The sequence below is a fragment of the Kocuria sp. genome (genome assembly GCF_030530945.1).
Lineage (GTDB): Bacteria > Actinomycetota > Actinomycetes > Actinomycetales > Micrococcaceae > Kocuria.
In genome coordinates this window covers 1-44,478 of the sequence record NZ_JAUMTZ010000016.1, presented here as the reverse complement: position 1 = coordinate 44,478, position 44,478 = coordinate 1, and the positions used below count along the sequence as shown (strand labels likewise).

Here is a 44,478-nt window from a genome sequence, read left to right as displayed (position 1 = left end):
GGATGTCGCGGCCCCACCCGACGAGGACTTCCACGGCCTGGCGGAGCAGGCCCAGCTCCCGGCGGTCTTCCTCCCGGTCGACCTGCAGCTCCTGCACCTGGCGTTCCAGGCGCAACCGGGCCTTGAACTCCTTGTCCGCGTTGGACCTTGTCTGCCGCAGTTCCTCCTGGACTTCGTTGAGCAGCGCCAGGGTCATCTGCTGGGAGGTGTGCGCAGCCACGGTCTCCGCGTCCGACTTTTGGATCGGCGGGTCCTTCTTGGGGAGCAGGGCGGACAGGAACGGCCACAGCCCACCACCGGCGAGGAGCGCGACGACGATCGCGACGATGCTGTCTTCACTCATGACGCGGGACCACCTCCTGCTCGCCGGTGGCGGCGGCCCTGATCTCGCGGAGGCGGGCGCGGGTGCGGCGGGCCATGAGGTGCAGGGCGGTGACGCGGGTCGCGGCGATGACCACGAAGATCACCCCGGTGCCCCACGCGAACTGGGAGCCGGGGAAGTTCTGGATGACAACGACGGCGTAGGACGCCCACCCGGCGGCTATGAGCACCCACCCGGCTTGTTCGGTGCTCCACGCCCTGGACCTGTTCTCCCAGTCGTTGAGCAGGCCCACGGTGGCGGAGAGGCCCCCGCCAATGAGGGCGACGGCAAGCGCGGCCGCTGTCCACCCGGGCAGGCGCCCCAGGGACGGGGAGGGGGTGAACTCGGGGAGCAGTGGGGACACGGCGAGCATGGCGCCCGCGAGCACGGACCACATGGCCACCCAGATCATGGGGTGTGTCAGGGCCCGCTCCCACCAGGTGGGTGGGTCGTGGGAGGGGATGAACGCGCTCACTCGGCCGCCCCCTCAGCGGTGCGAGTGGCGGCCTCGTAGCGGACCTGCCACTCCAGGGCCGCGAGCTCCGCCTGGGCTTTCTGGGCGGAGAGGGTGCTGATGATGCGCTGGTAGTCCTGCGGGGTGAGGTCAGGCGTCTGCGTCATGGGTGGGTCCTTCCGTGTCGTCCTTCTCGCTGAACATCTCCCCGTCGATCCAGGTGCCGAAGTCGAGGACTTCGGCGCCGCCTGCGGATCCACCGGCTGTCCAGTCGTTGCTGTGCTCGGCCATGGTGCTGCCTCCCTTACCACGTCATATCTGTCACGAACGTTGCGATTTTCACGATCACCGTTCCCGAGGCCTTGCCGCTGGACTTGTTCACGACGTTGACCGTGATCGCCGTCTGCGTCTGGGACACGATGGTCGCCATGACGTCGGCGCCGGTTGCGGACTCCACGGACATCACGGGGATGCGGGTGGTGTCCGCGACGGTGGGGAACGGGGAGGAGTACGCGACGCGGATGGTCGCGTAGGCGTTGGGCCCGAGGCCGGCGGCGTTCTGCAGGACCACGAACTTCAGCGGGTCCGTGTTGCCCGCCCACACACCCTGGAACGCGAACGTCCCCCGTGTGGGGAACAGCCGCAGCGATGGGTTTGATGGGTTGCTGGAGTAGTCCCTGATTGCGGTCAGTGTCAGCGCGGCGTCCGTCTTGCCGGCGACCGCTGCGTCGTAGTAGATCGTGCCGTGGTCAAGGCCGCCGCTGTTGCCGTATAGGTCCATGAACGCGGTGGTGTTCACCGCGTTGATCTTGATGCGCGCCCCGGTGGTCCCAGTCTGGAACGTGCCCTGCACGAGGTTGTCCGCCCCATTCAGGCGAATGGTCTGCTGTCCTGTGTCGTCCCACGCCCGGATGCCCGCGTTGTCGATCTTCACCCCACGGTTCGCGGCCGTGTCTGTCTGCAGCTTCCCCGAGGTGATGATGCGGGCCGCGAGGTCCGCAATGTTCGCCTTCTGGGAGATCAGCTCCGAGGTGACCAGGCCCTCCAGCACCGTGGCCCGGTTGAGGATCGCCTCCTCCGTGACCACCAACTTCTTCGTCTCCGAGGTCATCGACTTCACGATGGCCGCGGCCATCTCCCCGGTGACGTTCAGCGCCGGGGTGTCGACGGTGCCGTTGAGGATGATGTGCCCGTCGATCTTCTCGATCTCCCCGGCCGCGACCCGCCCGATCCGGTCCTGCGCGTCCGCGAGGGTCTGCTCGGTCTGCGCGAGCGTGGCCCGGGTCTGGTCGATCAGCGCCGCCCCCTCCTGGATCCGGGTGTCCCACGTGTTCGCGGTCTCCCAGTCCCAGAAGATCTCCGCCCCGCCCTCCGGGGGGACCAGCTGCAGGCCCTCACCGGGCTGGACGGTCTTCACCCCGTGGGCGACGGTGGCCCCGGACTGGACGTCATTGCGCAGCTGACGCAGCGTGTCCGCCAGCGCCGGCTTCAAGTTCTGCCGCTGTGGCATGTCCGCCTCCTAGATCAGATCGGCCGGGGCGTACCACTGGCCCTGCTGCAGCTCGACCTTCACCATGTCCGTGAGGTCCCCGGAGGCCTTGATGATGTCCATGTCGTGTGCCCCGCCGGGGATCGACCACCAGTCGTCGGTGAGGACCACGGTCACCGTGTCGCCCACATGCCAGGTGCCCCACGGGGACGCCTCGTGCGCGGCGTACACCGTCACCGAGAGCTGGTCGACCATCCGCCGGGAGTCCGCGAGCTCGCCCAAGCACTTCTGCCGGATCGGCTCGGCCTTGGCCTGGTCCTGGTCGGAGATCACCGACTCCAGCGCCGGCCACCCTTCCCGGATCAGGGCCAGGGACTCGGCCTGCGTGCGGGTGGTCTTCTCGCCCTCCCCGGCGCCGGTGCCGAACACGCGGGTGACGATCTGGGTACCGTCCGAGGTGACGGAGGGGCTGGTGACGTGGGTGGCCGCGGCGGTGGTGTCCCACACCATCGTCGTGTCCTGGGCGATCGTGGGGTCCCAGGACGTGCCGTGCACGAAGGCCCACCGCACCCGGGTCATGTCTTCGTCGGCCCACTCGGGCCGGAACATCATGTCCGGCCCGTTGATCACGTTCGTGAGCTCCGTGAGCCGCTTCTCGCAGTTGTTGTTCGCCAGGTTCCACGCCTCGTAGGTGCGCTCGTTCAGCGTGGACTTCGACTCGTACGGGGAGCCGTGCACGACCGGCAGGCCCCCGGCGGGGCGGTCCATCCCCGCCTGGACGACCTCCCAGGCGATCGTGCCCAGCGACAGGCCGCGCAGCGTGTAGTTCTTCTCGAGGTGGCGCTTGGTGAACATCTCGCGCATCCCGCGCCAGTCCAGGGTGATGCTGTGCTCGTCCTCGGCCGGCCAAGAGACGATGGGCCCGCCGCACACCGGGATCACCCGCCCGTCCGGGGTGACGTAGGAGAAAAGCACCGAGGCCCACCACGGGGACAGGCGCCGCCGGTCGATGTCCGCGACGTCGTCCTTGGAGACCTTCACGGACCCGGAGTCGGCCTTGTTCAGCTCGATCGCCCACGTCCCGGACTCCGGTGACAGCGTGCGGCCCACCTGCCCGGTGACGGTCTCCACGAGGTTCACCTGCCAGCTCACACCGACACCCCCGCGTCGTAGACCGTCAGCGCGTCCCCGGGGAACTTGTCCGTGCCGCCCCACCGCACCACCCAGCACGTGTTGCCGGTCATGTCCCCGTCGTCGGCCCACTGGGAGACCACGTGCGCGGTGTGCGCCCCGCGGGCGACCTTGTGCATCGACTCGACCTGCACGGTCGTCCACCGCCGGTCGATACCGACCTCGAAGGTCTTCACGAGCTCGTCGTCGATGAACAGGCTGTACCGCAGCGAGCCCGCGGTGCCGGCGACCGTGCCGATGGACGACACCCCGGAGGCGTTCGTGCGCCCGGCGGTGATCGAGAGCTTCACGTTCACCCCGCGGTCGGTGTCCACCGTGAACCGCTGGGAGCACTTCTTGTACTTCGTGCCCTTCTTCCGCACGTCCCCGCCCTGGTCCACCGCCACCGACAGGCTGCCGAGCGTGGACTGGGAGTGCATCGCGTACTGCCGATCCCACACCCGGGTGCAGGACGAGGTCTTCGTGGTCCCAGCCGGGACGAGGATCTTGTCCAGCACCACCCGGCCCGCCGGCACTGTGCCCGTGGTCATCACCACCGAGGCGGCCTTCGAGGTGGCCGTGTCGGCCTGCTCCACGTAGAAGGAGACGGTCACGTCCCCGGTGGCCGGGGGCGGATCGAGGGTGATGGTCTGCCGGTACACCGGCACCAGCACGCTGCCGCGGTTGTTCCATTTCATCACCACGGCGCCGTCGTACACGTCGACCTTCAGGTCCGAGCGCAGCCCGATGTACGCGCCGGTGAGGATCCCGGCGTTCTGGTACTGCGCGTCGATGATCAGCTGCATGTCCTGCGGGGTGGTGGCGTCGATGATGACGCCGTTCTCGTCGCGCAGGTCGGGGATGCCCCAGGCTGTGGACATGAGTCCTCCTAGATGTAGGTCGATTGAAGGGTGATGTCCGCCCACCCGGTGGACGGGGCGAACTGCTCGGCGCGCACGGTGATCGCGCCCCGCGGGGGCACCTTGAACCACTGGCGGCGCGTGAGCCGGTGCGTCTGGTCCGCGCCGCGCACCGACACGGACCCGGCGCGCATGTCCACCACCACCGGGGACTGGTCGTAGACCGCGTGCGGATACTCGACCGCGTGGCGGCCGTCCGTGAGCCTGAACCCGTTCGGCCAGGAGCCCTGGACCCGGACCGTGGGGTACGCATCCGCGTTCCCCTCGTTCACGATCCGCGCTGAGGTGTTGCGGCCCTCGTGCCACTCCACCCCGCCGCCAGGAAACACCCCGTTCGCCCAGGAGAACCCCACACCCGCCCCGGGCGGGGACACCTGGGCGGTGACCGGCGGAGCGTACAGGAACGGATCCGGGGCCGTGAGCGGGACCTCCAGGTCGATCCACTCGAACCCCTTGGTCGCGTGCTTGACCTCCCCGTCCAGGCGCACCCGGGTGGACAGCTCGAGCCCCTCCACCGTGTAGGTCAGCGTCCCGAACTGCCCGTCCCAGAGGATCCCGGACACGTAGCGGTCCGCGAGGTCCCGCCACTCCTCCTGCCGGAAGTACAGCGACCCCGAGAGGGTCAGGTCACGGCCCGTGCGCACCGCGGTGCGCGGGAACAGGCCGTGACCCAGGGTCCTCTGGGGCATGTCGCCGCTGACCCCGACTCCGCCGTACCAGCCGGTGAGGTTCGTGAGCCAGTGCTCCTCGTCCGAGTCGTTCTCCCGGTTCGAGAGGCGCAGCACCTGGTCCGCCCACTCGAGCGTCACGAGACGGTCGCTGTACTCGTGCATCACACACCTGCTCTCATCAGCTCGAACGCGAGCGCCTCGGATGCCCGCCGGCCGATGTGGTCGGGGTCGTCCGCGGTGCCCTCGAAGTGGAAGTGGTTCTCCATGGGGCCGCGGGCGCCGTCCGTGCGCACCGACTCGGCCAGTGCGTGGAAGTCCGCGAACTGGCCGTTCGTGAGCACCGCATCGGGCTTGGACTCGCGGTGGTGCACGAGCATCGGGTCCGTGGTCTTCCGCAGCCAGCCGCCACCGTCGAAGATGTGGCTGGTGAGGTTCTCCGGGAGGATGCCGCCGAGCGCGTAGCCGTGGCCCTTACCGATGGCGCCCAGCATGCCCTCGACGCCGAACTTCCCCTTGGCGTAGCGCATGCCGGCGACGAGGTTGGCGAGCGGGTCGAACTGGTTGTTCGGCAGCGACGGGTCCCGACTCGCGGCGAACGTCGAGCCGATGACCTGCACGAGGCCCTTGCCGAGGTCGCCCGTGGCGTTGTTCACGTCCCCGATGGCGCCCTGGACCGCGTTGGGGTCACCGCCGGACTCGGTGTCGATCTGCTTGACCCACGCGTCCTGATACGGCTTCGTGGCGGGCAGGCCGGCCTTCTTGAGCGCCTCGATCACCGTGTCGCGCCAGGACTCCGCGGACTGGCCGGAGGCCACCTCGGAGTCCCCGCCGTCGAACGGGTTGATGACGGACGCCGCCCAGGATTTGAACGCCTCCCAGGTGTGCTTGGCCGCACCCACCATGAGGTCCTTGGCGAACCCGGCGCCGGGGATCTTCTCGAGCAGCTTGTCGAACCCGATCAGGTCCAGCAGGCCGGAGAGGATCCCGCCGCCCCCGCCTCCGCCCGGGTCGTCATACTTCTTGACGCCCTTGCCCGGCTCGCCGTAGATCTCCGCCAGCTTCGCGTAGTCCGTGGACGAGGGCCAGTAGCCGCCGTTCATGCCCGCGGACATGATCGAGCCCGTGGCCCCGTACCCGCCGGGCGGGTGGTTCAGGGACAGGACGTGGCCGATCTCGTGGGCGATGGTGCCGCGCACGGCGTCCTTGCCCACAGCGGACGGGCCGCCCGGGGTGATCGTGATCCGCCCGTCCGAGGTTGCGTAACCCCACGGGCCGCCGCCGCCGCCGGAGATCGACTGCACGCCGGGACCACCGGAGCCCATGCGGATGTCCAGCGCGGAGCGGCCCATCCAGGCCCGCGCCGCGGACTCGAAGCTCACGCCCGCCAGGGACCCGCGGGGCACCATGAAGTAGCCCAGCTGCGAGGCCCGCGCCTGGTTCGAGGACCACAGCCCGCCGGACGGGCCGCCCGGGGGTCCCACGGCGAACCGCTTGTCGTTGTCCTTCGGGAACGTCTCGATGGACGGCTTGTGATCGTCCAGCCAGGACTGGGCACCGGACACGCCGCCGTTGTTCGCGGCCGCATTCATCCCGTGGATCCAGGAGGGCCCGAGAGCGCGGGTGGCCTCGGGCACGAGGATGCCCTCACCGCCCCGCAGGGGCTGCACCCCACCGCCGGCGACCGGAGCGAGGTGGTCGTCCACCTTGCGTCGCTGGTAGCCGGGGACGACACCGCCGCGGGCGAGGCCCTTGTAGTGGATCTCGTCGATCGTGCCGATGCCGAACTTGCTCGCGACCTTGTTGAAGTTCTTGATGAACCCGCCGTTGATGACGGTGTTGATCACGAAGTCCACGGGCTTGTCCACGATGGACTTGACCGCGTTCCAGGCGCGGCTGATGCCGTCCTTCGCTGCGTTCCACGCGTTGACCACGTTGGTGCGCAGGAAGTTGATCATTGGCTGCAGGATCGACCCACGCACGAAGTTCCATGTGCTCGAAACGGACCTGCTGATGCCACTCCACACCTGGGCGACGATCGTGGACACCCAGCGCCACGCCGAGGTGAGCGCCCCGCGCAGGAAGTTGATCAGCGGGGTCAGGACGGCGTCTCGCACCCAGGACCAGGCCGAGGACACAGCGCCACGGATCGCGCCCCAGACCTGGGACACGATGCTCCGCAGCCACGTCCATGCGCTGGTCAGCGGCCCACGGACGAAGTTGATCAGCGGGGTGAGAACCGCATCCCGGACCCACGACCAGGCCGAGGAGACCGCAGTCCTGATGGCACCCCACACCTGGGCCACGACGTTGCGGATCCAGTTCCACGCCGCGGTCAGGGGGCCGCGCACGAAGTTCATGAGCGGCGTCAGGACTGCGTCGCGGATCCAGGACCAGGCGGCGCTGATCACGTTGCGGATAGCGGTCCACGCGGGCTGGATGGCGTTGACGTAGAGCCAGTTCCACACGGGCCCGAGCACGTTCTGCACGAACCACGTCAGGCCCTGCCAGATCGTCAGGATGACGGCGACCACCGCGGCGATGAAGACCTTGATGCCGTTCCAGATCGGCTGCACCACGTTCACGTACAGCCAGGAGAACGCCAGCCCGAGGGCGGCCATGGCTGCCTGCACCCAGGGCACCACGATGGTGGTGATCCAGGTGATCACGTTGCTGATTGCACCCTGGATCCACGTCCACACGGGCTGCACGACGCCTGTCCACAGCCACGAGAAGAACGCGCCGATGGCTTGCAGAGCGAGGCCCATGGCGGGCACCGCGACCGTGGTCAGCCAGGTGATGGCCGCACCGATAAGGGTGAGGATCCCGGACGCCAGCGCCGCGACGACGGTCACCACGAACTGCAGCACCGGGATGAGCAGGGACAGCAGGGTGGTGATCAGCGGCATGATCGCGGTGAGCAGTGCACCCACGACCTGGACCACGAGCCCGAAGATCTGCACGAGCGGGGGCAACAGGGTCGTGATGAGCTGCACGATGACCGGAACCAGCTGGGTCAGGAGGGTCGACACCAGCGGCAGGATCGCCACGAGCAGCTGCGCCACGGTCTGCACGACCAGCTGGAACAGCCCCACGAGCAGCGGCAGGACGGTCTGGGCGATCATGGTGAACACGGGTGCGAGCTGGCCCGCGACCTGCGCAACGAGGCCCATGACCGTGGTGGCCAGCGCCCCCAGCGTGCCCTGGAGCTCGGAGGACGACGCGATCGCCGCCCCGACGATGGTGATGATCAGCCCCACAGGGCCCGACAGGAAGGTCAGGGCTCTAGTGAGAATCCCGGCCCCCGATGTGACCTGCGCGAGAGCGCCACCAATGATGGGCAGCTTTCCCAGCACGCTGGAAATGAGGGAACCAATTCCGCTGGAGACAATCGCCCCAAGCTTCGCTGCAAGCAGACCAGCTGCGCCCGCGATGCCAGCGAGCGCCGGGGCGGGGATCGCGCCGACCACGCCCGCGACCGTGTCGCGGAAGGATGCCGCCTTGTCGCTGATCACCTGGAATGCGGTTGCGACGAGACTGCCGGGCTGAACCATGGCCACCAGGGCGCCTGCGACGGTGGCCGCGACGGGCTTGACCACCTTGCCCAGGTTGTCGAACGCGTCGGTGAGGCCGAGCGCCAGATTCTGGATGATCGGCATGAACGGGGTGATGACGTTCGCCCCGAACCGGCTGATGGCTGTTGACAGGTTCGACAGCGCCCCGGAGGTGGTCTTGCCCATGGCGACGGCGGAGCCACCCACCCCGGCCCGCATGGCGGACTCGAAGGTGTCGAAGTCGATCTGGCCCTTCTCGACCATCTTGGAGACGTCCTGGGTGGTCACCCCCAGCTGGTCCGAGAGGAACTTGAGGACGGGCACACCGCGGGAGGACAGCTGGAGCAGGTCGTCGCCCTGGAGCTTGCCGCGGGCGAGCACGGAGTTGAAGATCGTGCCGGCGTCCTGCATGGAGATCCCCGCGATGCCGGCGGTGTCGTTGATGGTGCGGAGCACGCGCTCGAGGTCTTCGCCGGGGGCGACACCCGAGGCCACGGCTGCGGCGGCCACGGTCGCGGACTCGTTCAGGGCTGCGGAGGTGCCCTTCACGGCGGCGTTGGCGTTCTCCATGATCTTCTCGACGTCCTGGGTGGAGTTCCCCAGGCCGATGAGCTTTGCCTGTGCCTGCTCGATCTGCACGGCACGGTTGAAGCCGCCCGCGGCCGCGATCGCGCCGATCGCTCCCACGACCGTGGTCCCGGCGGTAACGGCGGCGCCGCCGAGGCCGGCGATCTGCGAGCCCACAGTCTGGACGCGCTCCGAGATGGGGGCGAACGCCTGGGAAACGGAGGACCCGAAGGTGGAGAACGAGGACCGGACCCCGCCCACGACGGTGGTCACCCCGGACATGGCCGAGGAAACCCCGGCTGCGACGGTGCGGCTCATGCCCACCGCGGAGCGGCCGACCGCGACGGCGCTGTCCGAGACCCGCCGCACGGCCCCGCCGATGGTGCCGAGCGTGCCGGTGAGCGAGGACGATGCCGCGGACGCATCACGGAACCCCGAGACGAGGTTGCGGCCGGGCAGGGCCGCCGTGTCGGCGACCTTGCGGACCATCCCGCCGATCGTTCCCATGGTGCCGGTGAACGAGGAGCCCGCGGCCTTGGCGTCGTTGAAGCCCGCGACGAGGTTCTTCCCCGGCAGGACCGCGGCGTCGGCGACCTTCCGGACGGCTCCGCCCACGGTGCCCACGTAGCCGGTGAACGAGGAGGCTGCCGCCTTCGCGTCGCTGAACCCTGCACGGAAGTTGTTGCCCATGGTCAGCGCGTTCTCGGCGACCTTGCGGGCCGCACCGCCGGCGGTGCCCATCTTGCCCGTGAACGACGAAGCGGCGGCCTCGGCGCTGCGGAACCCGTCCGTGAACCGGGACACCGCGGACACGGCCGGGGCCATGGCCTTGGCGAGGTCCGAGCCGAGGGTGCGGGTGGAGCTGCTCAGCCCACCCAGGGCGCCGCTGATCTCCTGGGACAGGGACTGCCCGGCCAGCCGCCCGACCTTCTCGGTGGCCTTCGTGACCTCCGGGGCCATCTCCTTGTAGATCTGGCCGCTGATGCCCTTGGTAGTGGGGACGATGGCCACGTACAGGGTTCCGAGATTCGCCACCTGCACCACCTCCGGGTATGACGAAGGAGGGGCGAACACGTGTGCGTTCGCCCCTCCTGCCGTGCTTCTCTATTCGGTTTGCTGCGCCGCGACCATCGCCGCGTTGTCGCGCTTCCAGGCCGCTGCGCGCTTCTTCCAGTCGGCCGCGGCCTTGGCCTTCTCCTGCTTCTCCACCAGCCACCCCTTGGGCGGCTGTGGGGCCTCCGGCGCGGAGCCCTTCTTGCCCGTGTGCACCCACCAGATCTGGCGGACCAGGTGGGAGTGGGAGAGCTGGGCGACGACCTCATCGGTCCACGCCCACGCCCCGCCCACGGCCCGGGACACCCGGCACCCCTGGGGGAGCTGCAGAAGGAGTTCGGCGACCTCGCGGGCTGGCATCTCGCGGGTGGCCATGAGCTGACGGAAGTTCAGCCCGTAGAACTGGCGGAAGTCCCCGGCGATCTCCGCGGGGATCTCCTCCGCCAGCCTGGCCAGGGTCAGGAGTTTCCCAGGCCACCAGCTTCCAGGGCCACGGGGATGAACCCAGCCAGGGTCTCGGGATCGACCTTCCCGCGGGAGTTGCGGCACGCGTTCATCAGCACCGGGAAGTCGCCGGGGGCGGTGATCATCCGCACCAGGTTCCCGAGGCCGGACGCGGCGCCCTCCTCGAGCTTGCCGATCGCGTCGAGCAGCTCGAAGTCCGTGGCGGGGTCCAGGTCGGCCTGCACACGGATCGTCGCGCCCTTGTACTCGGTGGGCACGAAGCCGTCAGTGTCGGGCTTGGGCTTCTTCGCCTTGTGGTCCTGCGGCTGCTTCGTGGCCGCGGTGCGGGCGGACTCAGCCTTGCGGCGCTCGAGCTTCTCGGTGGGGGTTTCTTCGGTGGCCATGGTGAGCCCCTTTCGTGTGGCGGGTGGTGGTGTGGTGGGTGGGTCATGCGGGGGTGGGGGTGCTGCCGGCCGTCACCCACCACGAGGACGACCGGCAGCACGTTCGTGCGCGGACTACGCGTCCGCGGGCACCGCGTCCAGGTAGGCCTTGGAGTTGGTGAGCATGTACATCTCGCCGGTGATGTCGCCGGTCATGGTGTAGCCGGTGAGCTCGGAGTTGGTGTGCGAGATGTCCTCGCGCTCACCGATCTCCAGGCGGGAGATCACCAGGGCCTTGGAGACGTCGCCGTCGTTGAGGACGACGATGGCCTTCTTCGCGACCGTGCCGATGCCCTTGGGGAAGTCCACGCGGGCGAGGTCGGTGCCCACCTTGGTGGGAGCGCCGTGGTCGAAGAACATGCCGGTGACGAGCGGGGACTCCTCGATCGCGCCGATCGTCAGCGACCGCTCGGTGGCGGTGACCTTGGAGCGGACCATGGCCGCGCCCTGGTGGGCCTTGAACTTCTCCACGTCGGTGGAAACGGCCAGGGGGATGCCGTCCTCGTTCAGCCAGCCGACGTTGGTGTAGTCGTCGCCGAGGGGCTTGAGGAGGTCCGCCGCGGTGGTGAAGACCGGGTCCGGGGTGCCGATGTCCGCGATGTAGATCGCGTCGTACTGCGATCCGTAGACCCGGACGTTGTCAGTGTTCGTGGCGTTGACCATTACTTGCCGCCTTCCTTGTTCGCCGGGTCAGCCTTTGACGCCGGAGTGGGTGTGGACTTCTGGGCCTGGCGGGGTGCCTCCACGGCCAGGCCGTCGCGGATGAGGGAGCTGGCCACGGCTGGGTGGACCTCGTAGGACTTGCCCTGCTCGTAGACCTGGTCGCCGTCAGTCCATCGGGTCGAGAACTTGACCTTCACGTCTGCCATGTCGTGCCTTTCATCTGGTGCGCTGCTGCGCGGTGAGACTGGTGGTGTAGCGGAACCACCCTTCGGTGCCGGTGTCCAGAGACACCGGCGGGTGGTCCTCGCGGATCTCCCGTAGCCCCCGGGTGAAGGAGGCTGCTTCGAGAGCGTTGGTGGCCCGGAGCATCAGCTGCAGGGCCGCCGTCTTCGTCCGCGCCCAGGCCTCCAGCTCGACGGCGGCGGTCTCCGTGACGAGGTTCTGGTGCTCGCCGCCGTTGAGGAACAGCACCAGGAACTCGGGGCTGTTCGGGAACGTGGCCGGACGCTTCACCCCGGCCGTGAGGCCCGCGGCGGTGAGCGCGTCCACGAACACGCCTTCGGCCAGGGCGCGGTGGCGGGCCGGGGGGATCACCGGGCGCCTCCGCGGGCGCGGGTCAGCGCACGGGCTTTGACCTCCGCCTGGTACGCGGCGTGGTTCTGCGCGGCGACGTGTACGCGCTGGCGGTCGCGGCCCACGAACCCGCGCACGTTGAACTCGGCACCGTCGAAGCCGGAGGCGTTCGCGGTGGCCGCGGCGTTCGCGGCGACGTCGTCCCCGATCTCCTTGAGGTGCGCCCCGATCGCCGGGTCCTTGAGCAGCTCGGCCACGCCCTGCGGGTCCAGCTCGAACTGCATGCGTGTCGTTGCCATCAGCCCTCCAATCGGGTGAGCCCCACGCGCTGGAACGATTCGGCCGGGTCGACGGGGTCGACCATCACCCGCGGGCGGCCGTGGACCTGCAGTCCGCTGACCGTGCCGGTGACCGGGGGAGCGGTGTACGTGAACTCGACCCGGTCGTTCGGTTTCATGGCCGGAGCCAGCGGCGCCCACAGGGTGTAGGCGGTCTCCACAGAGTCGGCGCGCTCGAACGTCTCGGTCGTCGCCCCGTCCTGCACGTGGCATGGGCCGGAGAACTCGATGCGTTCGGGGTGCTCCCAGTCCACGAACTCGCTGCCCATGTCGTTGACGACGCGGGGCCGGAGGATCACGGCGGTCGCGTTCGGGAGGAGGATCACGGGGTCGCCTCCAGCCGGTACGGGGCGAGCGCCTCACGTTCCGAGGCGAACAGGCGCACCCCGCGCTCATCCAGGCCGCCGTACGAGACGGATACGTCGCCGATCTGCTTGCGGGTCACCCCGGCCGGCATGTTCGTGGAGCGGTCTCGGATGCTCGCCACGAGGGCGCCGATGTCCGTGGTGTCCTCGAAGCCGTGCTTTGCGGTCACCTCGATGGCCCCGAACTCCCGGGGTGCGGGGGAGGGCAGCTGCAGCAGCCCGTGCGTGGACCAGTGCACCTGCTCCACCGGCACCTCCCGGCCCGCCACTCGGACGCTGAGGACATCGTCCAGCGCGAGAGTGGGGAGCTTCACCACGGAGGACCCGTACCCGTCGAGGCGGAACGTTTCCTCGATGAGCGGGGCGACGTGCCACCCGCAGTACCGGCGCACGGCCTGCTCGGCAGCCTCCTCGAGGTCCACGGTGGCGCCGGCGGCGGTCATCCGTGGGTACTTCATCACTTGCCGCCGCGGGGCTTGTGTCCGGGGCGGCGGGCGACCTCGGGGGCAGCGGCGTCGTCCGTGACCTCCACGGTGCGTTCCTCGTGGTCGACGGCCACGGCCTTGTTCGCCGGGGTGCGAGCCTTGTTCTCGGGGGCACGGGACTTGAGACCCAGGGCCTCCGCGTCGCGGTCGGAGAGGTCCACCGACACGGAGACTTCCTGCTGGCCGAGGGGCAGTTCGTAGGACTTCATGGGTGCTCCTTGCTCGGGGGTGCCCCACGGCCGTGTGACCCTAACTGTGGTCACACGGCCGTGAGGGGGCACCAGGGGGTTACGCGGACTTCACCGACACCTTGGCGAACGCCGCGGGGCGCTGCACCATCAGGCCGGCGCGCTCCTCGGCGCGGAACGTCACCTTGTTCTGGGTGAAGTTGCGGTCGTGCTGGTCGGAGGCTGCGACCACGATGCCGCCCTTGCGGAGGATCGCCGCCTGCCGGAAGTCGCCGACCAGGGGAGCGCCCTGCTTGGCGTTCGGGGTGACCACGGTCTGCAGGCCCCACAGGGGCGGGGCGAACTGCAGGGTGCCGTTGCCGTATGGGGCGTAGAACGGCCCACCGCCCATGTACTGGCCGTTGCCGTCCTTGTCGAGGCGGGCGTTCTCGTAGTCGATCGGGTGGATGACCAGCCCGGTCGGCACCAGCTTCGACTGGGTGCGGATCGCGGTCGTGGACCGGTAGATGGCGTCCACCAGGTTCGTACCCGCGTCGCCCTGCACGTTCAGCACGCCGGACATGTGGTAGAGCCCGTCGAAGTTGTCGCCCGCGCCGTCGCCGTTGAGGATCTGGTCCTCTTCCTCGAGGATGAGGTCGCGGACCAGGAAGGAGTTGATGAGGGACACCAGGAACGGTGCGTCCTCGGTCATCTCCGTGGTCACGTCGGTGACACCGGCGATCTTCGACAGGCCGGAGGTGACCTGCTCGAACTTGTAGCGCACGTACGGCTTCTCCGTGCCCTCCGGGGTGATGCCGGGCCCGCCCTCGGTGGAGCCGGGGACCTGCCGGAAGTACTTCAGCACCGGGTTCGACATGGCCGCGTTGGTCATGAGGTTCGCCACGGTGGGAGCAGGGCGCACCTCCTCGATGACCTGCTGGGTCACGTCCTCGAAGGCCAGGCCCTCCAGGGTGTGCGCGGTGTTCGCGGCCTTGAACTCGGGGGCCTCGACGCCGCCGGACTTGATGCGGCGGGCCAGGGCGCTCAGGTCGCCGGCCTTCGTCAGGAACGCCTCACCCAGGGACTTCACGGCGGGCCCACGCGAGAACGTGGTGCCCTCACCCTCGGTGACCCCGGAGTTCAGGGCGTCCAGGAGGTCCTGGGCGGACTTCGCGGAGTCCATCTGGGTCTTGGCGGTCTTGAGCTCGTCGCCGATGGCCACGAGGCGGGACTTCTGCTCGTCCGTGGCCGTGCCCTTGTTGAATGCGTCCACAAGGCTCTTCGCTTCGGCCTTGAGTTCCTCAAACTTGTCCACTGGTCTGTCCTTTCAGTTCGTGGAGTCGTCGGTCAGGTACTCACTGAGACCGATCGCGGCGGCTGCGTACTGCGCGTCGTCGGACTTAACGCCAGCAGCGCCCTCATCCTCCGAACCAGCACGACTAGCGGCGGCTGTATCTTCGTGAGTTTCGGTGCTCGCGTGCTTCGCGAGCGCCCGGCCCACCGCGTCCTCGACGGCGGACGCGATGGCGTCCACGGTGAGCGCGGGGTCGGGAATCGTGGGGGTGGACTTGATGGCCACCAGGCGGGTCGCGGGGTTCGCGCCGAGGATCGTCATGGACGCCTCCAGGAGGTCGACGTCCTTGACATAGCGGACGTGCTCGCCGTTCTTCTCGCCGTCCTCGGCGTCACGGACGATGAACCCGAAGGAGAACTCGCGGACCCGGCCGGACTTGAGCAGCTTGTACGCCTGCCGGGACTGGTCGGTGTCCAGGTCGAATTGGCCGCGCACGAGCAGTCCCTCGTCGGTCTCCTTGGCCTCGTGGATCCCGGCCACGTAGGACATGGGGTCGTTCGAGGCGTGGGACCAGAGGAACGGGATCTCCCCGCCGTTCTCGCGCCACTCGGCCAGGGTGCGCTCGAACGCGCCCTTGACCATGACGTCCCCGTAGGAGTCGATGTTGCCGAACGCGGAGACGACGGCCTCGAACGTGCCGTCCTCGTCGTTGCGGGACTTCACCGCGATCCCGCGGGAGCGGGTCTCGATGTCGGTCATGATGGTTCCTCCGTTGTGATCTCGACGCCGCACTGGCAGTTGGCAACCTCGGAGACGGGCAGGGACTTCGAGTCGCCGGGCCACTCGGAGCCGTTGCTGAACTTCTCGTTGATGCCCACGGTCTGGCCGTTCATGGCCGCGTGCGTGTGCCGGGGGTTGTTCGATCGGACCACCCACGTCTTGGTGGTGTTCCGGCCCGAGCGGTGCACCTGTCGTCCCGCCTCGACCGCGGCGAACCCGGCGAGCGCGGCCGCGATGGACGCGCCCCACATGGCGCCGCGGGACTCGCGGAGCTCGGTGAACACGTCCTCGGGGGTCTTGCCCTCCGGGGCGGTGCCCTCGACCACGGCCTCGAGTGCCTGGCGGGTGCCCTCGTTGAGCATGTGCGCCCGGGTCTCCGCGACGGCGGTGAGGAACGCGACCGTGGCCTGCAGGTCGTAGTCCCCGTCGTAACCCAGCTGCGCGGCTGTCTTCGCCCCGATCTGGGCGGTGACGACCTTGGAGAGGGTCAGGAGGTCCGCAGACAGCTCCCGGTCCCACCGCTCACCGTCCCACCAGGGCGTGTCAGCCTTGGAGTTCAGGGCGGCGACCACGGCAGCCTGCTGGCGGCGGCTGTGCGACTCGATGAGGTCCTGGATCCGTCCGGGCTGGGTGCCCTCCGGCTCGGCCTTCACCGACGCGGTCGCGGACTTCGCCTCCACGGCCGCGGACTTCCCGCCCGCGGGGTCCTCATCGGGTACGTCCGTGGCGCCGAGCGCGGCCATGTTCAGCGGCTGCAGTACCTGGTCCCCGTTGGGCACAGGCTTGAGGTTCTGGGTGGCGCGGGCCTCGTTCACCGTCATCCACGCACCGGAGCCCGTGGCCGTGGACAGCACGTCCGCTTCTTCCTCGAAGGAACCGCGGAGCTTCTCCTTGACGTTGAACTCGAAGTACGAGCCGTCCTCCATGCCCAGCATCGGCAGGAGCCGGGTGTTCAGGTGGTCCTCGACCATGCGCAGCAGGGGCCCCAGGGTCTCCCCGTACAGCGACTTCCGGAACTCGCGCATGTTCGCGTACGTCACGCCACCGGTCTCACCCAGCATCGCCGGGTTCACGTGGTAGGTACGGGCCACCGTCGCCAGGGACAGCTGTGCGGCTTCGACGTACTGCTGCTCTTTCGAGTTCAGCGCGCCGGCCTCGATCTTCATGCCGTCCTCGAGGAGCGGCATCCCGCCGGACTGCACGCCGCCGGAGCGGAACTCGCGCATGTCCTGCTTGAAGCGGGCCAGGGCTTCCTTCGACCAGCCGGGCGCGCCGGAGGGTCGGGAGATGTACGAGGAGATCAGCCCGCCGTTGCGCCACACCGACAGGCGGTACGCCTGCGCGGCGACCTGCTCGGTGAGCGTGTCCCGCAGCGCGTCGATCGGGGAGGAGCCCTTGTGCCCGTACGCGGGGGAGTACCCGCGGAAGTGGATCAGGTTCTCGGCGGGGATCCGCACGGTCTTCCCGTCCAGGCGCACGTCCACGGACAGGGTGCCGTTCCACTCGGAGCCGTGGCGTTCCACGACGTCGGCCACCGGGAGCGGGCGGATCGAGAGGATGCCGGGGGCGTTGAACACCACCCAGAACGCCTCGTCGTAGAGGTCCATGTCCGCGACCAGGCTGTACATCAGCTGGTAGCCGGTCTGCGCCGGGTTCGGGTTCGCGAGCACCCGGGCGGCCGCCGACGTGCGGTCCCGCTCGCGGCCCTGCTCGACCGGCCGGAACACGTGCAGCCCCAGCTGGGCGACGTTGCGCGCCCGGAAGTCCACCACGGCCCGCAGGTTCGGCTGCGTTCGGTGCAGGTCCGCCGGGGTGAACCGGGAGAGCTTGTCGATCAGCGCACGCGTCTCCCGGCCCGACAGCGTCGACCCGGGGGCCACCTCCACGGACGGGGCCATGCTCATCCGCACCGACTCGATCCGGTCACCGAGACCACCGAAGGCCCCGGACAGGGCATCAACCACTCCCATGTGCACCCCCTTCCAGGTCAGAACACCATCAGCCCGTGCGACTCGTACGCCGAGGACTCCGTCTCAGAAACTTCCATCGAGTGCGCGAACACGAACCACGCCATCGACACCGCCACCAGTGGGGCGATGTCCACCGGGGACTTCCGCCGGTCGAACATGAACAGGCCGTCGCCGGTGAGTCGCGTCTGCGCGGCCTTCGCGGCGATGTCCAGGACCGGCTGCGGCAGGTGCTCCACGAGCCCGTCTCGGACCGCGGAGAAGAACTCCATGGCCGAGCCGGTCACGTCCGAGCCCTGGCACCGGTACACCGGGATGCCGCGCTCCTCGAATAGGTCAATCAGGCCCGTTGCCGGGGCACCCTTGCCCTGGATCACGACCTTCGACGCGCCGATCGCGTCCCAGCGGGCGTTCACCCACGGCACGACCCATGCGTCGCCCTCGCGCATCGCGATGACCTCCACATGGGTGCGGCCCGAGGCGTTCGCGCCCACCGCGGTCACGTAGGACATGGCCCGGTCGATGGAGGTGTCCACGGCCAGCACGATCTCCGAGTCGGCGGCGATGCTGGATGCCGGGTTCTCCCCGGACTCCCACACGCCCTCCTTCCACGGCCCGCCCTCCAGGGCGTTCACCCACTGGCACAGGTTCTCCGTGCGCCAGGCGACCTCCGTGGACGTCTCGTAGGCCACGCGCAGCGCGTCCAGGCTCAGCCCGTACCCGAGCGACGGGTTCGCCTTCGCCCAGTTCAAGGGGTTGCCGGTGTCGTCGTCCTCCGCCGCGGACCACTCGCAGATCAGGGTCTGCGTGTCCGGGTCGTCCAAGGACTCGATGGCGCGGCGCCGCAGGTCCCGCAGGACCACCGACCGGGAGTCCCCGGCGTTCGACACCCCGAGCACCAGCGCGTCCTCCTGCGCGAGCGTCGTGTTCGAGATCGCGTTCCACGAGTCCCAGGACAGGTGCTCGCGCAGCTCGTCCATCAGGACCAGCGGGGAGGACTTGCCTCGCCCGCCGCCACGGTTCGCCGCGGCCACCGCCCACCGGGACCCGTTGTCCAGCTTCATCGCGTTCCGCCCGGCGCCCAGCCAGGTCTTCGCGACCAGCGGCGGGTCCGAGTCCACGGACTCCAGCAGCTCCAGGCCCTGATTCCAAGTCTCCTGCGAGGTGTCCAGGTTCTGCGCGGTCGACAGGACCGGCTCGCCCTCCTTGAGCACGAGCATGAAGTACAGGGCCAGGACAATCATCACCGCGGACTTGCCGTTCTGGCGGGCCACCAGCAGCAGCACCACACGGAACCGCAGGCGGCCGTCCGGCCGGAGCTCCAGCGCCCGCTTCAGGAAGTGCTCCTGCCACGGGCGGCCCTGCCACCCGAACAGGTCACGGGCGAACTCCAGGCAGTCGAACCCCAACGTCGTCTCGGGGGTCAACTCGCGCAGCGGCTTCGTCTCGATCCGCGGCGCCGTGTGGCCCTTGAGGTCCGAGAGCATCACGCGCCCTTGGAGGCCTTGGCCCGTTTCCGGTACTTGTCCAGAGTCGACGCCGTCGCACTGGTGGGCTTGCCCGTGTCCAGCTGCCCGCGGGCATCCGGGGCGCCACCCAAGGCGCGCAGGGTGTTCAGCAGGTGCGGGCCCAGGTACAGGGCCTTCGTGACCTCCTGCCCCTCACCTGTGGCCAGGGCCTCGTCGATCCGCGCCGCGTACGTGCGCGCCAACGTGATCGCGCCGTCGTCGGCGTCCGTGATCCAGTCCATGGCCTTGATCGACGCCTCCACCGCGTCCGTGAGGGTCGCGTGGAGCACCGTGCCCGACTGGGCGCCGCCCGTGATGCTGACGAGATCGTTCATGGGCTGGTCCTCCGTCCTGGGGTGGGCCTCACGCGATGGGTACTACCCCTCAGTGAGTGAAGGATGACTACCGGCGGCCACGCGAGGGCCCGTTCGGTGCTCAACATTTGCGCCACCCCCTGGGGTGGGTGCGGCCCGTACCGGGGGGCTATCACCCCAGGGGGTCGAGTCCGAGGTGCTCGGTGACGGCGCGCCGTACGTCGGCGTGGGTCACTCCGATGCCGAAGGGGATGCTTCCGGCGGGCCGTGGGGTCTCGGTGGTGATGGGCACGTGGATGGTGCCGAGGTCTTCGTGGGTGTCGAAGGCGCGCATGGCGATGACCATGGGCAGGTGACCGACGATGGCCGGTGTTGCCTCGTGCTCGTCGGTGGTGTCCTCGTGCGCGGGTGCTGCGGCCTCATGCTCGTCGTGCTCGGTGCGGGCTCGTCTCAGGTCGTCGGCTGCTTGCCCGAGGGACGCGGCGAGCTCGGCGCTGACCTTGTCGTGGGTTGCCTTGAGCTCGGTCTTGAGCTTGGCCCAGTTCGCCGCGAGGTCCGTGGTCGGGTCCGGTCGTGCGGTCATGCCGTGGTCCTCCCGTGCGTGGTGGTGTGCTGGCGGCCGTGGGGGTTCAGGCCCTCTCCGTCAGCGATGAGGCCGCGGTCCCGGAGGAGCTGCTCCATGTCCCGCATGGACGTGCCCGCGGGGGCGAACACCGCGGTGCCGAAGGTTTGCGCGTGGGCCTCGTCGTGGCGCAGCATGCCGCTGCCGTGAGGTGCCGTGGTCATGCAGTTACCTCCTCGTCATGGAAGAGGATGCGGATGATCGCTTCTCCCGTGGCCTCAGCCGCCCGTGCGTGGTCGACGACGATGGCGCTTCCGTCCGGCGTGGCGTACAAGGGGATCGTGTCCTGCCCGAGGGACTGGGGGTCGCCATCGCCGATCTGTACAAGGAGGGTGACAGGTACGGTGCCGAGGGCGTCCTCTTGCGCTTGGGCGGCGGCGTCCCGTTGCGCAGATCGCGCAGTGCTGTCCAAGACGCGCAACAGGTCGCGCCGTCGCTTCTCGTCGATGCCCGGGTGCTCGGTCATGGTGGGTGCTCCTCGTGGTGGTGGGTCAGGTGGCCAGGGCCTCCCAGTCGCAGGAGGTGGTGCCCAGCTCGGGGAGGGTCATGCTGTTCCCACGGGAGAGGTTGCACCCGGCATGCGCGGGGCGCATGTTCTCCTGGTCCGCGGCGTGGTCCGGGTGGGTGGACACCGGGAACATGTGGTCGACCTGGAGGGAGTCGGGGGAGTACGGGTCCGTGGTGTCGTAGTCGATGGCCTGCCCGCACAGCCAGCACGGGGGCTGGTCCCGCTTGCACTTCTCCCGGTAGTCGTTGACGGCGTCGCGTACCGCCCGGGTCTTGCGGAGGGTGCTGGACCGTGAACCTTGAGCTGGCATGCCGTCCCCCTTGTGGTGCGCCCCTCGCGCTGGGGTGCCCTCATCGGGTTTTGGTAGAGGAGTCCCGGTCATGGGGTCCCATCGGTCCGGGTGCTGGATGGGCTGGCCCGGTGCCGTTGACGCGAGGGTGGGTGGGTGGCGGTGCAGGTGCGCCTGGCCACCCAGGGGCGGCGTCGTGGGCATCCTTGCCCCTCGAGAGACGGAGGGGTGAACACCACCAGTAGCGGCCGTGGGGGTCGAACCCACACTGTCCGGGGCTTGATGCCGGTGCCTCTGCCTGTTGGGCTAGGCCGCTGCGCACCGCCAGGAGACGGCGGCAAGGCGGCATCACCTGGGTGATGCTGCGTACGGCAGCCAGGACTCGAACCTGGGGCAGCACCCGAGGTGCCTGGGATCCAACTCCCTGCCGTGGCCCGGAGGCCGGAGTGGTGTGGGTGAGCGCGACCCCCCAATGACTTTTCCTCGCGCTCACCTGCACCTCGGCCCGTGGGCCGTTTTCGGGCGCGTGGTAGCGCCTTCGTGTCCCAGCGTACCAGGAGTGACCCTAGTTATGGTCACTCGGCGCTGACTGTTTCGGCGGGGGTGCGCACCAGCCCTCGCAGGTGGTGGATTGCTTGGCCCTCCCAGGTGGTGCCGCACACCGCGCAGGCCACGTGGGCGGGCTCGGTGTACGCGGTGAGGGCGTGGTTGTACGTGTGCTCCCCAGTCTCGGAGTCGGTGTTCATGACGTGGGTGCACTGGCACGACGGGCAGGTGCCCATGATGTCGATGCGCTTCACGGGGTGGATGGCGCGGGTGATCTGCTCGGCCCACGCGAGGCACTGGTCCGTGAGGCGGGCGTTCTCCGGGTCGTGCTCGGCCCAGGCGCGCAGCTTGAAGCCGAGGGGTACGGCCTGGGTGACGGGGCGCCCGGCGCCCGGCCAGCCCTGGTTCACGGTGGTGGTGATCTCGTTGAGTAGGTCCAGGGCGCGCAGGTTGATCGGGGGCTTCGACCCGCCGCCCGCACCGCTGCGCTCCTGGCCGCCGTGGCCGGTGCCGCGCACGAGCATGCGCAGCTGCTCGAGGAGGGGGAGGGCGTCTGCGTACTGGGCGGGGTGCTCGGTGCCGGGGATGCGGACTTTGTGGGTGCGGGTGAGTTGGTGGACGGTCTCAGCGAGGAGGGTCATGTGAAATTCCTTTGTTTCGCCTGGGGGGTATGCCAGAAGACACACTGACCTTATCAGAGAAACAAGGTTTTATAACTCGCTACCAGAGTAAACGCCAACAATAGGACCATCCCCAAAAAAATGACACAGTTATCGAGAACAACACAGAACCTATACCAGTGAGGGTGGTCCTTGATCATGTTCGAAACACGAGTTTCGGGGTTTGCTCGAGATGGGTACCGATCATGCGCACAGGATACGAAGTAGTTCATAAATATTCTGCGCCGGGTCAAATGGATAAATGCGTGCGAGGGATTATCCACAGAGGGCAGGAGATCTGACCCGGCGGCACCTACCTCCCCGGGTGAACTCTTGACCTCCCGGGCTACGGCAGGAGGGCAGAGAGTCTGCGGCTCGTCCGAGGGTTGCCCATCACGCTTAGGATCAGATGACACTACCAAGCACCACCTATCCGCCTATTTTGAGATGTTGCTTGCGGAGTTGAACCGCTTGCAAAGAAACGTCGAAATAATTAGTGAGCGCGAAATCTGTCAAGCCCTCTTGGCACTTTTTGCGAAAGTGATCTTCTGGCATAAGGAGTGAGGCTGCGAACTCATTGGCATAGACCTCAATAGGCAGTCCGTGGCCTGCAGAACTTCTTGAGTCGACGTACCCTGTGCCGGGGGCGAGATTACTCTGCCGATCTACAAAGTGACCCAGCTCATGGGCGCACGAAAAACGGTAACGCTTGGGGGGTTGGTCGACATCTAAATAAATGTCAGCACCGTTAGATCCGCCGATGATCATGCCCCACGTCTCATCGCCAAGTTGAGCGCTAAAAACCGAGACACCCAGCTCTCGAGCGATCTGCACAGGGTCGATGGGGTACCCGCCAGCCCACGCTGACTCGAGGGCGTCCGCTGCGGCGTTACGAGCTTCCTGGCGAATCTTATCTGTGGTTGCTCCCTCGGTTGGCATGGACCTCACCTCCTATGGTTGAGCGAAGCGTTCGCTTCGCTGGTATGTCGACCTATGTATACCCGATGGGACTGAACATGTGGCACTGTTCCTCGACGATGACCGATCGTGGCGCCGGCGGCGGCCCTGGCTCTCGTCTCGGCGGCCTCGGCCTGGTACTTGGCGGCTTTCCGTTGCAAGTAGATGGTGAACCCCAGGAAGCAGACCGTGAGCACCTGGCAGATGATCGCGATGGTGATGATCACGCCCCTTCCTGGGTGCCGAGTGCGGCGTCAAGGATGGTGCGGGCGTCGTCGCGCCAGGAGTCGCGGACGTACTCCGGGAGCCGATCCCACTTGCTCTCGGTGTTCCTGAGCGAATCGCTGAGGAACAACGCCCGCGCCGCCCGTTCGGCCATGTCGTCGTCCACGGTGAGCCGTGCCCGCAGCCGCTCCACCTCGTCCAGCAGGTCCGCAAGGTCCTGGGGTGCGTGGGCGATCAGCTCGGCGTCGTTAGAGGACTCGATCTGCCCGTCCTCGTTAGTGACCGGCATGCAAGAATCAGGCCACTCCGAGGACTCGGGGTCAGGGACGCTCACGGCGCGCAGGTCGGCCTCGCCCCACCACTCCCACGGGCCGGGTGTCGCGTCCTCCACCCGCCCCCGTATCCCGGCCAGCCGTTCCGGTCTGAGCGGGGTCGTGCTCTCGTGCTTGCTCATGCTTCCTCCTTGGTGTACTCCCAGGCGACACAGTCGCCGCACCAGGTGATCGTGATGGGGCCGGAGCGGACGGGCTCCCCATCCGGACCGCAGATAACGGCGCAGTCCCCGTCCTCCATCCAAAACTTCATCCAGCAGTCGTCATGGGGTACGAACACGTCCGCGTCCGCGTCACCCCACGTCTCCATCTCCAACTCCGTGGGCGGGTACTGGTGGCAGGGTGAGGTGCGGTCCCCGGTGCAGGTGAACTGGGTGCTGATGCCGTACCCGGCGTCATGGACGTGGGTGATGTGGTGCAGGTGCTCGGTCATGTCGGTCTCGCTTTCGGTTGGTGTCCACCCGTGGGCGGGCGGTTGACGGTGGGCCCAGCGTGCGGCGACCTGGGCCAGGAGAACTCCGAGGGTCACGGGGTGGCCTCAACGGCGCACGTCGGGCAGAGGTCGCGGACGGGTGTGCCTGGTGAACACACCCACCCCATGTCCCGGTACTCGTCCAGGGACGGGGGTCTCCAGTGCCCAGAGCTGCCGTACGTGCCGCACTCGTCGCACCGCATGAACCAGATGGACCTGTGTGGTGGCGGGTCGCACAACGGGCGGGCGTGGATCTCGAAGCTACACTGCGTCATGGCTTCCTCCTGGGGTTGGGGTGGCAGTCCCACCAGTGGAGCGTCCCCGTGGCCGTGGGAACGCGGTAGTGCATCTTCTCGGTCTCGTGCGCGGCGATCCGGCGGCGGGCCTTGACGTCCCAGGCGGACACGGGCGCCCACTCGTAGCGCGGGCGCCACGAGTTCTTCGCGCCCTGGTACTGCTCCCGGTACTTCCACCAGCGGCCGCAGTCCGGGCACTCCCACAGGGTGCCGAGCGCGGAGAGAGGACGCGTGATCTCGTACGGGTTGTCCAGCGGCTCGCACTCGTGCCGGGGCGCGGGTCGGGGCGGCGGGAGGATCGTCATGCCCTCACCCCATCCCGCCAGTCGGTGTACAGGGACACACCCACCAGGACACCCACCATCACGGCCATGAGCACGCACACGGCCGCGCCGGTGAGGGCGTAGGCCAGGATCAAAGTCAGCATGAGGGCTCCTTCCGCATGCGGTGGGGCTTCGTGGGTGTGCGGTGAGCTTCGAGGTCCTTCACCGTCACCGGACGAGCCGGGTACGTGCCCCGGGTCGCGGCCCAGAAGAACACCGCCCGCGGCACTGCCCCGTCTCGTAGCCCCATGTCGAAGATCGTGAACCAGTGCACCGGATTGTCGTGCTTCCCGTGCACGAGGTCCCACGCTTCCGCCAGGGCACGCCGGTAGGTGAGTCGCCCCGTGCGGTAGCGGAACTCCTCCGTGTCGATCCAGAGCTTGTACCTCTCCGTGTCGATCCACGGCCTCGGGAATGGCCGGACGATGTTCATGGCTTCTCTTTCGTGTGGTGTCCGATCGCGTAGATCACGGCGCCGCCAACAGCGGCCGTGAGGTACCCGTAGTGCGTGTCGAGGTCGTGGCCCGGATAGATCCACAGGGAGACGATCGAGACGACGAACGTCGCCCCACCCGCGATCTCCATGAACCAGCTCATTGCTCCTCCTCCTTCGGTTCTTCGATCCACGTGTTCCAGGTGATGGGTGTATCCGCGCCCAGGTCGATCCCGTAGAGGGTGCCGTCCCGGTCCACGATGGACAGGTGCAGCCCTTCATCGGCCATGCGCTCCAGGTTCAGGATCCGCACGTCCTCGATCACGAGTTCGTCGTCCACCTCGTGACGGATCAGCATGAAGGGGCCTCCAGCTCGGTGATGGTGATGTGCGCCCCGGGCGGGGTGTCGGGTGTCGCCCAGCGTTTCCAGGCGTCCCAGTGCACGATCCGGGCGTCATCCCGGATGACCCCGGAGGCGGTGAGCGCGTCTCCCGCGGACCGCTGGAGCTTGTCAGCGTCCGGCGGGCCCGCGGGGTACGTCTTGAACTTCGTGGTGCGCGGTCTCGCCAGGTACACGGTCATGGCCACGGACACGGGCCCGTCGATGGGCGGGCGCCCCTGGTGCGCGGCCCGTGCCGCACCGGCGACGGCGGCACGCCAGGCCGGGAGGTCCTTCGACATCTCCACCATCACCCCCCGCCCCACATGGCGTTTCGAGCCCTGCGCCGCGGCCTTCCCCGGCACGAAGAACGACAGGTCACGCATCGTCGCCCCCGGGGTGCTCGGTGCACGCCTGGTCGAGTCGGGCCGCGAGGAACGGGAACGCTTTCCACACCTGGTTCTTCGCCGCCCCGTGCAACACGGTCTGCGGGCCGGGCACACGCCAGGCGTCCAGCACCGCCACCACGGAGGCAGGCAGGCCGGACGGGGCGGAGCCCGCCTTCGCGAGGGCGTCTTCCAAGACGGCGGCCGCCATGTTCCGGGCGTGCGCCGCGGGGGTGAGCCATCCGACCAGCGGGGCGTCACACTCGGCGCAGTAGCGGATGCGGTCGCGGGTCACGACGTCCTCGTGCTCGGCGTACGTGTCGAGCACGAGCTGCACCATCTCCGGGGTGACCACCGGGGCCGGCGGCTCCGGGTCCTGCGCGCCCTCGGTCAGCTCGTCCAGGTCGAGGAGCGCGGTCGCGCACCGGCCGTCGAGCATGGTCGCCGCGAGGCGCAGCACGTCCGCGGAAAGCAAGCACCCGTGGTCCTGCATGGAGATCAAGGTCGCCTGGCCGTCGAAGACGACGGTGCCGAGCACGTGGCCGCGCCCGTCCAGGCCGGTCATGAGGACCTTCGTGTCCTCGCCGTCCTCGATGGTCGTGAGGGTTGTGCCGGCGGTGGTGGTGCCGCTGATGATGTCGGGGTTCATGGGGACTCCTGGTGGTAAGTGACTCTAACTGTGGTCAGAATGGCCGGAGGTTGCCCGCTGGGCGTCTAGCAGGGCGGTTCGGGGGAGTAGTGCCCCCTGTGGTTCCGGATAGCCCTGTCGGCCGCCTGGAGGGCGTTGGCCCAGGTCCAGCACGCGGTGGTGAGCTGCCAGCCGATGCCCGGCTGGAACGCGAACACCTCCCACGCGCACGTGACCCGGCCTGACCGGTTCTTCCGGATGCGGATCCAGGAGGTCATGGCTGGGTGTCCGCCCCGCTGACCTCCCGGTTCTCCCGCTCCCAGGCGAGGACGTCCTCGAGGGGGAACCGGATCTGCCGCCCGGCCCGCAGCGACGGGGGAGCGATGCCGCGCTTGCGCCAGTTGTGGATGGTCGTCTCGGTGACGCGGTAGCGCGTCGCGAGGTCCTCGACCGTGAGGAAGGTGGTGGGTTCCACGGTGTCTCCTTCTCGTGGGGCGGGGCGCCCCACTGAACCCAATATAGCACTAATGAATCTAACTATGGTCATATTGGGGGACTACTTCGACAGGGCCCCGAACCCCGGGTCAGCCAGCATGTCCCGCACCCGGGCGAACCGCGGATCCATCTCCGGGTCCTCATCCCACGGCTGCACCGCCCCATCCGCGACCTTCCGCCCGTACTCCGCCACCCGCGACCGGTACGCCGTCACCGCCCGCGGCTGCGACTCGTACTCCGCCCGCGCATGCGGCGGCAACGACGCCAGCAGCTTCTCCCGCTGCGCCCGCTTCCGGGCCATGATCTCCTCCGTCTCCTGCCCCTCCATCGCCCGCAGGTACGCATCCAGGGACAGCAAGGACCGGACCGTCTTCTCCCGCTCCGCCTTCAGCTCCTCCCACACCTTCGCTGCGTGCCCCGGCTGCAGCACCAGCATCTGCGGCTGCGCGTACAGGGCCTTCAAGATGTACCGGGCCTCCCGGAACGGCACGTCCTCCAGCACCGCCTGCCACGCCGAGGCCATCACCCCCTGGTCGTCCAAGGGCTTGATCCGCCCGTCGATCGCCATCGCCATCGCGTGGAACTGCGCGGTCTCCGTGACGTTCACTGCTCCTCCTCCTGCATCCACCCCTGCGCGGCCAGCGCGAGGTGCTCGGTGTGCTCGGCCTGGCGGGTACCCTGCCGGTACGCGGCGGCCATCCGCTCGTTGTTGTCCATCTGCCAGGACGGCCGCGGCCGTCGTGTCGGCGGCTCGTCCTCCCACTGCCGGTTGTTCAGCCAGGTCGCGGGGTAGGGGATGAACTGCTTCTCGATCCCCGCGGATGCCCACATGCGGGCCCCGGCCATGAGCTCCTCGAAGCTGGCGCCCTTCCGGGCCTTGGCGAACGCCCGTTCCGCCGCTGGCCGCTTGGCCTTCTTCGGATAAACCTCGTACCACTGGTCAAACTCCGCCGGCGCAGCCGGTGCCGCGATGGCGACCTCGGCCGAGGGGGTGGGGGGAGTGTTCCTAGAGGTTCTGAGTTCCTGTTGGTTATTAGTTCGTGAGCAAGATTCTGCGCCCCCGGGAGTGCAAGATTCTGCGCCCCTACCGGCGGGCGCACGGCGGCCTCGGCCTGGCTTGCTCAGCACCACGTACTCGTTGGTTGTCTGCCGGTTCTTGCTCACCCTGGGGGTCACTCGCAGAGCCCCGACGTCAACCAGTTCGGAGGTGTACTGGTCCACGGATCGTGGGGACTTGAGGTTCATGAGCGCGGCGAGCTTCTTCCGTGACCAGAAGCTCCCGCGGTTGTCGTTGTCTCCGCACCTACGCAGGATCAGGTACAGGCGGATTGCCTGGGCAGAGACCTCTGACATCAGGAGCCAGTCTGGGCAGATCTGGAACCGGTCCTCGTTGATGACTTCGATGCTCGCGCCGTCACTCACTGGGCGTTCCCTTCGGCCTACGAGAGCGAGTGTTATGGCTAGTACGCACGACGCGGAACGGCCTCATGGTACTGCCGTCTGATGCGTCGAGCTCCTCCAGTTCACCCGCCTGCATCAAGGACACGATGGACTGCTCCACGCTCTGGGGGGAAGTCTGGCAAACGCTCGCCAGGGCATCGAAAGAGATCCACGAAATCTGCGAGTAACGGGTGGCTCCCCGTGCGATGGCCAGTAGGACCAGCCGGTCCTGGCCTTGTGAAGACGAAGACTCCCAGACCCATTCCTCAGCTGTCTGGAAATTACTTGCCTCCCAATCTTCTTGCTCTTTGAGTGCGGAATTGTACGAATTGCGCATATCGCCCAAGTGCTTGATGCGTAGGTCAATATCTGCTACGGAGAGCTGGTCGCCGTCGAGGGTTTGTGCTCGCACTCCTTCCTCCGGGTCAAACACCAGCTCGATGTTGCAGTCTAGGTAGTTGCGCATGGAAGCTTCGTGCTCCCAAAGCGCGGGCGCTTCTGACGGGAAATCGGGATCTGCGAGGGCGACGAACTTTGTGGGGATGAAAGCGGGGGTGTAGCTGGCCATGGTAACTACCTTTCGGGGGTGGGGGGGGGTAGCGGACGCATCGGGGTTTGGATTCCTGGGTGCGGAACTTGAAGCGCAGGGCTACAGGCCTTGGTATTTCTCAACTGCCTCGCGGGGGATACGCCATGGCGATGTCTTTCCGCCAATTCCGGACCGGAAAGCACCGGGAAAGGCGCCGGCTGCGATGAGTTCGTAGATGGTGCTCCGATCGTGTCGCAGCAGGGCAGCTACTTCGCTGACTGTCATGAAGTCCATCTGTTCTTCCTCCTAGCTCGGCCGGACCGTCCTGCCTGATCACCAAGTCTACGCCATTTGGGGTAGGTTGCAAGTTCTGGCGGTAACTTGGGGTGACGCAGGGTGCGAAGGCTGTGCTCTACGGTGGGTGCATGGGTACTAGTGCCAACGCCGTGGGTCCTTTCGCCCGCGCAGTCAACGAGAAGATTCGACAGCTGATGCTGGATCGGGGGATCTCGCAGGTGCGGCTTTCCGGGATGACCGGGATCCCTCAGACATCGATCAGCAACGCCGTGTTCCGGGAACGAAGTGCGCTGACGGTGCACAATTTCGAACTCATATGCCGGTCTCTGGGGGTTCGCCCTGGCGCTATAGCTGACCTAGCCGAGGAGCGGGCCAAGGGTGATGACGCGCCGCCCGCGTGACCACGGCTATGGTCACGCGGGGCGGTCAAGGTACTGAGGTGGATCAGAACGGGGGTTCGTCCTCGGAGTCGGCGCCCCAGTCGTAGCCGCCTCGTGCGCCGCCCTGGGGGGCGGGCTGGGACCACGCGCTGCGGCCGCCCTGGGAGGACTGCTGGCCGCGCTGGCCGCCCTGGGGCTTCTCCCGCGGAGCCCGCAGGACCAGGGCGATCTTCGGCCACTTCATGACCGCGTTGAAGTACGTCTTGCCGTCTCGGCCCTCCTGCTGCTCCAGCTCGGGCATGCCCGTGAACTGGATCAGCGATCCCTCCTGCAGGTGCTCGGCCTGGAACTCGGCGTCCTCCTGCCAGGTGGTCAGCTGCCACCAGGTGGTGTTCGTGGTCTCCCACTCGCCGGTGTCCTTGTTCTTCGCCCGCCGGTCGATGGGGACCTTGAGGTTCAGGACCGCGGTGCCGCTGGGGGTGTAGCGGAGGTCGATCTTGCGGACGAACCCTTCGAGGGTGACTTCGTTGCGTGCCATGCGTGGCCTACTTTCCGGTGATGTGGGTGGTGATCAGGTCGGGGCGGTACCCGGACCAGTGGTGGGTGGTCTCGCCGTCCGAGGCGTAGACCACGGGGGCGGCTTGGTGGCCGAGCTCCGCGGTGATGAAGTCGTACGCGGACTGGTCCTGGGTGACGTCGACCTCGGTGAAGTCCACGGCCCGCTTCCGGAGGCGGCGCTTCGTCGCGACGCACGAGGGGCACGAGGGCTTCGTGTACACGGTCACTGCTGGGTGGGTCATGTGGTGGGTCCTTCCATGTCGTGCAGGTCGTCCTGGATGCCGGCTGCCAGGGTCGTGGCGGCCTCGGCGAGCTCGTGGGCGGTGCGGTCCAGGCGGGTGGCCGCGGCCCGCGCTTGGTCGCGGTTCGCGGGGGTGTTCGTGCTCAGCCGCCGCAGCGTGGCCGCCAAGACCACGGCGTCCGCGTCCAGGCCGGACTGCAGGCGCTTGAACCTCTGGGCCCGTTGGCCCGCTTCGAGTGGGGTGGTCATGGGGTCTTCCTCTCCGTGGTGAGTCGGGATCCGTCGTCCGCGAGGAACAGCCAGGTGCGGCCGCCGTCGAAGGACACGGGCACCTCGTGCGGGCTGCGGGTGCCGTTCTTGGGGACCAGCAGGCCGAGCTCGAGCGCTTCGGCCCGGTGCGACTCCACCCAGCCGTGGTGGCCGGTGGTCCCGGATCCGCACAGCACGATCCCGTTCGCGGCGCCGTTGGTGGCCGTGGCCTTGGAGCCGCCCATGCCGCGGGGCTGCCGGTGGTGGATGGAGTCGAACGCGGGCCGGTAGGGCTTGCCGCACAGCACGCACGCCCAGCCGTCGCGCTCGAGGATCCGCTGGCGGGTGGCCGTCGTGAATCCAGCCATCACGCCCCCTCTCCGTGGGTTGCGTACAGCCGGTTCGACTCGCGCTCGTCCACGCGCTCCGTGCGCAGCGCGTCCGACTTCGCCCGCATCAGGTACAGGCGCTGCCGGGTGGACTCCGCCTTGGCCTCGGCGGCGAGCATCGCCAGCCGGGACGCGTACACGTCGTCATCTGCGGCGGCCTCCGTCTCGGCCTGCGCCTGGGACATGCGGTCGTTGCCCGCCCGTGCCTTCACGATGAACCGGGCCCGGTCCCGCTCGTACTCGGCCTTCGCCCGGCCCGCCTCCTCGACCTCACGGCGGTAGGTGCGCGTCGTGCCGTCCCACTCGAGCAGGACGTCGTTGATGCGCTGCTGGGCGCTCACTCCTCGACCTCCCCGAGCACCCCGCCGGTGATCTCCGCGATGCGCCCCTCACGGGCGATCAGCGACAGCGACTGGTGGATGTCCTTGGCGGGGGTGTAGCGCACAGCCGAGCTGGTGCCAGTTGCCCAGGACAGGCCGGGGATGACCTCGCCGTCCTCGGTGATCGCCGCGTTCTGGGTGGTGACCCGCTTGATCAGGTCCGCCACCGCCTTCTCCTTCAGCACAGTGACGGTCTCCACGAGCTCCGGCATGCTGGTCTCCGCCCACTCGGCCAGAGCGTCCTTGTCCGTAACCCGCCACGCGGGCTTGGGCTCGGTGCGCTGGATCTTCCCCAGGGGCAGCTCCTGGCCGTCCAGGTCGAAGCGGGCCGAGGTGGCGTCGCCGGGCTCCATGTCCTTGGTGATCAGGTGCTCGTGGTCCTTCACGAACTTGTAGAGCTGGCCCTTGAGGTAGTAGGCGGCCATGACCTGTGCTGCGGTGGGGGTGCTCATGATGCGTTCCTCATCTGTGCGTGGTGGTTGCGGAGTTCCTGCAGGGCCCACTCGGGCCAGCCGTGCTGACCAGCCCAGGTGCCGAGCGACTGCACGGCGTCCGGGCCCTTCTGAACGGCGTTCGCGATGCTCTCCCGGATGCGCTGCTCGGGGTCCTCCGCCTGCGCGGCAGGCTGGGCATGCGGGCGGGTCTCCTGGATGTAGTCGTGGTCCGGGTCCGGGTCGTCCGTGGGCAGGCACAGGGCCTGCAGCAGGAAGGTCCGGTACGCCACGGACATGGCCTTCGCGGTCCCCTTGTCTCCTGCGTCGAAGGACTCGGCGGACACCTGCCCGATGAAGTGGTCACCCTCCGGGCCGAACACCGTGTAGTCCACGGTCACGGTCACGAAGTTCATGGGCGTGCCCTTGGCCGTGTTCTTCGACGCGATGTGGTGCTCGGTCTTCGTCGGGGCGATCACGACGCCGTGCTTGCGCAGCGCCGGCCCGACCGCGTTCACGACGGCGTCGATGCCGCGGAAGTTGAAGCCCTGCTGCTTGTTGCGTTCGCCCTTGCGGACCTCGCGCACCTCGGCCATGACGGCCGCGAGCGCCTGGTAAACGGTGGTCATCGGTTCTCCTTGATCGCGGTGAGCGTCTCGGCGGTCTCCTGGTGGGTGGCCCCGTACCGTGTGCGGCACAGCTCGACCATCCCGTCGTCGTCCGTGACCTCGAGCACCCCGGCCAGGGCGGCACGGAAGTCGTCCATCTGGGACGCCGGCATCGGCTGCGGGGCGCTCACGAGACGCTCCGCAGACCCGCCGAGACGGCACGGCCGTCGCGGGGCACACCCTTGGCGCGGCGGCGGGCGATGTACGGGTCCACGTCCGCGGGGTCGACCTCCGGCCAACGGGCGTACACGTCGAAGCCCTTGCCGTCGTCGCGGCGGGTCGAGGTGGCCTCGCACCCGCGGTTCTTCCAGGGGGTCGAGGCGCTGCTGTGCTTGCTGGCCTCCTGGACCAGAGCCCACCGGCCGGGGTGCTCCTTGAGCTGGGCGACGGTCGCGTCACGTTCGCGGCTGGCCGCCCGGCCCTTCCCGGCCTTCGACAGCGGGGGGTCCTGCCATTTGAGGGTGGTCACTTCGTGTTCTCCTTCTCGTGGTGGTCTGCGCGGAACCCGGCCCACAGGGCGCCAGTGAGCACAGCTATGGTCAGCAAGTGCCAAAAGATGGGGGCGTCGATGAACTGGACGAGGGTCATGCGGTGGTCCTTCCGGCGTACCAGACCATGACGGGCGCACGTCGGCGGCCGCCGGTCCGGGAGAGGGTGTAGGTGTGCGAGGGGCGGATGAGGCCCGCCAGCTTGGCCTGGCGGAAGACCCGCCCGGTGATGTACCGGTCCGGGGGCGGGCCCGCGATCCCGCGGACCTCGTCGGCAGTGAACTCGCCCTCGGACTCGGCGAGCTCCCGGATCGCGTCCAGGCACCGGGCCTGGTACTGCTCGCGTTCGCTCGGAGGGGCCGGGGGCAGCCCCTCGATCTGCGGCTGAGTGACCATAGCTGTGGTCACTGGGCCCGGCGCACGAGGCCGACCTTGGCCTGCATGCGCTCCCGATAGGCCTGGACGGCGGAGTAGGGGATGACCCAGGGCGCGTTGCCTTCGCCCATCCCGGCCTTGTAGGCGCCGGGGAAGTAGCCGGCGCGCACGAGGCGGCCCACCACAGCGGGGGACTGGGAGGTAAGCTCGGCGACTTCCTTGATGGGCAGGTCTTTGTCGAGGTGCATGATGCGTTCCTTGAGGGTGGATGCAGCTGTCGTCTCGTGGCGTTGGGCCTGGGCGTACAGCTGGCTCATGGTCATGGTGTCCATTGGGGGGATCCTTTCGACGTCCCCCATTGTGACCATAACTAGGGTCATAGCGCAACCCCTGGATTCAAACATGTGCGTTTCGAGTGCTCCTGAGTGTGACACAGTGGCATGACCACAGATATGCTCAGTGCATGCAACGAAGAAGCAACTCCTCCCCAGCGCCACTGCCGAACGCCTTCGCCCGAGCTGTCAACGCCGAGCTGCGCGCCTACGCGGCGCGGCGCAAGTGGTCGCAGCGCCGACTCGCCGCCGAGAGCGGGGTGCCGCAGAGCACGCTCAGCAAGATGGTCTGGCGCGAGACCGGGCCGCTGACCGTGCACTACCTCAAGGTCATCAGCGACGCCCTGCAGGTCGACCCCGTCAGCATCGTCGCCGCCGCCGAGCGGACCCTGCGCGCCCAGGGGATCGACCCCACCCAGGAGGACTACCGCCTCGCCGCCAAGGAGCACGGACAGCCAGACGTGAGCGAGGAGGACTACCTCTGATGTACGACCCGTGGGAACACGCCGAGCAGCTCGGGCTGACCGTTCGGTACACCCCCTCCCTCGGGACCATGGGACTCTACGAGCACGGCACGATCTGGCTCCTGCCCGACCTGCCGCAGCGCGTGGAGCGGTGCGTGCTCGCTCACGAGATCTCGCACGCCATCCACGGCGACGAGCCGACCAACGACCATGCGCTCTACGCGAGGCGGGAGCAGCGCGCCGACCGCGAGGCCGCAAGCTGGCTGATCCGTGAGCACGACCTCCGCCGTTGCGCGCAGGTCACCGACGACCTCGGAGCGTGGGCACTGGAACTCGACGTCACCGGGTGGATCCTCACCGCACGACTGCAGAACCTCGAAAAGGAGAATGCCGCGTAATGGCACACGTAGTCGACCGCTGGCACTCGATTAGCAGCGAGACTGGGCGCAAGAAGCGCACCGACCGATATGGCAAGGGCCTGCGCTGGCAGGTCGAGTACATCAACGGTGACGGCGCCAAGCGCCGGCGCTCGTTCGCGTACCGGGAGCTCGCCGACGAGTTCTGCACCGCGGTCAAGGCCGAGCAGCACCGGGGCGTCTACCGGCGCGGCACCGGCCGTGAGACGTTCCAGGACGTGGCCAAGCAGTGGCTCGACGCGCAGATCCACCTGCGGGACACCTCCCGCAACGCGGCGCGCATCCGGCTCGAGAAGACCGTCTACCCCTCGCTCGGGTCCCGCCCCATCACGCTGATCAGCCAGGCGGACGTGCAGGCGGCCGTGGCCGCGTGGGCGCTGGACTACGCCCCGTCGACGGTGCGCCTGGCCTACGGCTACATGTCCAGCGTGTTCCACTACGCCGTGGCCCGGGAGCTGATCCCGCGCTCCCCGTGCGTGAAGATCCGGCTCCCGCGGGAGTCCACGGACAAGATCGTCCCGCTCGCGGACGAGACGGTGGCCCGCGTGGCTGCTGCGGTGCCCGCGCACCTGGAGGCCATGGTGTGGCTGATCGCGGCGACCGGGCTGCGCGGGGGAGAGGCCCGCGCCCTCACCTGGGACCGGGTCCACGAGTCGCACCTGGTGGTGGACCGCCAGGTTGTCGCCCTCGACGCCGGGCGGCCCGTGTGGGGTCCGCCGAAGACGGAGTCCTCGCGGCGGAAGGTCACGATCGGGCCGATGGTGCACGCCATGCTCACCAAGCACCGGGAGATGTTTGGGGAAGGCCCGGACGGGATCGTGTTCCGATCGGCCACGGGCCAGCCGGTGATGCGCTCCACCATGTCCCGGGCGTGGCGGTCGGCCCGGGAGAAGGCCCCACTCGCGGGCGCCGGCTGGCACCAGTTGCGCCACTACCACGCCTCGAAGCTGATCGCCGCGGGCCTGTCGCCGGTGGCGGTCGCGCACCGCCTCGGGCACAAGGACGCGACCGAGACCCTGCAGACCTACGCGCACTTGTGGCCCTCCGAGGACTCGGTCATGGCCGCGCAGGGGGACGAGATCGTCGCCCCGGTGATGGGCGGCAACGTGCGCGCCCTGCGGAATGCCTAACCCTCCGTACGCCCTCCAAGGCTATATCGCCGCAGGTCAGCGGGGCGGGAGCCAGTTCCCGGCTCACAGGCCCACCTGTCCACCACCCCCCTCCGCGTGCGCTCCCCTCGAGGTTTCCCGGGGCGTCGCCACTCTCGTCCCAGGAGACTCCGTGAACCGTCGCGTCCGTGCCCTGCCGCTATCCCTCGCGCTCGCCGCGCTCGCACTCACCGGCTGCGGCGGGGGCGACGACGCCCCGACGGACGCCGCCGGCTCGTCCGCCAGCGCCACCACCAGCGCGACGACGAGTCCCACCCGGGCGGCGTCGAGCACTCCGGCCGCCGAGCCGCCGAGCGAGTCGGCAGCCGCCACGGCCCCCGTCGAGACGGCGGAGCCGGTGGAGACGACGGGCCCCGAGCCCGATCAGACCCCGGTCGCCGAGGCCGCCGGGGAGGCCGACGTGCAGGAGTTCTTCCGGACCGGCGGGCAGTGCATCGCGGACGTCTGGAGCTCCTCCCTGCCCGCCACCGATGAGCTGCACCAGCAGGTCATCGACTACTGCGCGGCTCACCAGCTGGGTGACTGGAGCCACGGGTACGACCCGATGGACCCGGAGAACATGGGCGGTGGCACGGCGGAGCCCCGCCGGGCCGGCGAGGAGACACCGGCTGCTGACGAGAACGGCTACGTGGGTCCGTCGGACGAGTACTACGACTACAGCGGGTACGTTGCACCGGGCTTCGAGTACCAGGTCGGCTCGGAGTGCTTCGACCCGACCCTGGGCCGCTGCAAGAGCAGCGGTGAGATCCAGTCCGAGAACCTGGGCCGGTAGCTCTGCGTCCCAGCAACCGGGGGACGGTGCGTTCCCCTCACCTGGGCCCCGCGTCGTGGCCGCTCGGTACCAGCACCGTTGGGAGGGCGGCGCCCTACACTCGTGGGGTGCTGATTCTGCTGCCGCCCTCCGAGTCCAAGACCGCGCCCGCCTCGGGGGATCCCCTGGACCTGCCCGCCCTGAGCCTGGCCCGGCTCACGCCCGAGCGCGAGCAGCTGGTGGACACCCTGGCGGCGGTGAGCGTCCGCGACGACGCGCTGGAGGTGCTGGGCGTGGGCCCCTCGCTCGCGGCCGACGTCGCCCGCAACCGTGAGCTGCGCACCGCACCCGCCGCACCGGCGCTCGAGGTCTACACGGGGGTGCTCTACGACGCCCTGGACGCGGACACCCTGAGCCCGGCGGGCCGCGCCGCGGCGGACGAGTCCCTGCTGGTGGTCTCCGCGCTGTGGGGTGCCGTGCGCCCGGGCGACCGCATCCCGGCCTACCGCCTGTCCATGGGGACCGCGCTGCCGGGGACCGGGCGGCTGAGCACCTGGTGGAAACCGCGTCTGAGCCCGGTGCTGGACGAGCTCGCGGCCGGGAAGGTGGTGGTGGACTGCCGGTCCGCCGCCTACGCCGCGGCGTGGAGAGCACCGGCGCTGCGCACGGTGTCCGTGCGGGTGGAGCAGCGGAGACCGGACGGCTCCCGCGCCGTGGTGTCCCACCACGCCAAGCACACCCGCGGTCTGGTGGCCAGGGCGCTGTGCGAGTTCCGCGGGGCCGGGGGAGACCTCGCCACGGTGGAGCAGGTCGGGGACGCGGTGGCCGAGCACTGGACCGTGGAGCTCACGGTGCCCACCGCCCGCTCCGCCGGTGTCCTGACGGTGGTGCTGGACCCGCAGTGACGGGGTCGTGACCCTGGCGGCCCGGGAACCCCTTCAGGTTGCGGTCCCCTCGGGGCATGACGAGGCGGAAGCCGGCGGCACACTGCTCACCGGGTGTGCTCCCTGCTCAGTGGCCTCAGTGGCCGAACGGGTCCTCGTCCACGCCGGGCAGCCACGTGCCGTCCGTGCCCCAGCGCTCCCTGGCGATGGCCTTGCGGGCCTTGCGGGTCCACTTGGGGTTGAGCCGGTCCACGTAGAGCTTGCCGTCCAGGTGGTCGTACTCGTGCTGCATGACCCGGGCGAACCAGCCGGTGGCCTCGAACGCCACGGGATCGCCGTTCTCGTCCTGACCCGCGACCCGCACCCAGTCCGCGCGCTTGAGGGGCCAGGCCTGGCCCGGCACCGACAGGCACCCCTCTGACTCCTCCTCCGGATCCGGGGCGGTCTCCGAGATCTTCCCGGTGCTCAGCACGGGGTTCACGAGAGTCCCCCGGGGTGCCACCCCGTCCTCGTTCTCGTAGAGGTACGTGAAGATCCGCAGCCCCACGCCGATCTGCGGGGCGGCCAGACCCACGCCGTGGGCGAGGTCCATGGTCTCGTGCATGTCCGCGACCAGGGTGCGCAGGGCGTCGTCGAACTCCGTGACCCTGGCGGCGGGACGGTGCAGCACGGGGCTGCCGGAGATCACGATGGGACGGACGCTCATGCGGGACACCTCGGAACTTCGGGGACGGTCCGCCGCGGACCCGGCAGGGGGCCGCGACGCTCGATGGCGCCCGCGACCGGCGGAGCGGGCGGGCGCAGGCCAATATATCGTGTCGGAACCGTCAGTAAGATGGGTATCGTCGCCCGGGACCGCACGAGCACTCGTGCACGGCGTCGTCCCGCGCTCGGCACTGCACCGCGCGGTGAACCGGTGTCCCCGCGGACACCCGCAGCAGAAGCACAGTTCGTTTACCGCAGGAGGTTCCACCGAGTGAGGGTCGCGTCCTTACCCCACGGTCACGTGTACGTCGAGCACCTCAGTGACCCCGACGGTCCGGGGACCGTCCACCGGCTGCCGGACCCTGCCCCCGCGCACCCCGTCCCGGGTGCCCCGTGGTGGCCCCTGGTGATGCTGGACGAGACCTGGATCCGTGAGCACGCGGAGGACTTCGACCTCTACCACCTGCACTTCGGCTTCGACCAGACGCCGCCCGCGGCCCTGCGCCGGATCGTGGACACCCTGCACGAGCTGGGCAAGGCGTTCGTCTACACCGTCCACGACCTGCGCAACCCGCACCAGGAGGACCCCGCCGCCCAGGACGCCGCCCTGGACGTGCTGGTCCCCGCCGCGGACGCGCTGATCACCCTCACCCCCGGCGCCGCCCGGGCGATCCACCAGCGGTGGGGCCGCACCGCCACGGTCGTCCCGCACCCGCACGTGCTCCCGCTGCACGCCTGGGCGCCACACCGGTCCGTGCCGCGGACCCCCACGGTGGGGCTGCACCTCAAGAGCATGCGCACCAACATGAGCCCCCTGCCCGTGGCCCGGGTTCTCCTGGCCGCCGCGGCGCGCGGGGACATCCACCTGGTGCTCGACGCCCACACCGACGTGGTGACTCCGGGGGCCCGCCACCACGACCCCCGCGTGGTCGAGCTGCTGGCCGCCGCCCGCACCACCGCGAACACCACCGTCCACGTCCACGACATCTACTCGGACGAGCAGCTGCGGGAGTACCTGCGGGCCCTGGACCTGTCCGTGCTGGCCTACCGGTTCGGCACCCACTCGGGATGGCTCGAGCTGTGCCGGGACCTCGGCACCCGCGTGCTCGCCCCCACCGTGGGCTTCTACCACGAGCAGCACCCCGGCGTGCTGGGCTTCGAGTGGGACGCGTCCGGTCGGCCCCGCGCCGAGCAGATCGACGCCGCGGTCGCCGGACTCGCCGGCAGCCCGGCCTGGCAGGCGGGCGCGGAGGACCGCGCGGCCCAGCGCCGTCGGATCGCCGCCGCCCACGAGGACGTCTACCGCCGCGCTCTCGCCGCGCGCGCCGCGCGGGAGGGGGATGCCGCGTGAAGGTCGCACTGCTCGCGCACGACCGCTACCCCGTGGCCCCGCCGTTCTCCGGAGGTCTGGAGTCCTTCACGTGGCACCTGGCCCGTGGCCTGAAGCGGCGCGGGGTGGAGGTGGTGGTCTTCGCCGCGCCCGGCTCCGACCCCCAGTTGGGCGTCGAGGAGCTGGACGTGGAGCCGCTCGTGCTCAGCGAGGAGGCCCGCAACGACGTCGCCATGCCGCCCGAGGCCCAGGTGCGCGAGACGTTCTCCTACATGCAGGTGATGCGCGCGTTCGCGAACCGCCCGGACATCGACGTGGTGCACAACAACTCTCTGCACTTCCTGCCCATCGTGATGTCCGCGGCCATTCCGCAGCCGCTCGTGACCACCCTGCACACTCCGGCCACGCCGTGGCTCGAACCCGCGCTGCGGCTCACGCCCACCGCCCACACGGTGGCGGTCAGCGACTCCGTCGCGCAGCTGTGGAGCACGGTCACGCCCGCGCGGGTGATCCGCAACGGCGTGGACCCGCAGGAGTGGCGGCCCGGTCCGGGCGGGGACACCCTGGTGTGGTCCGGGCGGATCGTGCCTGAGAAGGCGCCGCACGTGGCCGCCCTGATCGCCAGCCGGGCGGGTTGGAAGCTGCGGATCGCGGGCCCCATCGCGGACCGGCAGTACTTCGACGCCGGGCTCAGACCCCTCCTGGACGAGGACGTCACCTACGTGGGCCACCTGGACACCCACCAGCTGCGGGAGCTCGTCGGGCACAGCGCCGCGGCGCTGGTGACCCCCGCGTGGGAGGAGCCCTACGGCCTGGTGGCCGCGGAGGCCATGGCGTGCGGCACCCCCGTGCTGGCCGTGGCCCGGGGCGGTCTCAGCGAGGTGGTGCGCTTCCCCGGGGGCCTCACGTCCCAGCCGGGTGCGAGCGAGGCGGAGACCGTGGCCGCCGCCGCGGCCGTGCTGCCCCTCGTGGTGGGCATGGACCGCACCCGCGTCCGCCACTACGCCCTGGAGCACTGCTCGCTGGACGCCACCGTGGACGCCTACGCCGAGCTCTACCGGGAACTGGTGGGCGCGTGATCGGCTACTACGTCCACCACCAAGGCCTGGGCCACCGCAACCGCGCCACCCAGATCGCCCGGGAGCTCACGGTTCCGGTCACCGGATTCAGCACGCTCGAGCGGCCGGAGGACTGGCCCGGCGAGTGGGTCCAGCTGCCCCCGGACCTCGCGGAGCACCCGGTGGACCCCACGGCCCACGGCGTGCTGCACTGGGCGCCCCTGGCCCACCCCGACCACCGCGAGCGCATGGGCATCATGGCCGATCGGCTGCGCACGGACCTGGAGCTCATGGTCACGGACACCTCCGCGGAGGTCACCCTGCTGGCCCGGCTGATGGGCGTCCCCACGGTGGTGATGGCCATGCGCGGGGACCGCACCGACCGCACGCACCGCGCCGCGTACGACGCCGCCACGGCCCTCGTGGCCCCGTGGTCCCGCGAGACGGCGGAGCCCGACTGGCTGCAGGAGTGGAACCGCAAGACCACCTTCACGGGTGCCATCTCCCGATTCGACCCACCCTCGAACGCCGCCCCCTCGTCCCTCGCCCCGGGGGACGACGCCGCGTCGCACACCCTCGCGCACCCCGGCCCCGCGCCGGCGGCGCCCGCGCCCGCGCAGGCCCCGGGCGGCGTCGCCGGGCCGAGAACCGTTCTCGTGGTGTGGGGGCGCGGCGGCAGGGTCGTGGGGGATGCAGAGATCGCCGCGGCCCGCGCCGCAACCCCCGGGTGGCGGTGGACGGTGCGCACACCGGACGAGCCCTCACCGGACCTGTGGCGCGAGCTGCATGAGGCCACCGTGGTGGTCACGCACGGCGGGAACAACGCCGTGGCGGAGCTCTCCGCGGCCCGGGCCCGGGCGGTGGTGGTGGCGCAGCCGCGGCCCCACGACGAGCAGCTCGCCACCGCAGCAGCCTTGGACCGCGCGGAGATCTGCGTGGGTCTCGACGCCTGGCCGGAGGCTCGTGCCTGGCCCGTTCTGCTGGAGCGCGCCCGCACCCTCGGCGGGGAGCGGTGGCAGCGGTGGCACCACGGCGACGGCGCCCGGCGCGCGGCCCGTGCGCTGGAGTCCGTCCTGCGGGGGAGCGGCTGGTGAGCACGGCACTCGTCACCATCGCCTCTGGGCGCCACACGCACCTGCGGCGCCAGCGGGAGTGGCTCGCGGCGCAGAGCGGGGCGCCGCTCGTGCACGTGGTGGTCAGCATGGGGGACCCCGGGATCCACGAGGTCGTGGCGCTGCGTGCTGAGGTGCCGAGCGTCGTCGTGGACCTCCCTGCGGGGAAGGACCTGCCGCTGGCGGCCGCGCGCAACGCGGGAGTGGCCCGTGCAGCCCGTCAGGGCGCGGACCGGGTGGTGCTGCTGGACGTGGACTGCCTGCCGCACCCGGACATGGTGCGCGACTACGGGCGGGCGCTCGACGGGCTGGGCTCGCGGCGGGCCGTGGTCAGTGGACGGGTGCAGTACCTCCCGGAGGGGCTGCAGGAGCACGACCACACCCCCGGGAACGCCGCCCGGGTGGGCCGTGACCACGCCGCCCGCGTGCTGCCCCCTCCCGGGGAGCTGGCGCCCGCGGACCCGCGGATGCTGTGGTCGCTGTCCATGGCCTGCACCGTGGAGACCTGGAACGCGGCGGGCGGCTTCGACGAGCGCTACGTGGGCTACGGGGGCGAGGACACGGACTTCGGTCAACGCCTCGCGGCGGTGGGCGGCGAGCTGTGGTGGTACGGGGGAGCGGCCGCGTACCACCAGTACCACCCCACGCAGTCGCCCCCGGTCCAGCACGCTGCGGCCATCGCGCGCAACGCGAACCTCTTCCGCCGCGCCTGGGGCTTCGACCCCATGGAGGGCTGGCTGCGGGAGCTGGCGGCGCTGGGGCACCTCACCCGGGAGGGAGAGGACTGGCGGGCGGTCGAACAGTGTTCGAGAAATGGTGCGTGAGCTTACCATTATGCTCGTGGGGTGGTTTCTCGACTCCCTGACATCTCCCTGGCCCTGATCAACGACTACCCCGTGGTGGTCGAAGGGGTGGCGCGCATGCTGGAGGACCACCCCCGGCTGCGGATCGTGGAGATGGACTCGGGGCACCTGCCCGAGCGCGAGGCTCACGTGGTGCTCTACGACGCGTTCGCCGCCACGGACCGGGGTGCCTCGGACGTGCGGCGTCTGGTGGCGGACCCCCGCTGCCACCGGGTGGTCATGTACACGTGGCACGTGGACGCCGGGCAGGTGGACGAGGCTATGGGACTGGGCATGGACGGCTACCTCTCCAAGCAGCTCAGCGCCGAGGAGCTCACCGGCGCCCTGGTGCGCATCCACGAGGGGGAGCGCGTGGTGCGGCCCGAACCGGTGCGCGAGGAGGCGAACCTGCCGGACTGGCCCGGTCGCCCCGAGGGGCTCTCGGCCCGGGAGGCCGAGGTGATCGCCCTGATCACCCAGGGGTTCACGAACGACGAGATCGCCCGCAACTGCTACCTGAGCATCAACTCGGTGAAGTCCTACATCCGCTCCGCCTACCGCAAGATGGGCGTGGAGCGGCGCAGCCAGGCCGTGCTGTGGGGCGTGCGCCACGGCATGGAACCGAGCGCGCAGAAGCGCCGCGTCACCACGGTCTGAACCCGCCTCCGCCGCATTCCACCCGCTCAGGTGGGCGACACGGGCGCGCCCTGAGGGGCACAATGGGGACATGACCGATAACAAGTTCGCAGCAGACAAGAAGGCCCAGGAGCTCGCCGGGGAGGAGGGCGGTTTCCCGGAGCAGGAGCAGACCCCTCCCGGGCTGTCCACGGAGATGAACCCGTTCCCGGACCACGGCGAGGAGAACTGGGTGGGCCACGGCCGCCTGGAGGGCCTCAAGGCCCTCATCACCGGCGGCGACTCCGGCATCGGCCGGGCCGTGGCCATCGCCTTCGCCCGTGAGGGCGCGGACGTGGCCATCAACTATCTCCAGGACGAGGAGTCGGACGCCCAGGACACCAAGCAGTGGATCGAGAAGGCCGGGCGCAAGGCCGTCCTGCTCCCCGCGGACCTCCGCGAGGAGTCCGCGGCCCGCGGCGTGGTGGACCAGGCTGCCGAGCAGCTCGGCGGGCTGGACATCGTTGTCAACAACGCCGGGTTCCAGTGGGCCCGCCGTGACGGCGGCCTGCAGGGCCTGAAGACCGAGGAGATGGACCGGGTCTTCAAGACCAACCTCTACGCCCTGTTCTGGGTCTCCCAGCAGTCCCTGCAGTACCTGGGCCACGGTTCCTCGATCATCAACGTCAGCTCCATCCAGGCCTACGACCCCTCGGAGAACCTGATCGACTACGCCGCCACCAAGGCCGCGATCAACAACTTCACGGTCAACCTGGCCAGCGAGCTGGGCGAGAAGGGCATCCGCGTGAACGCGGTGGCCCCGGGCCCCATCTGGACCCCGCTGCAGCCCGCCACCAAGGCCGGGGACGGCATGCCGAGCTTCGGCAGCGACACCCCGCTGGGACGCGCGGGCCAGCCCTCCGAGATGGCGGGGGCCTTCGTGTTCCTGGCCAGCCCGGCGGAGGCCTCCTACGTCTCCGGCACGGTCATCGGCGTGACCGGCGGCAAGCCCGTCTTCTGATCGGGCGAGGCTCGAAGGAGCAGTGAGTGCGGGCGGGACGGATCATCACGACCCCCCCCCCCCCAATGCGCCCCCGCCCCCCCGGCCCCCCCCCCACAACACACATATAAAACTTTTGTCGATAAAAACTATTTCACAGATATCTGTGTAGATATCTGATACTTAGATTCAGAGCGCGGAAGACTTAAGATAGATAAGTGCAGAAACAGTTAAAGTGTGTGTGTGTG

69 protein-coding genes and 1 tRNA gene are annotated in these 44,478 nt (G+C 69.2%); 12 read left to right on the top strand and 58 right to left on the bottom strand.

Features of this window, described 5'->3' with window-relative positions:
* The 45 genes from Q4A22_RS11295 to Q4A22_RS11075 all read right to left on the bottom strand — a co-directional run.
* A partial coding sequence (locus Q4A22_RS11295) for a hypothetical protein (protein WP_303179539.1) occupies positions 1-343 on the bottom strand: 343 nt, incomplete at its 3' end.
* The gene (locus Q4A22_RS11290) at positions 336-836 is read right to left on the bottom strand and encodes a hypothetical protein (RefSeq protein WP_303179538.1); all 501 of its coding nucleotides are present in this window, start codon (positions 834-836) and stop codon (positions 336-338) included. The genes Q4A22_RS11290 and Q4A22_RS11295, both read right to left, overlap by 8 nt.
* Positions 833-982 (bottom strand): hypothetical protein, encoded by a 150-nt coding sequence (locus tag Q4A22_RS11285; RefSeq protein ID WP_303179536.1) that lies wholly within the window; start codon positions 980-982, stop codon positions 833-835. Before Q4A22_RS11285 ends, Q4A22_RS11290 begins: the two co-directional genes overlap by 4 nt.
* Positions 966-1,106: a hypothetical protein gene (locus Q4A22_RS11280; RefSeq protein WP_303179534.1), complete on the bottom strand. Its 141-nt coding sequence runs from the start codon at positions 1,104-1,106 to the stop codon at positions 966-968. The genes Q4A22_RS11285 and Q4A22_RS11280 overlap by 17 nt, the downstream gene beginning before the upstream one ends.
* A 13-nt stretch (positions 1,107-1,119) precedes the next feature.
* Positions 1,120-2,325 carry a hypothetical protein gene (locus tag Q4A22_RS11275; RefSeq protein ID WP_303179532.1) on the bottom strand — a complete coding sequence of 402 codons (1,206 nt, stop codon included), beginning with the start codon at positions 2,323-2,325 and terminating at the stop codon, positions 1,120-1,122.
* A gap of 9 nt (positions 2,326-2,334) precedes the next feature.
* Entirely contained in the window at positions 2,335-3,456 is a 1,122-nt protein-coding gene (locus Q4A22_RS11270; protein WP_303179530.1) for a hypothetical protein, read from the bottom strand.
* A complete protein-coding gene (locus tag Q4A22_RS11265) occupies positions 3,453-4,355 on the bottom strand; it encodes a hypothetical protein (RefSeq protein WP_303179529.1) in 903 nt (300 codons plus the stop codon). The genes Q4A22_RS11270 and Q4A22_RS11265 overlap by 4 nt, the downstream gene beginning before the upstream one ends.
* A gap of 8 nt (positions 4,356-4,363) precedes the next feature.
* The gene (locus Q4A22_RS11260; protein WP_303179527.1) at positions 4,364-5,227 is read right to left on the bottom strand and encodes a phage tail domain-containing protein; all 864 of its coding nucleotides are present in this window, start codon (positions 5,225-5,227) and stop codon (positions 4,364-4,366) included.
* A complete protein-coding gene (locus Q4A22_RS11255; protein WP_303179526.1) occupies positions 5,227-10,218 on the bottom strand; it encodes a tape measure protein in 4,992 nt (1,663 codons plus the stop codon). The genes Q4A22_RS11260 and Q4A22_RS11255 overlap by 1 nt, the downstream gene beginning before the upstream one ends.
* Positions 10,219-10,287: 69 nt before the next feature.
* A complete protein-coding gene (locus tag Q4A22_RS11250; RefSeq protein WP_303179524.1) occupies positions 10,288-10,611 on the bottom strand; it encodes a hypothetical protein in 324 nt (107 codons plus the stop codon).
* A gap of 83 nt (positions 10,612-10,694) precedes the next feature.
* Positions 10,695-11,084, bottom strand: a complete 390-nt coding sequence (locus Q4A22_RS11245) for a hypothetical protein (RefSeq protein WP_303179522.1) — start codon at positions 11,082-11,084, stop codon at positions 10,695-10,697.
* Between the two features lie 114 nt (positions 11,085-11,198).
* Positions 11,199-11,786, bottom strand: a complete 588-nt coding sequence (locus tag Q4A22_RS11240) for a hypothetical protein (RefSeq protein WP_303179520.1) — start codon at positions 11,784-11,786, stop codon at positions 11,199-11,201.
* Entirely contained in the window at positions 11,786-11,992 is a 207-nt protein-coding gene (locus Q4A22_RS11235; RefSeq protein WP_303179518.1) for a hypothetical protein, read from the bottom strand. The genes Q4A22_RS11240 and Q4A22_RS11235 overlap by 1 nt, the downstream gene beginning before the upstream one ends.
* Before the next feature lie 10 nt (positions 11,993-12,002).
* Positions 12,003-12,380: a hypothetical protein gene (locus tag Q4A22_RS11230; protein WP_303179516.1), complete on the bottom strand. Its 378-nt coding sequence runs from the start codon at positions 12,378-12,380 to the stop codon at positions 12,003-12,005.
* Positions 12,377-12,658 (bottom strand): hypothetical protein, encoded by a 282-nt coding sequence (locus Q4A22_RS11225; RefSeq protein ID WP_303179514.1) that lies wholly within the window; start codon positions 12,656-12,658, stop codon positions 12,377-12,379. Before Q4A22_RS11225 ends, Q4A22_RS11230 begins: the two co-directional genes overlap by 4 nt.
* Positions 12,658-13,023, bottom strand: coding sequence for a hypothetical protein (locus Q4A22_RS11220; protein ID WP_303179513.1), 366 nt, complete (start codon positions 13,021-13,023; stop codon positions 12,658-12,660). The genes Q4A22_RS11225 and Q4A22_RS11220 overlap by 1 nt, the downstream gene beginning before the upstream one ends.
* Positions 13,020-13,520, bottom strand: coding sequence for a hypothetical protein (locus Q4A22_RS11215; RefSeq protein ID WP_303179511.1), 501 nt, complete (start codon positions 13,518-13,520; stop codon positions 13,020-13,022). Before Q4A22_RS11215 ends, Q4A22_RS11220 begins: the two co-directional genes overlap by 4 nt.
* Positions 13,520-13,756 carry a hypothetical protein gene (locus Q4A22_RS11210; RefSeq protein WP_303179510.1) on the bottom strand — a complete coding sequence of 79 codons (237 nt, stop codon included), beginning with the start codon at positions 13,754-13,756 and terminating at the stop codon, positions 13,520-13,522. The genes Q4A22_RS11215 and Q4A22_RS11210 overlap by 1 nt, the downstream gene beginning before the upstream one ends.
* Positions 13,757-13,835: 79 nt before the next feature.
* Entirely contained in the window at positions 13,836-15,029 is a 1,194-nt protein-coding gene (locus tag Q4A22_RS11205; protein WP_303179508.1) for a phage major capsid protein, read from the bottom strand.
* A gap of 12 nt (positions 15,030-15,041) precedes the next feature.
* On the bottom strand, positions 15,042-15,767 hold the full coding sequence (locus tag Q4A22_RS11200) for an HK97 family phage prohead protease (RefSeq protein ID WP_303179507.1): 726 nt from the start codon (positions 15,765-15,767) through the stop codon (positions 15,042-15,044).
* The gene (locus Q4A22_RS11195) at positions 15,764-17,758 is read right to left on the bottom strand and encodes a phage portal protein (protein ID WP_303179505.1); all 1,995 of its coding nucleotides are present in this window, start codon (positions 17,756-17,758) and stop codon (positions 15,764-15,766) included. The genes Q4A22_RS11200 and Q4A22_RS11195 overlap by 4 nt, the downstream gene beginning before the upstream one ends.
* A 17-nt stretch (positions 17,759-17,775) precedes the next feature.
* Entirely contained in the window at positions 17,776-19,245 is a 1,470-nt protein-coding gene (locus Q4A22_RS11190; RefSeq protein WP_368410637.1) for a hypothetical protein, read from the bottom strand.
* The gene (locus Q4A22_RS11185) at positions 19,242-19,598 is read right to left on the bottom strand and encodes a hypothetical protein (RefSeq protein ID WP_303179503.1); all 357 of its coding nucleotides are present in this window, start codon (positions 19,596-19,598) and stop codon (positions 19,242-19,244) included. The genes Q4A22_RS11190 and Q4A22_RS11185 overlap by 4 nt, the downstream gene beginning before the upstream one ends.
* 151 nt (positions 19,599-19,749) lie before the next feature.
* Positions 19,750-20,160, bottom strand: coding sequence for a hypothetical protein (locus tag Q4A22_RS11180; protein WP_303179502.1), 411 nt, complete (start codon positions 20,158-20,160; stop codon positions 19,750-19,752).
* Positions 20,157-20,363 (bottom strand): hypothetical protein, encoded by a 207-nt coding sequence (locus tag Q4A22_RS11175; RefSeq protein WP_303179501.1) that lies wholly within the window; start codon positions 20,361-20,363, stop codon positions 20,157-20,159. The genes Q4A22_RS11180 and Q4A22_RS11175 overlap by 4 nt, the downstream gene beginning before the upstream one ends.
* Positions 20,360-20,665 (bottom strand): hypothetical protein, encoded by a 306-nt coding sequence (locus Q4A22_RS11170; protein WP_303179500.1) that lies wholly within the window; start codon positions 20,663-20,665, stop codon positions 20,360-20,362. Before Q4A22_RS11170 ends, Q4A22_RS11175 begins: the two co-directional genes overlap by 4 nt.
* A gap of 25 nt (positions 20,666-20,690) precedes the next feature.
* Positions 20,691-21,017: an HNH endonuclease gene (locus Q4A22_RS11165; RefSeq protein ID WP_303179499.1), complete on the bottom strand. Its 327-nt coding sequence runs from the start codon at positions 21,015-21,017 to the stop codon at positions 20,691-20,693.
* A 221-nt stretch (positions 21,018-21,238) separates the two neighbouring features.
* Positions 21,239-21,312: transfer RNA gene (locus tag Q4A22_RS11160), tRNA-Leu, on the bottom strand.
* Positions 21,313-21,571: 259 nt separating this feature from the next.
* Complete coding sequence (locus Q4A22_RS11155; protein ID WP_303179498.1) at positions 21,572-22,183, bottom strand: hypothetical protein; 612 nt, start codon at positions 22,181-22,183, stop codon at positions 21,572-21,574.
* A gap of 447 nt (positions 22,184-22,630) precedes the next feature.
* Positions 22,631-23,140, bottom strand: coding sequence for an ImmA/IrrE family metallo-endopeptidase (locus Q4A22_RS11150; protein WP_303179496.1), 510 nt, complete (start codon positions 23,138-23,140; stop codon positions 22,631-22,633).
* A 5-nt stretch (positions 23,141-23,145) separates the two neighbouring features.
* Positions 23,146-23,385, bottom strand: coding sequence for a hypothetical protein (locus Q4A22_RS11145; RefSeq protein ID WP_303179494.1), 240 nt, complete (start codon positions 23,383-23,385; stop codon positions 23,146-23,148).
* On the bottom strand, positions 23,382-23,837 hold the full coding sequence (locus Q4A22_RS11140) for a hypothetical protein (RefSeq protein WP_303179493.1): 456 nt from the start codon (positions 23,835-23,837) through the stop codon (positions 23,382-23,384). Before Q4A22_RS11140 ends, Q4A22_RS11145 begins: the two co-directional genes overlap by 4 nt.
* Positions 23,834-24,148 carry a hypothetical protein gene (locus Q4A22_RS11135; RefSeq protein WP_303179491.1) on the bottom strand — a complete coding sequence of 105 codons (315 nt, stop codon included), beginning with the start codon at positions 24,146-24,148 and terminating at the stop codon, positions 23,834-23,836. The genes Q4A22_RS11140 and Q4A22_RS11135 overlap by 4 nt, the downstream gene beginning before the upstream one ends.
* A 310-nt stretch (positions 24,149-24,458) precedes the next feature.
* Positions 24,459-24,788, bottom strand: coding sequence for a hypothetical protein (locus tag Q4A22_RS11130; protein WP_303179489.1), 330 nt, complete (start codon positions 24,786-24,788; stop codon positions 24,459-24,461).
* The gene (locus tag Q4A22_RS11125) at positions 24,785-24,910 is read right to left on the bottom strand and encodes a hypothetical protein (protein WP_303179487.1); all 126 of its coding nucleotides are present in this window, start codon (positions 24,908-24,910) and stop codon (positions 24,785-24,787) included. The genes Q4A22_RS11130 and Q4A22_RS11125 overlap by 4 nt, the downstream gene beginning before the upstream one ends.
* Positions 24,904-25,239, bottom strand: a complete 336-nt coding sequence (locus Q4A22_RS11120; protein WP_303179485.1) for a hypothetical protein — start codon at positions 25,237-25,239, stop codon at positions 24,904-24,906. Before Q4A22_RS11120 ends, Q4A22_RS11125 begins: the two co-directional genes overlap by 7 nt.
* A complete protein-coding gene (locus Q4A22_RS11115; RefSeq protein WP_303179483.1) occupies positions 25,236-25,403 on the bottom strand; it encodes a hypothetical protein in 168 nt (55 codons plus the stop codon). Before Q4A22_RS11115 ends, Q4A22_RS11120 begins: the two co-directional genes overlap by 4 nt.
* Positions 25,400-25,597: a hypothetical protein gene (locus tag Q4A22_RS11110; RefSeq protein WP_303179481.1), complete on the bottom strand. Its 198-nt coding sequence runs from the start codon at positions 25,595-25,597 to the stop codon at positions 25,400-25,402. Before Q4A22_RS11110 ends, Q4A22_RS11115 begins: the two co-directional genes overlap by 4 nt.
* Positions 25,591-26,004: a RusA family crossover junction endodeoxyribonuclease gene (locus tag Q4A22_RS11105; RefSeq protein ID WP_303179479.1), complete on the bottom strand. Its 414-nt coding sequence runs from the start codon at positions 26,002-26,004 to the stop codon at positions 25,591-25,593. The genes Q4A22_RS11110 and Q4A22_RS11105 overlap by 7 nt, the downstream gene beginning before the upstream one ends.
* Positions 25,997-26,653: a hypothetical protein gene (locus tag Q4A22_RS11100; protein ID WP_303179477.1), complete on the bottom strand. Its 657-nt coding sequence runs from the start codon at positions 26,651-26,653 to the stop codon at positions 25,997-25,999. Before Q4A22_RS11100 ends, Q4A22_RS11105 begins: the two co-directional genes overlap by 8 nt.
* Positions 26,654-26,906: 253 nt before the next feature.
* On the bottom strand, positions 26,907-27,107 hold the full coding sequence (locus Q4A22_RS11095) for a helix-turn-helix domain-containing protein (protein WP_303179475.1): 201 nt from the start codon (positions 27,105-27,107) through the stop codon (positions 26,907-26,909).
* An 81-nt stretch (positions 27,108-27,188) separates the two neighbouring features.
* On the bottom strand, positions 27,189-27,734 hold the full coding sequence (locus tag Q4A22_RS11090) for a hypothetical protein (RefSeq protein WP_303179473.1): 546 nt from the start codon (positions 27,732-27,734) through the stop codon (positions 27,189-27,191).
* Positions 27,731-28,549 (bottom strand): hypothetical protein, encoded by an 819-nt coding sequence (locus Q4A22_RS11085; protein ID WP_303179471.1) that lies wholly within the window; start codon positions 28,547-28,549, stop codon positions 27,731-27,733. Before Q4A22_RS11085 ends, Q4A22_RS11090 begins: the two co-directional genes overlap by 4 nt.
* Positions 28,542-29,135 carry a hypothetical protein gene (locus tag Q4A22_RS11080; RefSeq protein WP_303179469.1) on the bottom strand — a complete coding sequence of 198 codons (594 nt, stop codon included), beginning with the start codon at positions 29,133-29,135 and terminating at the stop codon, positions 28,542-28,544. Before Q4A22_RS11080 ends, Q4A22_RS11085 begins: the two co-directional genes overlap by 8 nt.
* An 81-nt stretch (positions 29,136-29,216) precedes the next feature.
* Complete coding sequence (locus Q4A22_RS11075) at positions 29,217-29,381, bottom strand: helix-turn-helix domain-containing protein (protein WP_303179541.1); 165 nt, start codon at positions 29,379-29,381, stop codon at positions 29,217-29,219.
* 140 nt (positions 29,382-29,521) lie between these two features.
* On the opposite strand from Q4A22_RS11075, the gene Q4A22_RS11860 reads away from it, so the two are divergent.
* Complete coding sequence (locus Q4A22_RS11860; RefSeq protein ID WP_368410636.1) at positions 29,522-29,794, top strand: helix-turn-helix domain-containing protein; 273 nt, start codon at positions 29,522-29,524, stop codon at positions 29,792-29,794.
* 43 nt (positions 29,795-29,837) lie between these two features.
* Here the strand turns inward: Q4A22_RS11860 and Q4A22_RS11070 are convergent, their stop codons facing one another.
* From Q4A22_RS11070 to Q4A22_RS11015, 12 genes are read right to left on the bottom strand one after another with little or no spacing between them, the layout of a single operon-like run.
* A complete protein-coding gene (locus Q4A22_RS11070; RefSeq protein ID WP_303179468.1) occupies positions 29,838-30,311 on the bottom strand; it encodes a single-stranded DNA-binding protein in 474 nt (157 codons plus the stop codon).
* A gap of 7 nt (positions 30,312-30,318) precedes the next feature.
* Positions 30,319-30,573, bottom strand: coding sequence for a glutaredoxin family protein (locus Q4A22_RS11065; protein WP_303179466.1), 255 nt, complete (start codon positions 30,571-30,573; stop codon positions 30,319-30,321).
* On the bottom strand, positions 30,570-30,821 hold the full coding sequence (locus tag Q4A22_RS11060) for a hypothetical protein (protein ID WP_303179464.1): 252 nt from the start codon (positions 30,819-30,821) through the stop codon (positions 30,570-30,572). The genes Q4A22_RS11065 and Q4A22_RS11060 overlap by 4 nt, the downstream gene beginning before the upstream one ends.
* Positions 30,818-31,189: an HNH endonuclease gene (locus Q4A22_RS11055; RefSeq protein ID WP_303179462.1), complete on the bottom strand. Its 372-nt coding sequence runs from the start codon at positions 31,187-31,189 to the stop codon at positions 30,818-30,820. Before Q4A22_RS11055 ends, Q4A22_RS11060 begins: the two co-directional genes overlap by 4 nt.
* Complete coding sequence (locus Q4A22_RS11050; RefSeq protein ID WP_303179461.1) at positions 31,189-31,551, bottom strand: hypothetical protein; 363 nt, start codon at positions 31,549-31,551, stop codon at positions 31,189-31,191. Before Q4A22_RS11050 ends, Q4A22_RS11055 begins: the two co-directional genes overlap by 1 nt.
* On the bottom strand, positions 31,548-32,042 hold the full coding sequence (locus Q4A22_RS11045) for a hypothetical protein (protein ID WP_303179460.1): 495 nt from the start codon (positions 32,040-32,042) through the stop codon (positions 31,548-31,550). Before Q4A22_RS11045 ends, Q4A22_RS11050 begins: the two co-directional genes overlap by 4 nt.
* Positions 32,039-32,650: an ERF family protein gene (locus Q4A22_RS11040; RefSeq protein WP_303179459.1), complete on the bottom strand. Its 612-nt coding sequence runs from the start codon at positions 32,648-32,650 to the stop codon at positions 32,039-32,041. The genes Q4A22_RS11045 and Q4A22_RS11040 overlap by 4 nt, the downstream gene beginning before the upstream one ends.
* A complete protein-coding gene (locus tag Q4A22_RS11035) occupies positions 32,647-32,820 on the bottom strand; it encodes a hypothetical protein (protein ID WP_303179456.1) in 174 nt (57 codons plus the stop codon). The genes Q4A22_RS11040 and Q4A22_RS11035 overlap by 4 nt, the downstream gene beginning before the upstream one ends.
* Positions 32,817-33,158, bottom strand: coding sequence for a hypothetical protein (locus Q4A22_RS11030; protein ID WP_303179454.1), 342 nt, complete (start codon positions 33,156-33,158; stop codon positions 32,817-32,819). The genes Q4A22_RS11035 and Q4A22_RS11030 overlap by 4 nt, the downstream gene beginning before the upstream one ends.
* Complete coding sequence (locus Q4A22_RS11025; protein WP_303179450.1) at positions 33,155-33,277, bottom strand: hypothetical protein; 123 nt, start codon at positions 33,275-33,277, stop codon at positions 33,155-33,157. Before Q4A22_RS11025 ends, Q4A22_RS11030 begins: the two co-directional genes overlap by 4 nt.
* The gene (locus Q4A22_RS11020) at positions 33,274-33,573 is read right to left on the bottom strand and encodes a hypothetical protein (protein WP_303179447.1); all 300 of its coding nucleotides are present in this window, start codon (positions 33,571-33,573) and stop codon (positions 33,274-33,276) included. The genes Q4A22_RS11025 and Q4A22_RS11020 overlap by 4 nt, the downstream gene beginning before the upstream one ends.
* An 8-nt stretch (positions 33,574-33,581) precedes the next feature.
* Positions 33,582-33,800 (bottom strand): helix-turn-helix domain-containing protein, encoded by a 219-nt coding sequence (locus Q4A22_RS11015; protein ID WP_303179444.1) that lies wholly within the window; start codon positions 33,798-33,800, stop codon positions 33,582-33,584.
* Positions 33,801-34,015: 215 nt separating this feature from the next.
* Here Q4A22_RS11015 and Q4A22_RS11010 point away from each other — a divergent pair, with 215 nt between their 5' ends.
* The 5 genes from Q4A22_RS11010 to yaaA all read left to right on the top strand — a co-directional run bounded on the left by Q4A22_RS11010 (position 34,016) and on the right by yaaA (position 37,589).
* A complete protein-coding gene (locus tag Q4A22_RS11010) occupies positions 34,016-34,369 on the top strand; it encodes a helix-turn-helix domain-containing protein (RefSeq protein ID WP_303179443.1) in 354 nt (117 codons plus the stop codon).
* Positions 34,369-34,746 (top strand): ImmA/IrrE family metallo-endopeptidase, encoded by a 378-nt coding sequence (locus Q4A22_RS11005; RefSeq protein ID WP_303179440.1) that lies wholly within the window; start codon positions 34,369-34,371, stop codon positions 34,744-34,746. Before Q4A22_RS11010 ends, Q4A22_RS11005 begins: the two co-directional genes overlap by 1 nt.
* Positions 34,746-35,894: a site-specific integrase gene (locus Q4A22_RS11000; protein WP_303179437.1), complete on the top strand. Its 1,149-nt coding sequence runs from the start codon at positions 34,746-34,748 to the stop codon at positions 35,892-35,894. Before Q4A22_RS11005 ends, Q4A22_RS11000 begins: the two co-directional genes overlap by 1 nt.
* A 151-nt stretch (positions 35,895-36,045) precedes the next feature.
* Positions 36,046-36,705: a hypothetical protein gene (locus Q4A22_RS10995; protein WP_303179436.1), complete on the top strand. Its 660-nt coding sequence runs from the start codon at positions 36,046-36,048 to the stop codon at positions 36,703-36,705.
* Between the two features lie 107 nt (positions 36,706-36,812).
* Positions 36,813-37,589, top strand: a complete 777-nt coding sequence (yaaA, locus tag Q4A22_RS10990) for a YaaA family protein (protein ID WP_303179434.1) — start codon at positions 36,813-36,815, stop codon at positions 37,587-37,589.
* 115 nt (positions 37,590-37,704) lie between these two features.
* Here yaaA and def read toward each other — a convergent pair whose 3' ends face one another.
* A complete protein-coding gene (def, locus tag Q4A22_RS10985; RefSeq protein WP_303179432.1) occupies positions 37,705-38,274 on the bottom strand; it encodes a peptide deformylase in 570 nt (189 codons plus the stop codon).
* Between the two features lie 300 nt (positions 38,275-38,574).
* Between def and Q4A22_RS10980 the strand changes: the two genes are divergently transcribed.
* The 6 genes from Q4A22_RS10980 (at position 38,575) to Q4A22_RS10955 (ending at position 44,251) form a co-directional block, all read left to right on the top strand.
* Positions 38,575-39,624 carry a glycosyltransferase family 1 protein gene (locus Q4A22_RS10980; RefSeq protein WP_303179431.1) on the top strand — a complete coding sequence of 350 codons (1,050 nt, stop codon included), beginning with the start codon at positions 38,575-38,577 and terminating at the stop codon, positions 39,622-39,624.
* The gene (locus Q4A22_RS10975) at positions 39,621-40,682 is read left to right on the top strand and encodes a glycosyltransferase (protein ID WP_303179430.1); all 1,062 of its coding nucleotides are present in this window, start codon (positions 39,621-39,623) and stop codon (positions 40,680-40,682) included. The genes Q4A22_RS10980 and Q4A22_RS10975 overlap by 4 nt, the downstream gene beginning before the upstream one ends.
* Positions 40,679-41,755: a glycosyltransferase gene (locus Q4A22_RS10970; protein WP_303179429.1), complete on the top strand. Its 1,077-nt coding sequence runs from the start codon at positions 40,679-40,681 to the stop codon at positions 41,753-41,755. Before Q4A22_RS10975 ends, Q4A22_RS10970 begins: the two co-directional genes overlap by 4 nt.
* Entirely contained in the window at positions 41,752-42,597 is an 846-nt protein-coding gene (locus Q4A22_RS10965) for a glycosyltransferase family 2 protein (protein WP_303179427.1), read from the top strand. Before Q4A22_RS10970 ends, Q4A22_RS10965 begins: the two co-directional genes overlap by 4 nt.
* A 21-nt stretch (positions 42,598-42,618) precedes the next feature.
* On the top strand, positions 42,619-43,272 hold the full coding sequence (locus tag Q4A22_RS10960) for a response regulator transcription factor (protein WP_303179425.1): 654 nt from the start codon (positions 42,619-42,621) through the stop codon (positions 43,270-43,272).
* Between the two features lie 70 nt (positions 43,273-43,342).
* Complete coding sequence (locus Q4A22_RS10955; RefSeq protein WP_303179423.1) at positions 43,343-44,251, top strand: SDR family oxidoreductase; 909 nt, start codon at positions 43,343-43,345, stop codon at positions 44,249-44,251.
* Positions 44,252-44,478 lie beyond the last annotated feature (227 nt).

Excerpts from the sequence above, each read along its gene's own strand:
- Q4A22_RS11240 (WP_303179520.1), bottom strand. The coding sequence starts at position 11,786 with ATGGTCAACGCCACGAACACTGACAACGTCCGGGTCTACGGATCGCAG.
- Q4A22_RS11010 (WP_303179443.1), top strand. The coding sequence starts at position 34,016 with ATGCAACGAAGAAGCAACTCCTCCCCAGCGCCACTGCCGAACGCCTTC.
- Q4A22_RS11000 (WP_303179437.1), top strand. The coding sequence starts at position 34,746 with ATGGCACACGTAGTCGACCGCTGGCACTCGATTAGCAGCGAGACTGGG.
- Q4A22_RS11210 (WP_303179510.1), bottom strand. The coding sequence starts at position 13,756 with ATGAAGTCCTACGAACTGCCCCTCGGCCAGCAGGAAGTCTCCGTGTCG.
- Q4A22_RS11005 (WP_303179440.1), top strand. The coding sequence starts at position 34,369 with ATGTACGACCCGTGGGAACACGCCGAGCAGCTCGGGCTGACCGTTCGG.
- Q4A22_RS11155 (WP_303179498.1), bottom strand. The coding sequence starts at position 22,183 with ATGACCCTCCTCGCTGAGACCGTCCACCAACTCACCCGCACCCACAAA.
- Q4A22_RS11860 (WP_368410636.1), top strand. The coding sequence starts at position 29,522 with ATGGGTACTAGTGCCAACGCCGTGGGTCCTTTCGCCCGCGCAGTCAAC.
- Q4A22_RS11105 (WP_303179479.1), bottom strand. The coding sequence starts at position 26,004 with ATGCGTGACCTGTCGTTCTTCGTGCCGGGGAAGGCCGCGGCGCAGGGC.
- Q4A22_RS11135 (WP_303179491.1), bottom strand. The coding sequence starts at position 24,148 with ATGACCGAGCACCTGCACCACATCACCCACGTCCATGACGCCGGGTAC.
- Q4A22_RS11280 (WP_303179534.1), bottom strand. The coding sequence starts at position 1,106 with ATGGCCGAGCACAGCAACGACTGGACAGCCGGTGGATCCGCAGGCGGC.
- Q4A22_RS11170 (WP_303179500.1), bottom strand. The coding sequence starts at position 20,665 with ATGACCGAGCACCCGGGCATCGACGAGAAGCGACGGCGCGACCTGTTG.
- Q4A22_RS11100 (WP_303179477.1), bottom strand. The coding sequence starts at position 26,653 with ATGAACCCCGACATCATCAGCGGCACCACCACCGCCGGCACAACCCTC.
- Q4A22_RS11285 (WP_303179536.1), bottom strand. The coding sequence starts at position 982 with ATGACGCAGACGCCTGACCTCACCCCGCAGGACTACCAGCGCATCATC.
- Q4A22_RS11150 (WP_303179496.1), bottom strand. The coding sequence starts at position 23,140 with ATGCCAACCGAGGGAGCAACCACAGATAAGATTCGCCAGGAAGCTCGT.
- Q4A22_RS11040 (WP_303179459.1), bottom strand. The coding sequence starts at position 32,650 with ATGACCACCGTTTACCAGGCGCTCGCGGCCGTCATGGCCGAGGTGCGC.
- Q4A22_RS11080 (WP_303179469.1), bottom strand. The coding sequence starts at position 29,135 with ATGGCCAGCTACACCCCCGCTTTCATCCCCACAAAGTTCGTCGCCCTC.
- Q4A22_RS11225 (WP_303179514.1), bottom strand. The coding sequence starts at position 12,658 with ATGGCAACGACACGCATGCAGTTCGAGCTGGACCCGCAGGGCGTGGCC.
- Q4A22_RS11200 (WP_303179507.1), bottom strand. The coding sequence starts at position 15,767 with ATGACCGACATCGAGACCCGCTCCCGCGGGATCGCGGTGAAGTCCCGC.
- Q4A22_RS11175 (WP_303179501.1), bottom strand. The coding sequence starts at position 20,363 with ATGACCACGGCACCTCACGGCAGCGGCATGCTGCGCCACGACGAGGCC.
- Q4A22_RS11235 (WP_303179518.1), bottom strand. The coding sequence starts at position 11,992 with ATGGCAGACGTGAAGGTCAAGTTCTCGACCCGATGGACTGACGGCGAC.
- Q4A22_RS11125 (WP_303179487.1), bottom strand. The coding sequence starts at position 24,910 with ATGCTGACTTTGATCCTGGCCTACGCCCTCACCGGCGCGGCCGTGTGC.
- Q4A22_RS11060 (WP_303179464.1), bottom strand. The coding sequence starts at position 30,821 with ATGACCACCCCACTCGAAGCGGGCCAACGGGCCCAGAGGTTCAAGCGC.
- Q4A22_RS11120 (WP_303179485.1), bottom strand. The coding sequence starts at position 25,239 with ATGAACATCGTCCGGCCATTCCCGAGGCCGTGGATCGACACGGAGAGG.
- Q4A22_RS10955 (WP_303179423.1), top strand. The coding sequence starts at position 43,343 with ATGACCGATAACAAGTTCGCAGCAGACAAGAAGGCCCAGGAGCTCGCC.
- Q4A22_RS11265 (WP_303179529.1), bottom strand. The coding sequence starts at position 4,355 with ATGTCCACAGCCTGGGGCATCCCCGACCTGCGCGACGAGAACGGCGTC.
- Q4A22_RS11020 (WP_303179447.1), bottom strand. The coding sequence starts at position 33,573 with ATGGTCACTCAGCCGCAGATCGAGGGGCTGCCCCCGGCCCCTCCGAGC.
- Q4A22_RS11245 (WP_303179522.1), bottom strand. The coding sequence starts at position 11,084 with ATGGCCACCGAAGAAACCCCCACCGAGAAGCTCGAGCGCCGCAAGGCT.
- Q4A22_RS11165 (WP_303179499.1), bottom strand. The coding sequence starts at position 21,017 with ATGCCAGCTCAAGGTTCACGGTCCAGCACCCTCCGCAAGACCCGGGCG.
- Q4A22_RS11045 (WP_303179460.1), bottom strand. The coding sequence starts at position 32,042 with ATGAGCACCCCCACCGCAGCACAGGTCATGGCCGCCTACTACCTCAAG.
- Q4A22_RS11110 (WP_303179481.1), bottom strand. The coding sequence starts at position 25,597 with ATGCTGATCCGTCACGAGGTGGACGACGAACTCGTGATCGAGGACGTG.
- Q4A22_RS11025 (WP_303179450.1), bottom strand. The coding sequence starts at position 33,277 with ATGACCCTCGTCCAGTTCATCGACGCCCCCATCTTTTGGCACTTGCTG.
- Q4A22_RS11115 (WP_303179483.1), bottom strand. The coding sequence starts at position 25,403 with ATGAGCTGGTTCATGGAGATCGCGGGTGGGGCGACGTTCGTCGTCTCG.
- Q4A22_RS11185 (WP_303179503.1), bottom strand. The coding sequence starts at position 19,598 with ATGAACGATCTCGTCAGCATCACGGGCGGCGCCCAGTCGGGCACGGTG.
- Q4A22_RS11075 (WP_303179541.1), bottom strand. The coding sequence starts at position 29,381 with ATGACAGTCAGCGAAGTAGCTGCCCTGCTGCGACACGATCGGAGCACC.
- Q4A22_RS11065 (WP_303179466.1), bottom strand. The coding sequence starts at position 30,573 with ATGACCCACCCAGCAGTGACCGTGTACACGAAGCCCTCGTGCCCCTCG.
- Q4A22_RS11215 (WP_303179511.1), bottom strand. The coding sequence starts at position 13,520 with ATGAAGTACCCACGGATGACCGCCGCCGGCGCCACCGTGGACCTCGAG.
- Q4A22_RS11180 (WP_303179502.1), bottom strand. The coding sequence starts at position 20,160 with ATGACCGCACGACCGGACCCGACCACGGACCTCGCGGCGAACTGGGCC.
- def (WP_303179432.1), bottom strand. The coding sequence starts at position 38,274 with ATGAGCGTCCGTCCCATCGTGATCTCCGGCAGCCCCGTGCTGCACCGT.
- Q4A22_RS11250 (WP_303179524.1), bottom strand. The coding sequence starts at position 10,611 with ATGGCCACCCGCGAGATGCCAGCCCGCGAGGTCGCCGAACTCCTTCTG.
- Q4A22_RS11055 (WP_303179462.1), bottom strand. The coding sequence starts at position 31,189 with ATGGCTGGATTCACGACGGCCACCCGCCAGCGGATCCTCGAGCGCGAC.
- Q4A22_RS11260 (WP_303179527.1), bottom strand. The coding sequence starts at position 5,227 with ATGCACGAGTACAGCGACCGTCTCGTGACGCTCGAGTGGGCGGACCAG.
- Q4A22_RS11070 (WP_303179468.1), bottom strand. The coding sequence starts at position 30,311 with ATGGCACGCAACGAAGTCACCCTCGAAGGGTTCGTCCGCAAGATCGAC.
- Q4A22_RS11140 (WP_303179493.1), bottom strand. The coding sequence starts at position 23,837 with ATGAGCAAGCACGAGAGCACGACCCCGCTCAGACCGGAACGGCTGGCC.
- Q4A22_RS11275 (WP_303179532.1), bottom strand. The coding sequence starts at position 2,325 with ATGCCACAGCGGCAGAACTTGAAGCCGGCGCTGGCGGACACGCTGCGT.
- Q4A22_RS11130 (WP_303179489.1), bottom strand. The coding sequence starts at position 24,788 with ATGACGATCCTCCCGCCGCCCCGACCCGCGCCCCGGCACGAGTGCGAG.
- Q4A22_RS11015 (WP_303179444.1), bottom strand. The coding sequence starts at position 33,800 with ATGCACCTCGACAAAGACCTGCCCATCAAGGAAGTCGCCGAGCTTACC.
- Q4A22_RS11195 (WP_303179505.1), bottom strand. The coding sequence starts at position 17,758 with ATGGGAGTGGTTGATGCCCTGTCCGGGGCCTTCGGTGGTCTCGGTGAC.